This is a genomic window from Mycobacterium sp. UM_CSW (assembly GCF_000455205.1).
GTDB lineage: Bacteria > Actinomycetota > Actinomycetes > Mycobacteriales > Mycobacteriaceae > Mycobacterium.
In genome coordinates this window covers 1-57329 of sequence record NZ_AUWQ01000015.1, presented here as the reverse complement: position 1 = coordinate 57329, position 57329 = coordinate 1, and the positions used below count along the sequence as shown (strand labels likewise).

The following is a 57329-nucleotide window of genomic DNA, read 5'->3' as shown; positions in this document are numbered from 1 at the left end:
TGGCGACCCGCTGCGCCCGGCTACGCCGCGCTTGCGATCGCCACTACCGCGTTCCCAGCGGGTCGATCGTCGACGCGATATAGACCATCGCCGCGGCCACCGTCGCGGTGGTCAAGAAGTCGATCCCCCGGCTGCGCACCACCAGAAGGCCGGCCCGCTCGTCGGACAACACCAACCGCAGCACCGCCGCCACGCCGACCCCGATGCCGATCAGCAGGGCACCGCGGCGCCAGAAGTTGGCCGCCGCCACGACAAATGCCGCGGCGAAGATCAGCTCGACCAACAGGATCGGCCACTGGGCCCGTAGCATCGCGCGCACGCGTTACTGCCGTCCCTCGGCCAACTCGACGACGTTGGTCAGCAGGAATGCGCGGGTAAGCGGCCCGACGCCACCGGGATTCGGCGACACGTGACCGGCCACCTCCCACACGTCGGGGTGCACGTCGCCGGCGAGCTTGCCGTCCACCCGACCGACGCCCACGTCGACGACGGCGGCTCCGGGTCGCACCATGTCGGCGGTCAGCATGTGCGGCACGCCCACGGCGGCCACGATGATGTCCGCCTGCCGGGTCAGCGCCGGCAGGTCGCGAGTCTTGGTGTGGCACAACGTCACCGTGGCGTTCTCCGAGCGGCGCGTCAGCAGCAGGCCCAGGGGGCGCCCGACCGTCACGCCGCGGCCGATGACGACGACGTGCGCCCCGGCGATCTCGACGTCGTAGCGCCGCAGCAGGTGCACGATGCCGCGCGGGGTGCACGGCAGCGGCGCCGGATCCATCAGCACCAGCCGGCCCAGGTTGGTCGGGTGCAGTCCGTCGGCGTCCTTGCTCGGGTCGACGCGCTGCAGTGCCGCGTTCTCGTCCAACTGCTTCGGCAGCGGCAGCTGCACGATGTAGCCGGTGCACTCGGGGTTGGCGTTCAGCTCGTCGATGGTTTCGTTGAGCTGGGCGGTGGTGATGTCGGCGGGCAGGTCGCGGCGGATCGACGTGATGCCGACCTTGGCGCAGTCCGCATGCTTGCCGCGCACGTAGGCCTGCGACCCGGGGTCGTCGCCGACCAGGATGGTGCCCAGGCCGGGGGTGCGCCCCGCTGCGGTGAGTGCGGCCACCCGCTGGGTGAGGTCGACGAAGATTTCGTCCCGGGTGGCCTTGCCGTCCAGCGTGATTGCGCCCACGCCTGACAGTCTGGCATGCCGCAGAGGTAGCCTCCTCGCATGTCTACCCCTCCAGACGTGTTCAGCCCGGGCAAGCTGGGGCCCGTCACGCTGCGCAATCGCACCATCAAATCCGCCACCTTCGAGGCGCGCACGCCCAACGCCCTGGTGAGCGACGACCTGATCGAATACCACCGGTTGCCGGCGGCCGGCGGCGTCGGGATGACGACCGTCGCCTACTGCGCGGTGTCCCCCGGCGGCCGCACCGAGGGCAACGGCATCTGGATGCGCCCAGAGGCGGTGCCCGGGTTCCGGCGGCTGACCGACGCGATCCACGCCGAGGGCGCCGCGGTGAGCGCGCAGATCGGCCACGCCGGTCCGGTCGCCAACGCCAAGTCCAACAAGGCGACCGCGCTGGCGCCGGTGCGGTTCTTCAACCCGATCGGGATGCGCTTCGCCAAGAAGGCCACCCGCGACGACATCGAGGACGTCATCCAAGGCCACGTCAACGCGGTCCGGCTCGCGATCGAAGCCGGCTTCGATGCGGTCGAAATCCATTTGGGCCACAACTATCTGGCGAGCGCGTTCCTGTCCCCGCTGATCAACCGGCGCAACGACGAATTCGGCGGTTCGCTGGAGAACCGGGCCAAGGTCGCCCGCGGCATAGTCATGGCCGTGCGGCGCGCGGTGGAGAAGGAGGGCACGCCGATCGCGGTCACCGCCAAGCTCAACATGTCCGACGGGGTGCGCGGCGGCATCAGCACGAAGGAATCGCTGATCACCGCCAAGTGGCTGCAGGACGACGGCGGCCTGGACGCGATCGAGCTCACCGCGGGCAGTTCGCTGGTCAACCCGATGTACCTGTTCCACGGCGACGCGCCGGTCAAGGAATTCGCCGGCGCCTTCAAGCCGCCGCTGCGCTGGGGCATGCGGATGACGGGCAAGAAGTTCCTGCGCGAGTACCCCTACCACGAGGCCTATTTACTGCGCGACGCCAAGCTGTTCCGCGCCGAGCTCACGATGCCGCTGATCCTGCTCGGCGGCATCACCAACCGGGAAACGATGGACCTCGCGATGGCGGAGGGATTCGATTTCGTCGCGATGGGCCGGGCCCTGCTGGCCGAGCCGGACCTGATCAACCGGATTGCCGCCGACGGCGCCGCGCACAGCGTGCATTCGGCGTGCACGCACTGCAATCGGTGCATGCCGACGATCTACACGCGCACCCGATGCGTGATCACCGGCGCGCCGGACGCTTTGGCGAGCTCAGGGTCTTGAGTGTGAGCTCACGGCCTTGAGTGTGCTCATGGGGCGGGGATTTCCGGCGGTTTCCACCCAGGCTTCACCATGAAAGCCCAGGCTTCACAACCGAGGGCCAGGCTTCACAATCAATGCCGGGGCTGAAGGTCACCGGCGCGCCGGACGCGGTAATTCAGCCCACAGGGTGAAAACAGGTGCACCCGCTACAGTTGTGGCAATGAGTGCACCAGCCCCGCCTGCGTTAACGGTTCGTCATGACGGGTCGGAGCGCACCTTCGCAGCCGGTCACGACGTCGTCGTCGGACGGGACCTCCGGGCCGACATGCGCATCACGCACCCGCTGATCTCGCGCGCGCATCTGTTGCTGCGATTCGACCAGGGCAGGTGGCTGGCGATCGACAACGGTTCGCTCAACGGCACTTTCGTCAACGGCCGCCGGGTGCCGGTGGTCGACATCCACGACGGCCAGAGCATCAACATCGGGAATCCCGACGGGCCGCAGCTGACCTTCGAGGTGGGCCGCCACCAAGGGCTGGCGGGTCGCCCGCCTCGCACCGAGTCGATGGGCATCCCGGTGGCCCAGCCGGGGGCGGCGTGGTCCGGTCAACCGGGCCCTCCCGTCGCCGCCCCGCCCGGCCCCTCCCCCGGTCCCGCCGCCACAGCAGCCCGCACCGACCGCCGCAGCGGAACTGCCCGAGCGTGGTTGGCGACGCGTCCTGCGGCTGGCCACCTTTGGCCTTGTCAAGCTGGGGCCGTCGCCCGCGCAGCGCCAGGAGGCTCAGTACGAGGCGGCCATCCGAACCCCCCTGCACGGCAACTACAAGGTCGGCGTGCTGGGCAAGGGCGGGGTGGGCAAGACATCGGTGGCCGCCAGCGTCGGATCGCTTTTCGCCGAGCTCCGCCGGCAGGACCATGTGGTGGCGATCGACGCCGACACCGCGTTCGGCCGGTTGAGCAGCCGAATCGATCCGCGATCGGCCGGCTCCTTTTGGGAACTGACCGCCGACAAGAACCTGCGGTCGTTCGCGGATGTGGTTGGGCGCCTTGGCCGTAACTCCACCGGCCTGCACGTGCTCGGCGGCGAGCCGGCGTCCGGGCCGCGCCGGGTGCTCGACCCCGCGATCTACCGGGAGGCCGCGCTGCGGTTGGACCACCACTTCACGATCTCGGTCATCGACTGCGGCTCGACGATGGACGCGCCGGTGACCCAGGAGGTCCTGCGCGACCTGGATGCGCTGATCGTGGTGTCCTCGCCGTGGGCGGACGGGGCCTCCGCGGCCGCAAGAACCATGGAATGGCTCTCGGAGAGGGGCCTGACGGGGCTGCTGCGCCGCACCATCGTGGTGCTCAACGACTCCGACGGCCACGCCGACAAACGCACCCGGGAGCTGCTGGCGCGCGAATTCGTCGAACACGGGCAGCCGGTGGTCGAGGTGCCCTTCGATCCCCACCTACGGCCGGGCGGCGTCATCGATGTGGACCGCGAGATGTCCCCGGCGGCCCGGCGCAGGCTTCTCGAGGTGACGGCGACGGTCGCAGGGTATTTCGCCGCCCGGCCACCCGGTGCGGCGCGCTAAGGCCGCTGACCGGCACCCAGGCGCGCCCACGGATCGGCGATGGCCTCGATCTTCGTCACGAGGCGACCGCGAATCGTCAGCACGATCGACGCGAAGAGGCGGCGGTCGACGAAGGCCAACACCGCGGGTCCTCCCGCGGGCCCGACGACCAGGGTCACTTCCGGGCCGAGATAGCGCAGCAGGTTGGTGGCCACCGCGTCGGGCCCGTGGTTGATCTGCGGCGGCGGCGCCGGCTCGGCCAGGACCGTGCCCACCCCCCAGACCGTCGGATCCAGCACCTCGGTCAACGCGGCGATGTCGCCGTTGGCGCACGCGGTGATGAACTTCTCCGTGACGAGCTGGTGCTCGGCCGGGGCCACCTCGTTCAATTTCGGTTGCGCCACAGTGAATTTGGTGCGTGCGCGCCGCGCCAGCTGACGGCAGGTGCCGACGGGACGGCCCACCGTCTCGGCGATGGTGTCGAACGGGACACCGAACACGTCGTGCAGCACGAACGCGACCCGCTCACCGGGGCTGAGCCGGCGTAAGACCTCCAGCAAGGCGGTACGAACCTCGTCGTCGAGGGTGACCCGGTCGGCCGGGTCCAGCCGCGGCGACGCCGGCTGCAGCTCGACCTCACCCGGCCGCTCGTAGCGGGCGCGCGCCGAACGCACCTGGTCCAGGCAGATCCGGCTCGCCACCACGGTCAGCCAGCCGCGGACGTCGTCGATCTCGTTCAAATCGGCACGCGAGAGGCGCAAGAAGGCTTCCTGCGCAACGTCTTCCGCGTCGCCGACGTCGCCGAGCATCTGATACGCGAGATTCACCAGATACGGGCGATTACTGCGCCAGGCCTCGGCGACCTGGTCGCTGGACGACTGCGACTGGCTCATGAACCTTCGACGATTTGGTCCCGCAAAAAGTTACGCGTTTCGACTGTAACTTTCCCACCTCCGGGGCCGTCCTTGGTGCAGCACTGAAAACTCACGGAAGGACCCTCCCCATGACGATCGTCGTAACCGGAGCGACGGGCAACGTCGGGCGCCCGCTCGTTGCCGAACTCCTCGCCGCGGGCGCCCACGTCCGCGCCGTCACCCGCACACCCGATGCCGCCGGGCTTCCGGCCGGCGTCGAGGCGGTCCGCTCGGCTTCCGACGCGCTCCCGGGCGCCTCGGCCGTCTTCCTCAATTCCCGCGCGCTGGGAACCGACCTGTCCCGGGTAGTCGCGGAATGCGGGCGCGCAGGAGTCACCAAGCTGGTTGCGCTGTCGGCGATCAACGCCGACGACGACTTCTCGCGGCAGCCGTCGCGCTTTCGCGGGGACCGCAACAAGGAGGTCGAACAGCTCGCCGTCGAATCCGGTCTGGATTGGGTGAGCCTGCGGCCGTCGGTCTTCGTGACCAATTTCGCCGGCATGTGGGGGGCGCAGATCCGCGCCGGGGATGTGGTGGCCGGACCTTACGCGGCGGCGTCGACGGCACCGATCGTCGAGAGCGACATCTCGGCGGTGGCGGCGCGCGCGTTGCTCACCGATGACCTTGTCGGCCAGCGGATCCCGCTGACCGGTCCGCAGGCGTTCACCAACTCCGAGCTGGCTGCGGCGATCGGCGACGTCCTCGGTCGGCCGCTGCGCTACCAGGAGGCGCCGACGGAAGTGGTGCGGCAGCGGTTCATCGCCATCGGGTTCGGCGCCGACTTCGCCGACGCCTACATCGCCATGCTCGCCGAGACGCTCGACAAGCCGGCGCTGGTCACCCACGACGTGGAGAAGATCCTCGGCCGGCCGGCGACGCCGGTCGCGCATTGGGTTTCGCAGCACCGCGACCTGTTCGCCCAAGAGAAAGGAGCCTGACGTGTCCGAACCACGCCCGCCGCGCTACCTCAAGCCCATGAACAAGGTGATGATGGCGGTCCAGCGGCTGGGGATCCCCACCGGGCCCGCCATGGTGCTGACGGTGCCCGGCCGCAAGTCGGGCCAGCCGCGCCGCACGCCGATGACGCCCTTCGAATTTCGCGGCGGCCTCTACGTGGTGGCCGGCTATCCCGGCGCCGACTGGGCAGCCAACGCCCGCGCCGCGGGCAGCGGCACACTGAGCCGGGGCCGACGCTCGCGCGAGGTCAGGATTGTCGAACTCGACGCCGACGAGGCGCGTCCGGTGCTGCGGGCGTTCGCCACCGAGGTGCCCGTCGGGGTGGCGTTCGCGAAGCGCTCGGGGATGGTGCGCGACGGAACCGCCGACGAATTCGAGGCACTGGCGGGCCGCGTCGCCGTATTCCGGTTCGAGCCGAACGTCAAACAGCGCGAGAAATCTCGCTGAGTGGATTGCCTTGGCACCGGCCGGATGTCGAGGCGGCGGCCCGCGCGCACATCTCCGCGACCATCGACGCGCCCATGTCGAAATCGCCAGCCGATTTGCGCGAAGGCTAACGCAAACAGCAGCCTAACCTGGGCGGACGTAATCTAGAGCAATGCGCACGGCCTACCACGAGCAGCTAGCCGCCCTCAATGAGCAGCTCGCTGACATGTGCGCAATGGCCAGCGCGGCGATTCACGACGCCACCCACTCCCTCCTGCAGGCCGACCTTGCGCTGGCCGAGCAGGTTATCGCTGAGCAGGGCCAACTCGCGAAGACGAGCGACGCCGCTGAAGACTCCGCGTTCGTACTGCTTGCCCTGCAGGCGCCGGTTGCCGGCGACCTTCGGGCCGTGGTTACCGCGATCAGGGTCTGCGCCGACGTAGAACGCATGGGCGGCTTGGCCGCGCACGTCGCAAAAATCGTTCGCCGCCGCCATCCCGAACATGTTCTGCCCGAACAGGCTAACGGTCATTTCGCTGAGATGGGCCGCGTGGCAGTGGCATTGGGCAAGGCCGCCGAGGAGGTCTTGCGCACCGGTGATCCCGAGAAGGCCCGCCTCATCAACGTCGAAGACGACGCGGTGGACGACTTGCATCGCGAACTGTTCACCGAGCTCATGGATCGCGAATGGGAACACGGCGTGGCCGCCGCGGTCGACGCGACCCTGCTGGGCAGGTTCTACGAACGCTTCGCCGACCATGCCGTCGAAATCGCCAGGCGGGTCATTTTCCAGGCCACCGGCAGGTTTCCGGGCAGCGCGGATCTCCTCGGCTAGCGACCGGCGCCCACTGCCAGCAACCGGCTACCAGAAGATGGCAGCCTTGTCTCGGCTGTCCGAACACACGCCGCGCACGGCCCCCGCGCATCAAGCGCGCCGAGGGGTTCCGCAATACCCGGGTCGTCGCCCAGATGCGCGGGGGTCAGCCGGTCAGCCCGCAGCCTGAACCTTCGGGGCCGCGCGAACGGCGCGTCTCAGCGCGAGGCCACCGATCCGCGGGTGTCCCAATCGACAAGGCGCGCGGCCTGATCCCTTGTCTGGTAATTTGATTCATTCATATCGGGCCCTAGACAAGCAGATCGCCAATCCTGTCGCGCTAACTGCACATCAATTGGAAGCAACGGCTGCGTTACCAGCAGACGAATCGCTGCACTCCCGGGTTTTCAGCGGTAGCCTCCCGGGAATCAGGGCAGGGTGTTCTGCTGCGGTGCTGCGGCGGGGGATGTAGACCCGGGGAGAAAGCCGATGTCAGGATCACAGGACGCCGGTCAAAGACGGCACGGTGCGTTTGTCCGGGCGGTGGTGCGTGCCGCCGATGGGGAGGACCCGGCCGGTTGGGTGGCTAAGGCCGTCTGCCGGACGATCGACCCCGACAGACTATTTGTCCGGGGTGCCGCCCAGCGCGAAGCCGCGCTGGTCTGCCGGCACTGCCCGGTCATGCAGGAGTGCGGGGCGGAAGCGTTGGACAACCGAGTGGAGTTCGGTGTCTGGGGCGGCATGACCGAGCGCCAGCGGCGGGCCCTCCTTCAGCGGCACCCCGAGATGGTGTCCTGGTCAAGGTTCCTGCGGGAACAGCGAAAGCGCGGCGCCAGCTGACCTGCGCGGGCTCGGCTACCAGACGATGGCGGTCATGTCGCGGTTGTCCGAACACACACTGCGCACGGCTGCCTCGATGTCGGCGGCAGTGATGATCTGCAGGTCCTCGACGGTCACGGGCCGGCCTGACCGCTTCTGGGCAACGACCCGGGTATCGCGGAAACCCTCGGCGCGCTCTATGACGTTGCGGGCGAACCGGCCGTTCTGCATGGCGTCGATCCCGTGCTGACCGCCGGGGGTGGTGTCGTTGCGGATCGTGGTGGCCGCCGCCAAGAACGCCTCCCGGGCGCCGTCGTCGAGCAGGCTGGCCCGCGGGGTGGCGTAGCGTTGGCCGATCTCGACGATCTCGGCCGGCGAGTATGACTCGAACCGCAGTTTGCGGTTGAACCGACCGGCCAAACCCGGGTTGACCGTGAGGAATTGGTCCACCTGGTCCTCGTAGCCGGCCCCGATGAAGCAGAAGTCGAATCGATGGGTTTCCAATGCGACGAGCAGTTGGTTGACGGCCTCCATGCCGATCATGTCGGGCGTGCCGTCCTGGTGGCGTTCGATCAGCGAGTAGAACTCGTCCATGAAAATGATTCGGCCGAGCGACTTTTCGATCAGCTCGTTGGTCTTGGGCCCGGACTCCCCGATGTAGTGGCCGCAGAAGTCGGACCGGCGGACCTCGCGGATCTCGGGGTGGCGCACGATGCCCATCCCGGTGTAGACGCGTCGGTGCCCGTGATGCCGATGTAGGGGCCCAACTGCATCTCGGCAGCGAGCGTGCGGCCGATCTGAGTGGTCTCCCGGTACAGCCATTCGCGATGATGGTTGAGCCGCTTCAGCAAGGCCAGATCGTTGTCGCCGCAGGCAATCCGACCGAGCCAGGCGTCGCCATCGACGGGTCGGCTTCGGTGTTGGCGACGAACTCCGGCAGCGCCGCGGCGGGCCCCTGCCGGTCCCTGATCGCCATGGCATACTCGATAACGAGCAAGGTACGGGTTCTGCGGTTTGGCCCCACGACCTGTCTGGCCCCGGTTGATGGCTACGGCGCGCCGGGGTTGCTCTATTTCTAGGGGCAGTCGAGATGAGCCGACGCTGAGCGTCAGCGCCTTCGCCACGGGTGCTCGGCCAACATCGTGGTGACCAACTCGATGACTTCGGCATCGGTGTCTTCGTCGGGGCGCGCCAGCTGTTCGGTCACGGCCGAAATCCGTTGCAGCAGAGCACCATAGGCATTGGCCGCGGCCCTGGCGTATCCGGCCGCGGCGTCCACCTGCCACTCGGCGCTGTACTGAGCGGGCAGGTCGCGGAGTTCCCGCGACAGATCGGCGGCCTGCTCCTGCACCGTCTTCACGAGGCGGCGCACCTCTTCGACGTCAATCGAACCCGCCGATTCGACATCGTCAGCCACGCCGGCCTCGAGGACGCAATCGATCTGATGTACCGCAGCAAGCGCATCTTCGATCCGGCCGGTATGTTCCCGCACTCCCGGCGGCGGGATGGGGATCGTCAACAACTCGGGCGACGCGGCTGGCGTCGCGGCGGCGAGGCGAGCGTCGGCTTCCGCGCGTACACGTGCCACCTCGGCTTGCGCGGCGTCGCGGGCAGCGGCGATCTCACCCTCGGCCTGCTCGCGCGCCGCCGCAATCTCACGCTCGGCGTGCTCGCGCGCCGCGGCCATCTCACCGTCGGCTCGCTCGCGCACGGCCGCGACCTTGGCGGCGGCATCGGCGCGGACCTGTTCGGCCTCGGCCTGCGCGCGTGCGATGGCCTTGTTCGCTTCCGCTCGCGCCCGGTCGACCTCGGCTTTCGCGGCTCGCTGTCCGGCCTCCACATCACCACTGATCTGCCCGCGCGCGGCGGCGACCTCGGCCGCAGCGTCCGCGCGGACCCGCTCCAGCTCGGCGCGCACCTGCTGCAGGGCTTCCTGGGCTATCGCTCGATCGGCGGCCCGCTCACCGAACCTCTGCACGGCGCGCGCTTCCGCGGCCCTGACCTGTTGGTGAGCCGCGGCAACCTCGGCCGCCGTATCCGCGCGGACCCGCTCCAGCTCCGCCCGCACCTCCTGCAGGGCTTGTTCGGCGGCGGCTCGTTCGGCCGAACGCTCAGCCACCCGTTGCTCAGCGCGTGCCTCCGCCGCCCTGATCTTTTCCTGAGCCGCGGCGGCCGCGGTTATCGCGTCGGCGCGGACCCGTTCCAGCTCGGCGCGCAGCGTGTGCAACGTTTGTTCCGCCGCCACGCGTTGGGCGGCCAGCTCGGCGATCCCCTGTTCGGCGCGGGCCTCGGCGGCGCTGACCAGTTCCCGGGCTACGGCGGCGTCGGCCGCTGCGTCGGCACGGGCCCGCCCGAGCTCGGCGCGCACCCTTTCCAGGGCCTGGCGTGCCGCCGCGCGTTCGCCCGCCCACTCGGTGTCTTTACTGGCCGCCTGCGCCTCGACAGCACGGGCGCGCTCGCGCGCTTCTTCGGCGGCGCGCGCAGACTGTTCAGCCTCCGCCTGCGCCATCGACGCGGCGGCGTTGGCGTCCTGCTTGTCCTGCAGGGCCTCGCGTGCCCGGCGCTCGGCCGCAAGCCGCAACTGGTCCGCCTCGACGACCTGCATCATCGGCGAGAGGCGCGTTCGCGCGGGGCCGAACCGGTTGCGGTGTTCGACAAGGTCTTGTTCGGTCATCCCGGCCATCACGGCCAACACCGCGGGGGGCTTTGTGCCCAGCCGCGCCGCAGCGGCGACCGCTTCTGCAGCGGCGCGCTTTGTCAACGCGGCCCACTCGTCGCGGTCGAGGTCTTCGATGTGTTGCCGTGTGGTGGTCACTGGCGCCGACGCCTCCCGCCCGCGGCGATCCGCCGGCCCGGTTCGGGCATTTCGTCGGCCAGCGGTCGGGGTGCCGCTCGGAGCGCCTCCGGCATCGCGAGCAGGTCCGGCTTTGCGCCGGCAGCGGTAGCAGGCAGATCGCCAGGAGGTTCATCGAGCAGGCTGCCTTGCTGGGCCAACACCAGCGTGAACTGGCCGAGGTAGACCGACACGGCCCTGGCGAGCGTGTCGTCTCCGAGGTGCTCCGCGTCGCGCAGCAGCCCCCGCAGGATTTCCAAAGCCAGCTCCGGCCCAAGCCCCAGGCCGAGGGTGGCACCATTGCCAGCCGCCGGCTCGATGCCCGCGGTCTCGACCACCCACACCAGCCGCTGCCAGCATCGCGTCACCGCGGCCGCGTGCTGCTCGTCGTCGCGACGTTCCCGATTCTGGCGTTCCTGCTGCTCGAGCTCCATCCGGTGTCGCCGCGACGCCCGCTGCATTGCGAGCAGCACAAGAAGGGCCACGATGATGGATGCGCCAAGCGCTGCAACGCCGCCGAACCCCGCTGACATCAAGAACTCGTTCTCCGGCGGTAGCGCCATCATCCGCCCGGGCAGCGCAAATCCTTCAGCCACGATCTGAAGGCGCCCATCGGAATTCAACATACGTGCAGTATGCCTCCTGGGCGGACTTCAGACCATTGGAATCTTTCGATGATAGGTCGTCGCACCGCGCCGACGCCAACGCCCGACAGGCGCTTTCGGCGGTGTCCGCCATCACAGTCCCCGCGGCCGGCCGGCGGTCGTGCTGAAATGCTCGGCGCACGCCGCGGCCAGTTCCAACAGGCGCCGCCGGGTGGTCCGGTTGACCTCGTCCTTGACGTCGATCACCCCACCGGGGCGCAGGTGCCCGTCGAAGGGCATCTCGATCACTTTCTGGCCCCGCCCGCCGAACCGCTGGACCAAAAGTGCGATGTCGCGCTTGGCGGCGTGCCCGTCCGAATCGTTGACCACCACCACCGTGCGCTGCAGCAAACCGTTGAACCCATGATTCGCCAGCCAATCCAGGGCCTGCGCCGCCGCGGAGGCGCCGTCATACCACGGCGAAGACACCACGATCAGCGCATCAACACCGGCGAGCACCTCCTGGGTCACCGGCGAATCCAGGCTGGATCCGCAGTCGACGATCGACAAGGTGAAATGCTTGTCGAGCTGCGTCGTCGCCTCGCGGTAGATCGCCGGGTCCAACACCCGGCGACTGGCAGTGGCCGCATCCCCGGCCAGCACGAACAAGCCGGCCCTGTTGCTGCCCACCCGGGCGCGGATATCGGCGAACGAGAACAGGTGCCGGTCAGAGGCCAACTCCCAGTACGAGCTCGCCGTCGACGGGTCGATCCGGCTGGCCAGCTTGCCGTACGAGGTGTCCGCGTCGATCGCCACCACGCGGTCGTCGTTTCGCAACTCGGCGAACACCGACCCGACGCTGGCGGCGATGGTGCTTTTGCCGACCCCGCCCTTGCCCAGCACGCCGATCTTGTAGGTGCCGCGCAACAGGGTCCGGATCTTGGCTTCCAGTTCGGCCTGATAACGCTCGTCCGGGGACCAGCCCAAATTGATCAGCTTGAAACTGGCGACGTAAACGGCTTTGCGCCAGCCGCGGCCGGGCGGGATGCGCCGGGTCGGCACGAGGTCGCTGCGGCGGATGCTGTCGACATAATTCAACGGCGGCGGCGGCGGACGCTGGGCTTGACCCCAGCCGGGGCCGCCCGTCGGCGGCGCCGCCTGCTGCTGCGGTTGCGGCCACGCCGGGCCCGGCGGGTCAGTGGGGACATCCGGCCGCGGCGGCGAGGCGGCGCCCGATGCCGGCGGTTGCTGGGCCGAGGCCCATCCGTCGGGGCGCGGGCCCCCGTACTGGCCGGCGTCGGGTCTGCTTGGGGCAGGCCCGGATTCGCGGCCCCGTCCACGTGTCGGGCCTGGCGCCCTGGAGCGGTCGAACAGCGTGGCGGTCTCGTCGAGTGGCCCGCCGTGGCGGAACGCGGGCTGGTCCGGCCACTGATAGGGGGCGTCGTTTGGCGTCTCCGGCGCGGGAGCCCCGTTGTCAGGCTTGTCGTCCTGTGGGCGCAACGGCACCGGCCCGGACCCGTTTGCTACGGCCTCGGGCGGGCCGGCGGGAACCGCAGGCGGACTCGCATGGTCGTCGGAATCTGCGCCTGTACGTTCGGTCATATGGCCTCCTAATCAGGACAAAGACCGGCATCCGCGTTGCATTTTATGCCCGGCGGCCGCAGTCGGTCCTTTCAGGCGTTCCCGCGCGACCGCCACCAGGACAGCAACTCGGCGGTCGCCTCCTCGGTCGTCAGCGGCCCACGTTCCAGCCGTAGCTCTTTGAGATACCGCCACGCCTCGCCGACTTGCGGGCCCGCCGGGATGCCGAGCAGCTCCATGATCGCGTTACCGTCCAGATCGGGGCGCACCCGCGCCAGGTCCTCCTGGGCCGCCAGCTCGGCGATCCGCTCCTCCAGCCGGTCGTAGCTGGCCTGCAGGCGGGCGGCCCGGCGCTTGTTGCGGGTCGTGCAATCGGCGCGAACCAGCTTGTGCAGCCGCGGCAGCAGCGGCCCCGCGTCGGTGACATAGCGGCGCACCGCCGAGTCGGTCCACTTGCCCTCGCCATAGCCGTGGAACCGCAGGTGCAGAAACACCAGCTGCGAGACGTCGTCGACCATCTGCTTGGAATACTTCAACGCCCGCAACCGCTTTCGGGCCATCTTGGCGCCCACCACCTCGTGGTGGTGAAAACTCACCCCGCCGTTGGGCTCGTGCCGCCGCGTCGCCGGCTTGCCGATGTCATGCAGCAGTGCGGCCCAGCGCAGCACCAGATCCGGTCCCTCGTCCTCCAGCGCGATGGCCTGGCGCAGCACCGTCAGCGAATGCTGGTAGACGTCCTTGTGCTGGTGGTGTTCGTCGATGGCCATCCGCATGCCGCCCACCTCGGGCAGCACCACTTCACCCATCCCGGTCTCGACCAGCAGGTCGATGCCGGCCACCGGGTCGTCACCGAGCAGCATCTTGTCCAGCTCGGCGGCCACCCGCTCGGCGCTGATCCGCGCCAGCTGCGGCGCCATCTCTTCGATCGCCTCCCGCACCCGCGGCGCGACGGTGAAACCGAGTTGCGAGACGAACCGCGCGGCGCGCAGCATCCGCAGCGGGTCGTCGCCGAAGGACACCGATGGCGCCGCCGGGGTGTCCAGCACGCGCTGGCGCAGCGCCGCCAAACCGCCTAGGGGATCAAGGAATTCACCCGGCCCGGTCGGCAGCACCCGCACGGCCATCGCGTTCACCGTGAAATCGCGGCGCACCAGATCGTCCTCGAGGCGATCGCCGAAGCGCACCTCGGGTTTGCGCGACACCTGGTCGTAGGCGTCGGCGCGGAACGTGGTGATCTCCAAGCGATAGTCGCCCTTGCCGACACCGACGGTGCCGAACTGGATCCCCGTCTCCCACACCGCGTCGGCCCAGCGCCGCACCAATTCCTGGACCTGCTCGGGGCGGGCGTCGGTGGTGAAGTCCAAGTCGGGACTGAGCCTGCCCAGCAACGCGTCTCGCACCGAACCGCCGACGAGGTACAGCTCGTGACCGCCGGCTTCGAAGAGCGCGCCCAGCTCACCCAGCACGGAGGCGTGCTTGTTCAGGGCGACCGCGGCAGCGGTCAGCAGGTTGGCATCCTGGGCGGCGTCAGGCACGTTCGATCAGCGTAGTCGGGTGACGCGGCCGACACCGACCCCGCGCCGCCGGACGGCGAGTAGCGGCGAGTATCTCGGGAAGACCAGCCCGTGCCAGCTACTATCGCTTGGGTGTCGGACGCCGAACAAGCCAAACCACGTCGACGCCGGGGGCGGCGTCGGCGTCGTGGCGCGGCTGCCGCGGCCGAAACCCCCAAAGATCCCCAGACGAACGGCGACTCGTCGCCTTCCAAACCCCGGCGGTCCAGGCCATCCCGCGGCGTCCCCGATCGACTCAAGACCGTCCACGAAACCTCCGCCGGCGGTCTCGTCATCGACGGAATCGACGGGCCGCGCGACGAGCAGGTCGCGGCGCTGATCGGCCGCGTCGATCGGCGCGGACGGATGCTGTGGTCGCTGCCCAAAGGACATATAGAGATGGGCGAGACCGCGGAACAGACCGCCATCCGCGAGGTCGCCGAGGAAACGGGTATTCGCGGCAGCGTGCTCGCCGCGCTGGGACGCATCGACTACTGGTTCGTCACCGACGGCCGCCGGGTGCACAAGACCGTGCACCACTATTTGATGCGCTTCTCCGGCGGCGAGCTCTCCGACGAGGACCTTGAAGTCGCCGAGGTGGCGTGGGTGCCGATCGGTGAGCTGCCGTCCCGGTTGGCCTATGCCGACGAGCGCCGCCTGGCCCAGGTCGCCGACGAGCTGATCGACAAGCTGCAGAGCGACGGCCCGTCCGCGCTTCCGCCGCTGCCGCCGAGCTCGCCGCGTCGACGCCCGCAAACGCATTCGCGGACCCGGCATTCCGACAAGCCCGTGGCGGGCCGGAAGAACGGTCACGGGCCAGGGCCGTGACGGCTCCCCGACTCTGCTGGGCCGGCGTCGCTCGCCTCGCCGCAGTGGTTGGCATCGTGGCCGGTTTTGCGGTGCTCGCCGGGCCCACCCCGCGCGCGGCCGCGGGCGAACCCGGGGAGACGCCCTTCGTCCGGGTCCGCATCGACCAGGTGACCCCGGACGTGGTCACCACGACCAGCCCACCCGTCGTCACCGTCAGTGGAATGGTGACCAACATCGGTGACCGCCCGGTCCGCGACGTCATGGTCCGGCTGGAGCACGCGCCGGCGGTCAACGACTCCGCGGCGTTGCGCACCTCGCTGGACGGCAGCACCGACCAGTACCAGCCGGCCGCCGACTTCCTCACGGTGGCCCCCGAGCTGCAGCGCGGCCAGGAAGTGAGCTTCACCCTGTCGGCCCCACTGCGCGCATCGACCAAGCCGTCTTTGGGGATGGAGAAGCCCGGGATCTACCCCGTCCTGGTCAACGTCAACGGGACACCCGACTACGGCGCCCCGGCCCGCCTGGACAACGCGCGATTCCTGCTGCCCGTGGTCGGCGTGCCGCCCGATCACGCCGACGACGCCAATTCCGCCGTCGCGCCCGACACCACCAAACCCGTCTGGATCACGATGCTGTGGCCGCTGGCCGATCGGCCGCGGCTGTCCCCCGGCGTGCCCGGCGGCACCATTCCGGTCCGGTTGGTCGACGACGACCTGGCCACCTCTTTGGCCACCGGCGGGCGGCTGGACATCCTGCTCGCCGCCGCGGAGGTCGCCACCAGCCATGACGTCGACCCCGACGGCGCCGTCAGCCATGCGCTGTGCCTGGCCGTCGACCCGGACCTGCTGGTCACCGTCAACGCGATGACGGCGGGCTACGTGGTCTCCAATTCGCCCGACGGGCCCGCCCAGCACCCGGGCACCCCGACCCACCCGGGAACCGGCCAGGCCGCCGCGACCGAGTGGCTGAATCGGCTGCGCGCCCTGTCCCACCGCACCTGCGTGGCGCCGCTGCCCTACGCCCAGGCCGACCTCGACGCCCTGCAACGCGTCAACGACCCCGGGCTGAGCGCCGCCGCCACCAACAGCGTCGGCGGCATCGTCGACCGCATCCTGGACGTCCAGTCCGCCCGCGGGGCCACGCTGCTGCCCGACGGCCCGTTGACCGGCCGAACCGTCAGCCTGCTCAGCGCCGATGACAGCACGGTCGCGATCGCCGCCGGCGAGTTGTCCGCCCAGGACTCGACGACCGACAACCCGGCCGGCGTCGACACCGCGCCCCGGCGGTTGTCCCCGCAGGTGGTGGTCGCGCCGTTCGACCCGGCCGTCGGCGCCGCGCTCGCCGGCGCGGGCAACAACCCGATCGCCCCCACCTACCTGGACTCCTCGCTGACCGTCCGCCTTTCGCACGACTCCAACACCGCCCGGCGCCAGGACGCGTTGGGCTCGATCTTCTGGCACGCGCTGCAGCGCGATGCGGCGCCGCGCACCCAGCTGCTGGTGCCGCCGGCGACGTGGAACCTCCAGGCCGACGACGCGCAGGTAATCCTGACGGCGCTGGCCACCAGCATCCGGTCCGGCCTGGCGGTGCCCCGGCCGCTGCCCGCCGTCGTCGCCGAGGCCGCGGCCCGCACCGAGCCGCCCGAGCAGGCAGCCAACGACGGCTCCGCGCGTGGCCGGTTCACCGACGACGTCACCGCCAACATCGCCGCCCAGGTCGGCCGGCTGTGGGGCCTCACCTCCGCGCTGACCACCGACGAGCGCACCGGTCTGACCGGCGTCCAGTACACCGCGCCGCTGCGCGAGGACATGCTGCGCGCGTTGAGCCAATCCGAACCGCCCGACACCCGAAACGGGCTCGCCCAACAGCGCCTGGTGGTGGTCGGCAAGACGATCAGTGACTTGTTCGGTGCGGTCACGATCGTCAACCCGGGCGGCTCCTACACCCTGGCCACCGAGCACAGCCCGCTGCCGCTGGCGCTGCACAACGGCCTCGCGGTCCCCATCCGGGTGCGGCTGCAGGTCGATGCCCCGCCGGGCATGACGGTCACCGACGTCGGCCAGATCGAATTGCCGCCGGGCTACCTGCCGCTCCGGGTGCCGATCGAGGTGAACTTCACCCAGCGCGTCGCGGTCGATGTGACGCTGCGGACCCCCGACGGCATGCGGCTCGGCGAGCCGGTGCGGTTGTCGGTGCATTCCAACGCGTACGGCAAGGTGCTGTTCGCGATCACGCTCAGCGCGGCGGCGGTGCTGGTGCTGCTGGCCGGTCGCCGGCTGTGGCACCGGTTCCGCGGCCAGCCCGACCGCGCCGACCTGGACCGCCCCGACCCGCCGCATCCCAGATCCGCCGACCTGCACGACGAGATCGACGATCGGGTCGAGCACAAACCGCGCGTTTGACGTCCTCCGTCGGCTTCAGGCCGTTGGATTCCAACCCTTCCCCGTCGCACTTAGGCAGCAGGAGAGCAGAGTTGAGGTTCACGGTTCGCAGACCGGCTAGTGCCGAGGTCTCCCCGTGCTGTCACCGCCCGTCCGGCGGCGATGTTGCGTGCGGCGTTCACGTCGGCGTTGCACGGGCCCGCATCGCAGGCGACGCACTGAAAAACCGCTTGGCTCTTGCGGTTTTCCGGCGCGACGTGCCCGCAGTGCGAGCATCGTTGCGACGTATACGCTGCCGGGACGAAGTCGAGCCGCCCCGACGCCTTGTGCTTGAGCCGGGCCACCAGCAGCCCCCACCCCTGCCGGCTGATCTCACGGTTAAGGCCCCGTTTCTGCGCGACGTTGGTGCCCGGGCGGTCGCGGGTCCCGCGTGCGGAGCGGGTCATCGTCCGCACATTCAAGTCCTCGACGCGGATGGTGTCGAAGCGGCTAGCCAGATCGGTGGTGGTCTTTTCCACCCAATCACGACGGCGATCGGCGTCGCGGGCCCGCAACCGCGCGATCGCCCGCTTCGTTCGCGCCCTCCGATTCGATCCGCGTTGCGCCCGGGACAGCCGCCGCTGCAGTCTGCGGAGCCGCTTGGCCTCGCCCACGCCAAGGCCGGGAGCGCGCAGCAGCTCTCCGCTGGACAGCGCAACCGAGACCGCCACGCCGCGATCGACACCGACAACAGTGCCATCGCTGGGTCCCGAGATCGGTTCGGGGATCACAGCAAAAGCGATGTGCCAGCGTCCCGATCGATCCAGGGTGACGCGGTACGACTTCACCGAGGCGGGAATGGCACGGGTCCACCGGAACCGCACCCAACCGATCTTCGGTATCCATATCTGCCCGTGGCGGCGGTTGAGCCGTTTGAGGTGGCGCGGTTTGACTCCGACCTGCCGAAATCCTTCGTGAATGCCGGCCTTGCGCCAGGTTGGGCGGCGGTGGCTGCCATTGAAATAATTCCGCATTGCTTGGGCGAAGTCGCGGAGCGCTTGCTGCTGCACGGTTTGCGATCCGGCTGCCAGCCAGTTGTATTCGGCGCGGGCTGCGGTCAACTGGGCACACTGCTCGTTATAGCCCGGCGCCCGACGGCCTGGTTGCCAGTGCTGCTGCTGCTCGACGGCCATGTTCCAGACAAACCGGGCGTGACGACAGTTTTCAGCCAAGGCCGTCGCCTGCTCAGGGCTGGGAAGCAACCGAAATCTGGACACGCCAACAACCTACGAACGACGACCGACAACCTGCCGAAAGGAGGAATGCGGCCTCTTCTTCCCCGGCTAGAGCCGCGGGTTTCCACACCGCAAAACTGATGGATCACGCCCATCGGCGGACCCACCCACAGCCGCCACCACAACGCCCGCCGGCGGGGCCGCGCCACGCCCGCCCGGGCCCGCCGACCGGTCCCCTGCCGCCCGTGCCCGAGCTCGCTCGGCGCCGACCCGAGCTGTCCGACGCCGCGCTGGTCTCGCGGTCGTGGGCGATGGCGTTCGCGACGCTGATCAGCCGCCTCACCGGCTTCGCGCGCATCGTCGTGCTGGCCGCCATCCTGGGTGCGGCGCTGTCGAGCGCCTTCTCGGTGGCCAATCAGCTGCCGAACCTGGTCGCGGCGCTCGTGCTGGAGGCGACGTTCACCGCGATCTTCGTGCCGGTGCTGGCCCGCGCCGAGCAAGGCGATGCCGACGGCGGCGCGGCGTTCGTGCGGCGCCTGGTCACGTTGACGACGGCACTGCTGCTGGTCGCCACCGCGCTGTCGGTGGTGGCCGCTCCCCTGTTGGTGCGCCTGATGCTGGGCCGCGCCCCGCAGGTCAACGAGCCACTGACCACCGCCTTCGCCTACCTGCTGCTCCCGCAGGTGCTCGCCTACGGGCTGACGTCGGTGTTCATGGCAATTCTCAACACCCGCAACGTATTTGGGCCGACGGCGTGGGCCCCCGTCGTCAACAACGTGGTCGCGCTGGCCACCCTCGGGGTGTACCTGGCGGTGCCCGGCGAGCTGTCCGTCGACCCCGTCCGGATGGGCAACGCCAAGCTGCTGGTGCTCGGCATCGGCACCACGCTCGGGGTGTTTGCGCAGACCGGCGTGCTGCTGGTGGCGCTGAAACGCCAGCGCGTGAGCCTGCGCCCGCTGTGGGGAATCGACGAGCGCCTCAAGCGGTTCGGTGCGATGGCCGGGGCGATGGTGCTCTACGTGGTGATCAGTCAACTCGGCCTGGTGGTCGGCAACCAGATCGCCAGCACCGCGGCCGCGTCGGGTCCGGCGATCTACAACTACACCTGGCTGGTGCTGCAGCTGCCCTACGGGATGATCGGCGTGACCGTGCTGACCGTGGTGATGCCGCGGTTGAGCCGCAACGCCGCCGCCGATGACACCCAGGCGGTGCTGGCCGACCTGTCGCTGGCGACCCGGCTGACGCTCGTCACTCTCATCCCGATCGTGGCGTTCATGACCGTCGGCGGCCCGGCGATCGGCAGCGCGCTGTTCGCCTACGGCCATTTCGGGGAGGTCGACGCCGGCTACCTGGGCGCCGCGATCGCGTTGTCGGCGTTCACGTTGATCCCCTACGGCCTGGTCCTGCTGCAGCTGCGCGTCTTCTACGCGCGCGAGCAACCCTGGACGCCGATCGTTCTCATCCTCGTCATCACCGCCGTCAAGATCGTCGGCTCGGTGCTGGCCCCCCACCTGACTCACGACCCCAAGCTGGTGGCCGGCTTCCTCGGCCTGGCCAACGGCATCGGCTTCCTGGCCGGCGCGATCGTCGGCTACTACCTGCTGCGACGGGCGCTGCTGCCCAAGGGCGGCCACCTAATCGACGTCGGGGCCGTGCGAACAATCCTGGTGACGATCGTCGCGTCGATGCTGGCCGGCCTCGTCGCGCATGTGGCCGATCGGCTGCTCGGGCTCGCCCGGCTGACGGCCCACGGCGGCGTGGGCTCGCTGCTGCGGCTGTTGGTCCTGGCGATCATCATGTTGCCGATCATGGCCGCGGTCATGGTCCGCGCGCGGGTGCCCGAAGCGCAGGCGGCGATTGACGCGCTCAGGCGCCGCTTTTCGCGCCGCGGCCCGCGCGTCGCGGTAGCTTCGCGCAAATCGGCCGGGCAACAGGGATCGTCTCGGCCGGGCCACGTCACGTACCCTGAGCAGAGGAATTCGTCCCCGCCGGGGGGAAGTGCGGTCCAGGAGCCGATCCGGCGCAGGCCTCCGGAGCGGGTAGCCAGCGCCCGAGTAGCGAAAGGACCGGAGGTGACCGACCGCCCATTGGAGAGCGCATCCAGCGCTGGATCCGATCTGGGGTCAGGCGCCGAGACTCCGCGCCCCGTTGCCGACGACTTCCAGCCCGACATTCCGCCCGGGCCGGGCCATGAACGGCCGGCGCCACGCCCGACCGACCGTTTGAACGGCGACCTGTCGGTCGACACCGCCGTCGGGGCCGGGGACGACGTGCACCTCGTCCCGGGCGCCCGCATCGCCGGCGGGCGGTATCGGCTGCTGGTCTTCCACGGCGGCGCGCCCCCGCTGCAGTTCTGGCAGGCGCTGGACACCAAGCTGGACCGGCAGGTGGCGCTGACCTTCGTCGATCCCGACGGAGCCCTCCCCCGCGAGGTGCTGCAGGACATCTTGTCCCGAACCCTGCGGCTGAGCCGGATCGACAAGCCCGGTATCGCCCGCGTGCTCGACGTGGTCCACACCGGCTCCGGCGGGCTGGTCGTCTCGGAGTGGATCCGCGGCGGTTCGCTGCAGGAGGTAGCCGACACCGCACCGTCGCCCATCGGCGCCGTCCGCGCGATGCAATCGCTGGCCGCCGCCGCCGACGCCGCCCACCGCGCCGGGGTCGCCCTGTCGATCGACCACCCCAGCCGGGTGCGCGTCAGCATCGAGGGCGACGTGGTGCTGGCCTACCCCGCGACCATGCCCGACAGCAACCCGCAACAGGACATCCGCGGAATCGGCGCCGCCCTGTATGCGCTGTTGGTCAATCGGTGGCCGCTGCCGGAATCCGGGGTGCGCAGCGGGCTGGCGCCGGCAGAGCGTGATTCATCGGGGAACCCCGTCGAACCCATGGTGATCGACCGCGAGATCCCGTTCCAGGTATCCGCGGTCGCGGTGCGGGCGGTTCAAGAAGACGGCGGAATCCGCAGCGCCTCAACCCTTTTGAACTTGCTGCAGCAGGCGACGGCGGTGGCCGATCGCACCGAGGTGCTCGGCCCGATCGACGATTCGCCCGCGCTGCCTCCCACCACCCGGTTGTCCCCCGGCCGCGAGTACGCGACATTCGCGCGCCGGCGCCGCAACGTGCTGATCGGAGTCGGAGCCGCCGTCGCCGTCATCGTGGTGGCCTTGCTGGTGCTGGCCTCGGTGGTGAGCAAGATCTTCGGCAACGTCGGTGGCGGCCTGAACAAGGACGAGCTTGGGCTCAACGGCCCGTCGTCGTCGGCGTCGTCGTCTGCTCCCAATTCCGCGGCCGCCGGCAGCGTCGTCAAACCCACCAAGGCGACCGTCTACTCCCCCGACGGAGACGCCGACAACCCCGGCCAGGCCGGGCAGGCGATCGACGGCGACCCCTCCACCGCCTGGTCCACCGAGGTCTACACGGACGCCGTCCCGTTCCCCTCCTTCAAGCAGGGCGAAGGGCTGATGTTGCAGCTGCCCAACCCCACCGTGGTTGGTCAGGTGACCATCGACACGCCGAGCAGCGGCACCAAGGTTGAGATTCGCTCGGCCTCGACCGCGGCGCCGTCCAAGCTCGAAGACACCACCGTGCTGGCGCCGGCGTTCGCGCTCAAGCCCGGTCACAACGTCATCCCCGTCCGGGGCGGCTCGGCGACATCGAACGTGTTGGTGTGGATCTCCACGCTAGGAAGCACCAACGGCAAGAGCCAGGCCAGCTTCTCGGAAGTCACGGTCCAGGCAGCCTCCTGACGGAGATCGCGGGCGCCCACAGCCCCCGCGTCGGTGAAGTGCCGCGCGACCACCGATTAGTTAGTGTCCGGCCGTGGGTCTTGGGGGGAACAGCGAGGGCGAACGCAGCGACGCCGAACTGCTCGCGGCCCACGTCGCCGGCGATCGCTACGCGTTCGCTGAGTTGTTCCTCCGTCACCAACGCCAGCTGCACCGGCTGGCCCGGCTGACCACCCGCACCCGCGAGGACGCCGAGGACGCGCTGCAGGACGCGATGCTCTCGGCACATCGCGGGGCGGGATCATTCCGGCACGACGCGGCCGTCGGCAGCTGGCTGCACCGCATCGTGGTCAACGCGTGCCTGGACCGGCTGCGCCGCGCCAAGGCCCACCCGACGGCCCCGCTCGAGGACGTGCACCCGGTCGCCGATCGCACCGCGCAGGTCGAGACGGCGATCGTGGTGCAACGGGCCCTGATGCGCCTTCCCCTCGAGCAGCGGGCGGCGGTGGTGGCCGTCGACATGCAGGGCTATTCCGTCGCCGACACCGCCGCTCTGCTGGGCGTCGCCGAGGGCACCGTCAAGAGCCGGTGTTCCCGCGGCCGGGTCCGCCTCGCCCAGCTGCTCGGTTACCTCGACACTGGTCCCGGCGCGGGCTCACCGATGGCCGTCAAGCAGCGCATGACGGACACTGGGGCGGATGGGTGAACCCGACGACGAAGCCGCCGAGCCGCCCCTGACCGTCGAGCTGCTGGCCGACCTTCAGGCCGGTCTGCTCGACGACGATGCCGCGGCCCGCGTGCGTAAACGCGTCCGCGAAGACCCCGAGGCGCAGGGCATGCTGCGCGCGTTGAACCAGGTGCGCTGCGACGTCGCGACGTTGGGGGCCGATCCGGCGTCCGCGCCCGAGGTGCCCCCCGAAGTCGTCGCGCGGATTTCGGAGGCGTTGCGGTCGGCCGATCACACCGGTCTCGCGCACGCGGCCCGGCCGCATCTGGGTCCCGCCAGGGTGGTCGCCGGCCTGCTCGGCGTGGGCGCCGTGCTGGCGGCGGTCGGCGTGGGCACGGTGGCGCTGATCAGCGCGCCGGAGCCCGCCCCGAGCACCCCGGTCACCGCCGAGCACATCACGGTGTCGACGCCGCCGCCGACGATTCCGCTGTCGCCGGCCGAGATCCTCGGACTGCTCCACCGCAGCCCGGACTACGGCCCGCTCGGCGACCCCGCGCTGCGCGCGTCCTGCCTCAGCGGCCTGGGCTACTCGGCGTCGACGCAGGTGCTGGGCGCGCGACCGGTCGACATCAATGCCCGTCCCGGCGTGCTGTTGGTGTTGCCCGGCGACACGCCCGAAAATCTGGCGGTCTTCGCGGTGGCGCCGAATTGCAACGCCGCCGATACCGGGCTGCTGGCCAACACGCAGGTCCCGCGAGCGTAGTCGCTGCCATCACGCCTTGCGGCGGGTCGCCGCCATGACGCCTAGCGGCGATCGCAAGCGCGGCGCAGCCGGGCGCGGCGGGTCGCCGCCATGACACCTAGTGTGGTGGCCGACACCCGGGAACACCTACGCCTACGCTGGCGTTCGTATGCGTAGCTTCCGTACCTGAAAGGCCCGAATGACTGCCGATACTCCCGCTCACGACACCGTTCACGACGTCATCGTCATCGGCTCCGGCCCAGCCGGGTACACCGCGGCCCTTTACACCGCCCGCGCGCAGCTGGCCCCCCTGGTTTTCGAGGGCACCTCATTCGGTGGTGCGTTGATGACGACGACCGAGGTGGAGAACTACCCGGGCTTTCGCGACGGGATCACCGGCCCGGAGTTGATGGACGAGATGCGCGAGCAGGCGCTGCGGTTCGGCGCGGACCTGCGGATGGAAGACGTCGAATCGGTGTCCCTGGACGGGCCAGTCAAGTCCGTCGTCACCGCCGACGGGGAGACCCACCGCGCACGAGCCGTCATCCTGGCCATGGGCGCGGCCGCTCGCTACCTGCAGGTGCCCGGCGAACAGGAGTTGCTGGGGCGCGGCGTGAGTTCGTGTGCCACCTGCGACGGGTTCTTCTTCCGCGACCAGCACATAGCCGTTATCGGTGGCGGCGACTCGGCGATGGAAGAGGCCATCTTCCTGACCCGCTTCGCCAGCAGCGTGACGCTGGTACACCGGCGCGACGAGTTCCGGGCATCCAAGATCATGCTCGACCGCGCCCGCAACCACGACAAGATCAAGTTCATCACCAACGCCGCCGTGCTCGCCGTCGAGGGCGACACCACGGTGACCGGATTGCGGTTGCGCGACAACATAACTGGCGAAGAATCCACCCTCGCGGTGACCGGTGTTTTCGTGGCAATCGGCCACGAGCCGCGCTCGGGGCTGGTGCGCGATCAGGTCGACGTCGATCCCGACGGCTACGTACTCGTCCAGGGCCGCACCACCAGCACCTCGGTGGAGGGCGTGTTCGCGGCCGGCGACCTGGTGGACCGCACCTACCGGCAGGCGATCACCGCCGCGGGCAGCGGCTGCGCCGCGGCCATCGACGCCGAGCGTTGGCTGGCCGAACGGGAAGACGAGTCTGCAACCGGAAACGCTGAGGGTACCGACACATTGATTGGAGCACCGCGATGACCGACGCCGAAAAGGCTGGCGCCACAATAGAAGTCTCTGACGCGTCTTTCTCCTCGGAGGTGCTGTCGAGCAATAAGCCTGTGCTGGTTGACTTTTGGGCCACGTGGTGCGGGCCGTGCAAGATGGTCGCCCCGGTTCTGGAGGAGATCGCGAGCGAGCGCGCCGAACAGATCACCATCGCCAAGCTCGACGTGGACGCCAACCCAGAAACGGCCCGGGATTTTCAGGTGGTTTCGATTCCCACCATGATCCTGTTCAAGGACGGCCAACCGGTGAAGCGGATCGTCGGGGCCAAGGGCAAGGCGGCGTTGCTGCGCGAGCTTTCCGACGCGGTTCCCAACCTGGCCTGACGCCAACCAGTTCGTCGCACCACGCCCCGGCGCTTAGCCTGGGGTTTTCCGAAAATTGAGAAGCATCTGCGACAATAGCGCTTAGCCGTTGCCCGTATTCAGCCTGTCAATTTGTCCCGGAGGGCCTTTGGTATGTCGAGTCAGCGCCGTGAATACGGCGACGCGCTGCGCTGTGGTGCCCGCAGCGCAGCCGTGACCGAAATCCGGGCGACGCTGGCCGCGCTAGGGCTGCTGGACAATCCCGACGAAGACATGGCCACCGGGCGACACGTGGCCCTCGAGGTCTTCGATGACCACCTTGATCAAGCGGTACGCGCCTTCCAGCAGAACCGCGGATTGCTGGTGGACGGCATCGTCGGCGAAGCGACCTACCGTGCGCTGAAGGAGGCCTCGTATCGGCTGGGCGCGCGCACGCTGTATCACCAGTTCGGCGCACCGCTTTACGGCGACGACGTCGCGACCCTGCAGGCGCGGCTACAGGACCTCGGTTTCTACACCGGCCTGGTCGACGGGCACTTCGGCCTGCAGACCCACAACGCTTTGATGTCGTACCAGCGCGAATACGGGCTCGCCGCCGACGGCATCTGCGGCCCGGAAACCTTGCGCTCGTTGTACTTTCTCAGTTCCCGCGTCAGCGGCGGGTCCCCGCATGCCATTCGCGAGGAAGAGCTGGTCCGCCGCTCCGGGCCCAAACTGTCGGGCAAGCGCATCATCATCGATCCGGGCCGCGGCGGCACGGACCACGGCGCCATCATGCAGGGCCCGGCCGGCCCGGTCAGCGAAGCAGATGTGCTGTGGGACTTGGCAAGTCGGCTCGAGGGCCGGATGACCGCCATCGGCATGGAGACGTTCCTGTCGCGGCCGACCAATCGCAGCCCGTCGGATGCCGAACGCGCCGCTACCGCGAACAACGTCGGCGCCGACCTCATGATCAGCCTGCGCTGCGAATCCCAGACCAGCCCGTCGGCCAACGGCGTGGCCTCCTTTCACTTCGGCAACTCACATGGTTCCGTCTCCACGATCGGACGCAACCTTGCCGACTTTATTCAGCGAGAAGTGGTGGCGCGCACCGGTTTACGGGATTGCCGCACGCATGGCCGGACGTGGGATCTGCTGCGGCTCACCCGGATGCCCACCGTTCAGGTCGACGTCGGCTACATCACCAACCCGCGCGACCGCGCGATGCTGATCTCCACGCAGACCCGCGACGCCATCGCCGAGGGCATCCTGGCCGCGGTCAAGCGGCTCTACCTGCTCGGCAAGAACGACCGTCCCACCGGCACCTTCACCTTCGCCGAGCTGCTGGCTCACGAACTGTCGGTGGAACGGGCCTCCCGGCTGGGCGGTTCCTAGCCGCTCTCGTTGGCCCGCAGCGTATTTCCGGCGGCGGACGAACCCGCACCCACCGGTTCTTCCAGTTGGGCCAGCAGGCGCTCCAGCGCCGCCTCGACCTCGGCCTTCCAGCCGAGTCCCTTGTCCAACTCCAGCCGCAGCCGCGGAAAGTACCTGTGCGGCGCCACCACAACGAATCCCACGTCCTTCAAGAATTCGGCGTCGATCATGCAGTGGTCGACCGAGCAGTCGCCGAGCGCCTCCAGCACCGGCCGGACATCGGGATCCACCAACCGCGGATCCTGTAGCTCGGACGCCTCCGATGTGCGACCGAAAGCTTCCAGAGCCCGGACGCCGCGTCGGACGAGCTCGTCGACGACCCGGGCGATGAGCCCATGCGGCAGATCGTCGGCGGCTTGCCCCGGCTCGATGTTCATCGACGTCAGCAACACCGCATCGGCGGACACCGGAGCGGTGGGAAACCGTTGCGCCCGTGGCACCGCGCGCGGCGGGGCGTAGAGGACATACCCCAGGCACGGCGGCTCGGCGTGGCTGCGTTCGTCGTCGGGAATCGCGGTCGCGACCAGCCCGCACGAACCCCACTCCAACATCACCATCGACAGCCAGGCCTCTTTTTCGAATTCGGGGTCGGCGAGGTGGTCTTGGTTACCGAGGGTCGCCGGGTCGACCTCCCAGAACACGCAGCGGCGCGCGTGCTTGGGAAGCTGCTCGAAAGCCTCGAGCCGAAGCGGCGTGATTCGAGCGGACACTAGCCTCCTGGCTTCTGTGCGGTACTGCGGCCAACCCATTCCCGGCCATCAGCAACCCCTCCAGGATAGGAGAGTTGGACCTCATCGGACCAGTGTTTGCCCTGCCACTTCAGCCGGCCCCGCAGAACGGTCCGAACAGCCGGCTGGCGGCCGGGCAAACCGCGAAACAGCTTGGGGCACATCGAAACTCCGCTGAGCAAGGGCACACGAGGCCGGCGATTTCGGGCCCGGGACGGGCCCAGTGTCACAGTGACGTAATTACACCGTATGGATGGTCAGGCCTTGGGCGGGGTCATCACGTCGACGATCCGCTGGAGGTCCTCCACCGAGCCGAACTCGACGACAATCCGTCCTTTGCGTTTGCCCAGGCTGACCGTGACCCGGGTGTCGAACGTGTTGGACAGCCGGTCAGCAACGTCTTGAAGGCCGGGCATCTGGATCGGCTTGCGGCGCGGCGCCGCCGGGGCGGCCGCATCGCCGCGGTTGGCCAGGGTGACCGCTTCCTCGGTGGCGCGCACCGACAGGCCCTCGGCGACGATCCGGCTCGCGAGCTCCTCCTGCGCCTCCGGGCCGGCCTCCAGGGCCAGCAGCGCACGGGCATGGCCGGCGGACAGGACCCCCGCGGCGACCCGGCGCTGCACCGCGATCGGCAGCTTCAGCAACCGGATCATGTTCGTGATCAGCGGCCGCGACCGGCCGATGCGCGATGCCAGTTCGTCGTGCGTGACGTCGAACTCGTCGAGCAACTGCTGGTAGGCCGCCGCCTCCTCCAAGGGGTTCAGCTGCACCCGGTGGATGTTCTCGAGCAGGGCGTCGCGCAGCAGGTTGTCGTCGCCGGTCTCGCGCACGATCGCCGGGATGGTGGCCAGGCCTGCTTCCTGCGCGGCGCGCCAACGCCGCTCCCCCATCACGATCTGGTACCGCGCGCCGCTCGGCGAACCGGTCACCGCGCGGACCACGATCGGTTGCAGGAGCCCGAACTCGCGAATGGAATGCACCAGCTCCGAGAGCGCCTCTTCGTCGAACACCTGCCGAGGCTGCCGTGGGTTGCGCTCGATGTCGCCGGGCGCGATCTCGCGGTAGACCGCACCTACCGAGGCGGCATCCTGCGCCGGCCCGCCGATCAACACATCGGCCGCCGCGTCGCCCATCCGGGGACCCAGCGTCGCCGGACCCGAGTCGCCCTCCGCCGGGCCGGTGGGAATCAGGGAAGCCAGGCCCCGGCCGAGGCCACCCTTCTTGCGTAACGGCTGCGTCATGGTCGTCCCTTCACGGATGGTGGTCAGTCGCGCTCGGCGAGTTCGCGGCTCGCGTCGAGGTAGCTCATCGCCCCGCGCGAACCGGGGTCGTAGTCGATGATGGTCATGCTGTAGCCGGGCGCCTCGGAGACCTTGACGCTGCGCGGAATCACGGTGCGCAACACCTTGTTTCCGAAGAACCGGCGGACCTCGTCGGCCACCTGGTCGGCCAGCTTGGTCCGCCCGTCGTACATCGTGAGGATCACGGTGGTCACCTCGAGCCGGGGGTTGAGGTGGGCCTTGACCATCTCGATGTTGCGCATCAGCTGGGACACGCCCTCCAGCGCGTAGTACTCGCACTGGATCGGAATCATCACCTCGGGCGCGGCCACGAGCGCGTTGATCGTCAGCAGTCCGAGCGAGGGCGGGCAGTCGATGAACACGTAGTCGAAGTCGAACTGGTCGAGCTCGGCCAGCGCCGTGCGGAGCCGGTTCTCGCGCGCCACCATGCTCACCAACTCGATCTCGGCGCCGGCCAGATCGATCGTCGCCGGCACGCAGAACAGCCGCGGGCTGTGCGGGCTGGGCCGCAACGCGTCGCGCAACGACACCTCGCCGAGCAGGACCTCGTACGAGGAGGGCGTGCCGGCTTGCCGGTCGTGGATGCCCAGCGCGGTGCTCGCGTTGCCTTGGGGATCGAGGTCGATGACGAGGGTCTTGAGCCCCTGCACGGCCAGCGCGGCGGCGAGGTTGACGGCGGTGGTCGTCTTGCCGACGCCGCCTTTCTGGTTGGCGACGGTGAACACCCGTCGGTGGGTCGGGCGGCGCAGCGGTGCATAGGTCGTGTGGAGGACCCGCATGGCGCGCTCGGCGGCGGCGCCGATCGGGGTGTCATAGTCGGCCGATGTTTCACGTGAAACATCAGCGGGCGCGGCGTCGGCGGGAGCGACGGGCGCCGATGGTTGCGCCTGCGCGACGGGCGGTGCCGGCGCGGACTCGCCGGACCAATCGTGTGGAGAACTCACCGTGCCCCCCTGTCTGCCGACCGGGCCGGCTTCCGCCGCGCCGGCTTTCCGCGTCGCGCTAAAACCACGGTTACGGGCGGACACAAGAAGTTCACGCCACATGCCACCACCCTGACATCAACGGCTCCCGAACCGGCCATCACACGCCGGTGCGCTTCCACTTCCTCGGGAGCACGCTCCCCCTTGATCGCGACCATCCGCCCGTCCTGCCGTAGCAACGGCATGCTCCACTTCGCCAGCTTGTCCAGCGCCGCCACGGCGCGCGACACGGCGACGTCCCGGGAGCCGAACTGATCGCGCACCCAAGGGTCCTCCGCGCGGCCGCGCACCACCTCGACCGCCAACCCTAGTTCGGCGACGGCCTCGGTGAGAAACTCGCTGCGGCGCAGCATCGGCTCGAGGAGCGCGACCTCGAGGTCGGGCCGCGCGATCGCCAGCGGGATCCCCGGCAACCCGGCCCCGCTGCCGATGTCGATCAGCCGCTCCCCCGGATCGAGAAGCTCCCCCACGGCCGCGCTATTTAATAGATGGCGATCCCAGAGCCGGCCGACTTCCCGGGGGCCCAGGAGCCCGCGCTCCACGCCGGCGCCGGCGAGCAGATCGGCGTAGCGCTTCGCCACATCTAGCCGGTCGCCGAACACTGCGGTCGCGGCATCGCTCAGCGAGCCTGAGCTTTCGGCGGCCCCGCCGCTACGGGCATGTTTCACGTGAAACATCTTGTGGTCTTGTTTCACGTGAAACATCCTCGATCCTCTGCGGCCCGTTACGACCCGCGAATTACACGGCTGTGACTCAGTGGGTCAGTCGAGCAGGACGACGACGCGGCGCGACGGCTCCTGGCCTTCGCTCTCGCTGTGCACCCCGGGCACCGCCGCCACGGCGTCGTGGACGATCTTGCGCTCGAACGGCGTCATCGGGGAAAGCTCCTCGCGTTCGCCCGTGTTCAGCACGCGCCGCGCCACCTTGTCGCCCAGCGCGGCCAACTCCTCGCGGCGCCGCCGCCGCCAGCTCGCGATGTCGAGCATCAGCCGGCTGCGCACCCCCGTCTTCTGGTGCACGGCCAGCCGGGTGAGTTCTTGGAGGGCGTCCAGCACTTCACCGCCGCGGCCGACCAACTTGTTTAAGTCGTCACTGCCGTCGATGCTGACAACCGCGCGGTCGCCCTCGACGTCCAGGTCGATGTCGCCGTCGAAGTCCAACAGGTCCAACAGCTCTTCGAGATAGTCGCCGGCGATCTCCCCCTCGGCGACCAATCGCTCTTCCTGGTCGTCGACTTGGTCATCGCCTTCGTCGTCGCCACGCTCGGGCGCCGCCGTCTCATCGTCGGACGGCTCCTGCGCTTCGAGTTCCGTGTCCACGTCGCGCTCGGTGGTGTCGGCGTCTGTCATGTTGTTCCCTCTCCCTCATCACGGGTCCCTCTCCAGTCGGGTCGCTCGCCCGGGGGACCCCCTAAAAGCCGTGGCGCCTCGTCAGCGCTTCCGTTTCTTCGGCCGCGCCCCGGGTCGCGGGGTGCGGTTGGTCGGGCCGTCGGTCCGGCCCGCCGCGTTCGGCTTGTCCGGTTGTGCCAATGCCGTTTTCGCCCCGGCGGGACCGTTATCCGATCGATCCGAATCCGAGTCCGAACCCTCGCTCCCGTCGGCCTCGGTCGACGAACCGTTGCCGCTCGGCGACGTCGCCTTCGGATTGCGCTTGGGCTTGGCCCCCGGCGCCGGCGCGTTCGCGGCTCGCCGCTGAACGGCCTCCTGCCGCTTGGCCTCTTCCTCTTTCTCGATCATCCCGAACACGTAATGCTGCTGTCCGAACGTCCAGATGTTGTTGGAGAACCAGTACAGGATGATCGCCAGCGGAAGAAACGGTCCACCGACGACGACGCCGAGCGGGAACACGTACAGCGCAAGCTTGTTCATCATCGCGGTCTGCGGGTTGGCCGCCGCCTCCGCGCTCTGGCGCGCCACCGACGCTCGGCTGTTGAAGTAGGTCGCGACGCCGGCCAGGATCATCACCGGCGCACCGACGGCGATCACCGCGGGCCGGCTGAAGTGAGTGAAGGCGTCCAACCCGGCGTGCTGGGTCATGAACGCACCGATCGGGGCGCCGAACAGGTTGGCGTCCAGGAAGTGCCCGACGTCGGCCGGTGTGAAGACGTAGTTGCCGGTCGCCCGGTTCTGGGCCACCGACATGTGCGGCTGGCCGAAGCCGCCGGTCGTCCGGTTGAAGGACCGCAGCACGTGATACAGCCCGAGGAACACCGGGATCTGGGCGAGCATCGGCAGACAGCCCAGGATCGGATTGAAGCCGTGCTCGCGTTGCAGCTTCTGCATCTCGAGCGCCATGCGCTGGCGGTCCTTGCCGTACTTCTTCTGCAGCGCCTTGATCTGCGGCTGCAGCTCCTGCATCTGCCGGGTGGTGCGGATCTGGCGCACAAAGGGCTTGTACAGGATCGCGCGCAGGGTGAAGACCAGGAACATCACCGACAGGGCCCAGGCGAAGAAGTTCGACGGTCCAAGCGCGGCCGCGAACAACTTGTACCAGGCCCACATGATCCACGACACCGGGTAGTAGAAGATGTCAAGGCTGAAAAAATCAAACGACAAAAGACTCACTCTCCCGTTGCTGCGGCGCGGGGCGCCCCGCTTGTCTGGGGCCGGCGCCTTCGAAGCTCGCCCGGCATCCGTGTCGATCCGGTATCGGATCCCATCCTCCCGGATGCCACGGTCCACATCTGGCCAGCCTGGCCACGGACAACCAACTCCCCCGAATCAAGCCGTACTCGGTGAGGGCGTCGACGGCGTATTGGCTACAGGTCGGTACGAAGCGGCACGTCGCCGGACGCAGCGGTGACACCATGTGCCGGTAGAGCTGGATCGCAAAAATCAGCCCGCGCGCGGTGGCCCGGCCGGCCCCGCCGATCACGGCTCGCATCCCTGCCGCCCGCGTCACCGGTCGGTTCCCGCCGACTCGAACGCGCGTCGCAGGCAGCGCCGCAGCTGTTGCTCGAGGCGCGCCGACGACGCCAACCGACTGCTCGGCAGCGCGCGGATCACCACGTGATCGGATTGGTGGAGATCGCCCAACATCGTCCGGGCGACGTGCCGCAACCGGCGCGCGACGCGATGGCGCTCGACGGCCGAGCCCACCCGTTTGCCGACGATCAACCCCACACGCGGACCGGCGCCGTCCTCGGGAGCACGCCGCACGTGCACGACGACGTCGGGCTGCGCCGAGCGCATCCCGTACTTCACCGCGGCGTCAAACTCCGTTGACCGCCTCATGCGGTTGCGTGCGGAAAGCACCGCCAAAAACCTGGCGTTGCGATCAGGCAGTCAGCGCGCGGCGGCCCTTGCGCCGCCGCGCGGAGACGATCGCCCGCCCGGCGCGGGTGCGCATCCGCAACCGGAAGCCGTGCACGCGGGCTCGGCGCCGGTTATTCGGCTGGAAAGTCCGCTTGCCCTTGGCCACGGCGTTCTCCTCGTAATTCGAACCTTCCGGCCGCTCGCGCCATTCGTCCGCGGGTCGATCGGAGGTGGGTCTTGCTACTGGCCGGCGCGGTCCCCTGCCTTGATTTGGGTCGCAGCCGTATCGCCGACTTTCGGGCGACTGTTCGAGGGTACTGACGTGTCTTCGCCGGGTCAAACTTGGTCTGCCGCAACGCACCAAACTCACACATCCGCGAAAACCGAAGTTCTCGAAGCCGTCCCTGCGGCACCATAGGAGAACGAGCGACAAGCAGGCCCCAAGACACCCTAGAGAAGCCGATTGGAATGCAGCAGAACTGTTGGCAGCCGAACGGAAAACTGTTAACTTCTCCCAATGCCGTTTCAGAGTGGAGCGGCGCTCGACGACGAAGCGAGGATGGCGGATCAAGTAGCTGGCTAGGCGACCGGCGGGGGTTGCCATCAGCACGGAGATCGCGGGCCGTCGCCGGTAGGCTGCGGCTCGTCTACGATCATCCTGTCCACACCTGTGGATAACCATGTGGACAGTTGTTTCGTCGTTAAGCGTTGTTGCCCCTCGACCCGGGATCTGCGAGAGCCAGGGAGATTACGTCGTTGACCGATGACCCCGGTTCAGGATTCACAACAGTTTGGAACGCGGTCGTCTCCGAGCTCAACGGCGAGTCTGCCTCGGACGCCATGGGCTCCAACCGCACGACGCTTGTCACCCCCCTGACCCCCCAGCAAAGGGCGTGGCTGAACCTCGTCCGGCCGCTGACGATCGTCGAGGGCTTTGCCCTGTTGTCGGTGCCGAGCAGTTTCGTGCAAAACGAGATCGAGCGTCACCTTCGCGCCCCGATCACCGACGCGCTCAGCCGACGGCTCGGGCAGCAGATCCAACTGGGTGTCCGCATCGCCCCACCCCCCGAGGATTCCGACGCTGGCGCGTTCAGCAATGCCGAAACGTTCGGCCAAGTCTCGGACACCCAAACCCTCGACCAGGTAGACGACGCCGACCTGGACACGTCGATCGACACCGACGAGACCGACGAGAACGGTGATGTCCCGGGCGGCGCCGAGCACAGCTGGCCGAACTACTTCACCGAACGCCCACACGCGGCCGACCCGGCCGTCGCCGGCGGAACCAGCCTCAACCGGCGCTACACCTTCGACACGTTCGTCATCGGCGCGTCCAACCGCTTCGCTCACGCTGCTGCCCTGGCCATCGCCGAAGCCCCGGCCCGCGCTTACAACCCCCTCTTCATTTGGGGCGAGTCCGGCCTCGGCAAGACGCACCTGTTGCACGCCGCCGGCAACTACGCCCAACGGCTGTTTCCCGGCATGCGGGTGAAGTACGTCTCGACCGAGGAATTCACCAACGACTTCATCAACTCGCTGCGCGACGACCGCAAGGTCGCGTTCAAGCGCAGCTACCGCGACGTCGACGTCCTGCTGGTCGATGACATCCAATTCATCGAGGGCAAGGAAGGTATCCAGGAAGAGTTCTTCCACACCTTCAACACGCTGCACAACGCGAACAAGCAGATCGTCATCTCGTCCGATCGGCCACCAAAACAACTCGCCACGCTGGAAGACCGGCTCCGGACCCGATTCGAGTGGGGACTGATCACCGACGTTCAGCCGCCCGAGCTGGAAACCCGGATCGCCATTCTGCGCAAGAAGGCACAGATGGAACGGCTCGCGGTGCCCGACGACGTGCTCGAGCTGATCGCCAGCAGCATCGAACGCAACATCCGCGAGCTCGAAGGGGCTCTCATCCGGGTGACGGCGTTCGCCTCGCTGAACAAGACTCCCATCGACAAGGCGCTGGCCGAGATCGTGCTTCGCGATCTCATCGCCGACGCGAGCACGATGCAGATCAGCGCGGCCACCATCATGGCCGCCACCGCCGAGTACTTCGACACCACCGTCGAGGAACTGCGCGGCCCGGGCAAGACGCGGGCGCTGGCGCAATCACGACAGATCGCGATGTACCTGTGCCGCGAGCTGACCGACCTGTCCCTGCCCAAGATCGGTCAGGCATTCGGCCGCGATCACACCACGGTCATGTACGCGCAGCGAAAGATCTTGTCCGAGATGGCCGAGCGCCGTGAGGTCTTCGATCACGTCAAAGAGCTCACCACCCGCATCCGGCAGCGGTCCAAGCGCTGACCGAGGCGCTTCCGCCGAACTTATTTTCAAAAAACTTCTCACTCCCCTGTCACAGCTGTCACTCCAGGGCGTTGTGCGCAGCCCTGTGCACAAGCCGGTCAAAGATCGGTGCGGGATTGGGGTTTCCGTGCACATCCGTCATCCATCCCCATCGGCCCAACAACCGCGGCCCCGTTCTCAACCGCACCATCCACAACCCCGCCGCTCCCCTAGCTGCACTAAAGCCAAGCTGTCCCCAACATGCACAGGCCTTAATACTGTTACTGAGATCTATCCGTTATTTCTTCTTTGAAGAACGGCGTTGGGGACACCCGTCGACCGCGCCGCGCCGGGACCCACGTTCACCCCGCTTGTCGGCCGCTGGCATTAGCTTTCAAGATGGCGGCAGAAGATCTACGGTTGTGGTTCGACTGCTAGCGACGGGCGGCTAGCCACCGTGGTTTTTGAAGGTTTTTGGACACTCGGCAGGTAAAGGGACGCTATGGACGCGGCGACGACAACAGCTGGCCTCACCGACTTGAAGTTCCGTCTGGTGCGAGAGTCATTCGCCGATGCGGTGTCGTGGGTTGCGAAGAACCTGCCGACCCGGCCCGCGGTGCCGGTGTTGTCCGGGGTCCTGTTGTCCGGTTCGGACGACGGCCTGACGATCTCCGGATTCGACTACGAGGTGTCCGCCGAAGCCCAAGTTGCCGCCGAAATCGCTGCTCCGGGAAGCGTTTTGGTGTCCGGAAGACTGTTGTCAGACATCACCCGGGCGTTGCCGAACAAACCGGTCGACTTCTATGTGGACGGCAATCGGGTCGCGTTGACCTGCGGAAGCGCACGATTCTCCCTGCCGACGATGCCAGTTGAGGATTACCCGACGCTGCCCGCACTGCCCGAAGGCACCGGCACTTTGCCGGCGGACTTGTTCGCAGAGGCGATCGGCCAGGTCGCCATCGCCGCCGGTCGGGATGACACTTTGCCGATGCTGACCGGGATTCGGGTCGAGATTTCCGGCGACACGGTGGTTTTGGCCGCAACCGACAGGTTCCGTCTGGCGGTTCGCGAGCTGACCTGGACGGCGCTTTCGCCTGACATCGAGGCGGCGGTGCTGGTACCGGCCAAGACGTTGTCGGAGGCGGCCAAGGCCGGCGCCGACGGGTCTGAGGTTCAGCTGTCGCTGGGCGCGGGCGCCGGAGTCGGAAAGGACGGGTTGCTCGGCATCAGCGGCAACGGCAAGCAAAGCACCACCCGGCTTCTGGATGCGGAGTTCCCGAAGTTTCGTCAGCTGCTGCCCGCCGAGCACACCGCGGTCGCCACCATCGACGTGGCGGAGCTGACCGAGGCCATCAAGCTGGTCGCTTTGGTGGCCGACCGCGGTGCGCAGGTGCGGATGGAATTCTCCGACGGGACGTTGCGGCTGTCTGCCGGCGCCGACGACGTGGGCCGGGCCGAAGAAGATCTCCAGGTTGATTTCGTCGGCGAACCGTTGACGATCGCATTCAACCCGACGTATTTGACCGATGGCCTCGCATCGGTGCATTCGGAACGGGTGTCGTTCGGCTTCACGACGCCGGGCAAGCCCGCGCTGCTGCGCCCCGCGTCGGACGGCGACACCTCCCCCACCGGCTCCGGGCCCTTCCCCGCGTTGCCGACGGATTATGTGTACCTGCTGATGCCAGTCCGGTTGCCTGGCTAGGTGTACGTCCGGCATTTAGGTCTGCGTGATTTCAGGTCCTGGGCCCACGCCGACCTCGAATTGCAGCCGGGCCGCACGGTGTTCGTGGGTCCCAACGGCTTTGGAAAGACGAATCTTGTTGAGGCCCTGTGGTATTCGACCACATTGGGATCGCACCGGGTCGGAACCGACGCGCCGTTGATCCGGGCGGGCGCGGACCGCGCGGTAATTTCGACGATCGTCGTCAACGACGGCCGGGAATGCGCGATCGATCTGGAGATCGCCGCGGGCCGCGCCAACAAGGCGCGGCTGAATCGCTCGCCGGTTCGCAGCACGCGTGAAGTGGTCGGTGTATTGCGGGCGGTGCTTTTCGCGCCCGAGGACCTGGCCTTGGTGCGCGGGGATCCGTCGGACCGGCGGCGCTACCTAGATGATTTGGCCACGGTCCGCCGCCCAGGGGTGGCCGGTGTGCGCGCCGATTACGACAAGGTCTTGCGGCAACGGACCGCGCTGTTGAAGTCCCTTTCCGGCGCGCGGTTTCGGGGCGACCGCGGCGCCCTGGACACGCTAGATGTGTGGGACAGCCGGCTGGCCGAGCACGGCGCCCAATTGATGGCCGCCCGCATCGATTTGGTCAACGAACTGGCGCCGGAGGTGGAGAAGGCCTACCAGCTGCTGGCGCCGGGATCACGTCCCGCCTCGATCGCCTACCGCGCGAGCCTCGAGGCTTCCGACATCAGCGACCGCGAGTTCCTGGAGGCCGCTTTGTTGGCCGCCCTGTCGGCCCGGCGCGACGCGGAGCTGGAGCGGGGAATGTGTCTGGTCGGCCCGCACCGCGACGACCTGGAGCTGCGACTCGGCGACCAACCCGCCAAAGGCTTTGCCAGCCATGGCGAATCGTGGTCCTTCGCGGTCGCGCTGCGGTTGGCGGCATATGAGTTGCTGAGAGCGGACGGCGGCGAACCGGTGTTGTTGCTCGACGACGTGTTCGCCGAACTCGACGCCACCCGCCGCCGCGCGTTGGCGACGGTGGCCGAGTCAGCCGAGCAGGTTTTGGTGACCGCGGCGGTGCTGGAAGACATTCCGGCCGACTGGGATGCTAGGCGGGTGCACATCGATCTGCGCGACGACGACACGGGCCGGGTATCGGCGGTGCGGTCATGACCGACGCCGACGACACAAAGGACGACGTCGAACGACTGGGCGGCTTGACCGGGATCGACCTGGTGCGCCGGACGCTCGAGGAGGCTCGGGCGGCGGCCCGCGCGCAGGGAAAGGACGCCGGCCGTGGGCGCGCGGTCCCATCGGCTCCGCGCCGCGTCGCGGGTCAGCGCCGGAGCTGGTCGGGGCCGGGGCCCGACGTTCGCGACCCACAACCCCTGGGACGGTTGGCGCGCGACCTCGCGAAGAAACGCGGCTGGACGGCGCACGTCGCCGAAGGCACGGTGCTGGGCCACTGGTCGTCGGTGGTGGGACACCAGATCGCCGATCACGCCACCCCGACCGCGCTCAACGATGGCGTTCTCAGTGTCACCGCCGAATCGACGGCGTGGGCCACCCAGCTGCGGATGATCCAGGCACAACTGTTGGCCAAGATCGCGGCGGCGGTTGGCAACGGCGTGGTGACCTCGCTCAAGATCACCGGACCCACCGCGCCGTCGTGGCGCAAGGGGCCCCGCCACATCGCCGGTCGCGGGCCGCGGGACACGTACGGCTGAGGCGTTCGGGGGCCCAATCGGTCCCCAGTTGAGCCGGTATCAACAGGCGCCTCAGAGCCGCTAGGACGAAAGAGACCCCTATCAGGCACGTCGGGACGCGGTGAGAATAAAGAAATCGTGTGCACGGCGCAGTTAGCTGGGTAGAAACGCGCCCAGAAAATCGGTGCTAAGCCCCAGTCACGGTAGACTGGCGGAGTGCGACTGCTGCGGTGACCGGACCGCCCGCATGAAACCCCAAGGAGAGCATTCCGACCGTGGCTGCCCAGAAGAAGAAGCCTCAAGCCGGATACGGCGCTGAACAGATCACCGTCCTCGAAGGGCTGGAGGCTGTCCGCAAACGTCCGGGCATGTATATCGGCTCCACCGGCGAGCGTGGTTTGCACCACCTCATCTGGGAGGTGGTCGACAACTCGGTGGACGAGGCGATGGCCGGTTACGCGAACCAGGTCGACGTCCGGTTGCTGGAGGATGGCGGCGTCGAGGTCGCCGACAACGGCCGCGGCATCCCGGTGGCGATGCACGCCACCGGCGCGCCGACCGTCGACGTGGTGATGACCCAACTCCACGCCGGCGGCAAGTTCGGCGGTGAGAACAGCGGCTACAACGTCAGCGGCGGCTTGCACGGCGTCGGCGTGTCCGTCGTCAACGCGCTATCAACCCGCCTCGAGGTCGACATCTCCCGCGATGGCTACGAGTGGTCGCAGTTCTACGACCACGCCGTGCCCGGAACCCTGAAACAGGGCGAGGCCACCAAGAAGACCGGAACCACCATCCGGTTCTGGGCGGACCCGGACATCTTTGAGACCACCCAGTACGACTTTGAGACGGTGGCGCGGCGGCTTCAAGAGATGGCGTTCCTGAACAAGGGTCTGACGATCAATCTCACCGACGAGCGGGTGGAGCAGGATGAGGTCGTTGACGAGGTGGTCAGCGATACGGCCGACGCACCAAAGTCCGCGGAAGAGAAGGCTGCCGAATCGACCGCGCCGCACAAGGTGAAGCACCGCACCTTCCATTACCCCGGCGGTCTGGTCGACTTCGTCAAGCACATCAACCGCACGAAAAGCCCGATCCAGCAGAGCATCATCGACTTCGACGGCAAGGGCCCCGGCCACGAGGTCGAAATCGCGATGCAGTGGAACGGCGGCTATTCGGAGTCGGTCCACACGTTCGCCAACACGATCAACACCCACGAGGGCGGCACCCACGAGGAGGGCTTCCGCAGCGCGTTGACGTCGGTGGTGAACAAATACGCCAAAGACAAAAAACTGCTGAAGGACAAGGACCCGAACCTCACCGGCGACGACATCCGGGAAGGCCTGGCGGCGGTCATTTCGGTCAAGGTCGGCGAGCCCCAATTCGAGGGCCAGACCAAGACCAAGCTGGGCAACACCGAGGTCAAGTCGTTCGTGCAGAAGGTCTGCAACGAGCAGCTCACGCACTGGTTCGAAGCCAACCCTGCCGACGCCAAAGTAGTTGTGAACAAGGCGGTTTCGTCGGCGCAGGCCAGGATCGCCGCCCGCAAGGCGCGGGAGTTGGTGCGCCGCAAGAGCGCTACCGATCTGGGTGGGCTGCCGGGCAAGCTCGCCGACTGCCGCTCCACCGACCCGCGGAAATCCGAACTGTATGTGGTGGAGGGCGATTCGGCCGGTGGCTCGGCCAAGAGCGGCCGCGACTCGATGTTCCAGGCCATCCTTCCGCTGCGCGGCAAGATCATCAATGTCGAGAAGGCGCGCATCGACCGGGTGCTGAAGAACACCGAGGTTCAGGCGATCATCACCGCGCTGGGCACCGGCATCCACGACGAGTTCGACCTCAGCAAGTTGCGCTATCACAAGATCGTGTTGATGGCCGACGCCGACGTCGATGGCCAGCACATCTCGACACTGCTGTTGACGTTGTTGTTCCGCTTCATGCGCCCGCTCATCGAGAACGGCCATGTGTTTTTGGCACAGCCGCCGCTGTACAAGTTGAAGTGGCAGCGCAGCGATCCCGAATTCGCCTACTCCGACCGCGAGCGCGACGGCCTACTCGAGGCCGGGCTGAAGGCCGGCAAGAAGATCAATAAGGAAGACGGCATCCAGCGCTACAAGGGTCTGGGTGAGATGGACGCCAAGGAGTTGTGGGAAACCACGATGGACCCGTCCGTGCGGGTACTGCGGCAAGTGACCCTGGACGATGCGGCGGCCGCCGACGAGCTGTTCTCCATCCTGATGGGCGAGGACGTCGACGCGCGCCGAAGCTTTATCACCCGCAACGCCAAGGACGTTCGCTTCCTGGACGTCTGATCGATCAGGCACGCGTATCCCAACGCAAACGAGGAATAGATGACTGACACCACGCTGCCCCCGGGCGACGAGGCCGGTGACCGCATCGAACCGGTTGACATCCAGCAGGAGATGCAGCGCAGCTACATCGACTACGCGATGAGCGTGATCGTGGGCCGCGCGCTGCCGGAGGTGCGCGACGGCCTCAAGCCCGTGCACCGCCGGGTGCTCTACGCGATGTACGACTCCGGCTTCCGCCCGGACCGCAGCCACGCCAAGTCGGCGCGGTCGGTAGCCGAGACGATGGGTAACTACCACCCGCACGGCGACGCGTCTATCTACGACACGTTGGTGCGCATGGCCCAGCCGTGGTCGCTGCGATACCCGCTCGTCGACGGCCAGGGCAACTTCGGTTCGCCAGGCAACGATCCGCCGGCGGCCATGCGCTACACGGAAGCGCGGCTGACGCCGTTGGCGATGGAGATGCTGCGCGAAATCGACGAGGAGACAGTCGATTTCATTCCCAACTACGACGGCCGCGTCCAGGAACCGACGGTCCTGCCGAGCCGGTTCCCCAACCTGCTCGCCAACGGTTCGGGCGGCATCGCGGTCGGCATGGCGACCAACATCCCGCCGCACAACCTGCGCGAGCTCGCCGAGGCCGTGTTCTGGTGCCTGGAAAACCACGAGGCCGATGAGGAAGCCACCCTGGCCGCCTGCATGGAGCGGGTCAAAGGGCCCGACTTCCCCACCGCCGGCTTGATCGTAGGCAACCAGGGCATCGCCGACGCCTATAAGACCGGACGCGGTTCGATTCGGATGCGCGGTGTGGTGGAGGTCGAAGAGGCCAGGGGCCGAACGTCTTTGGTGATCACCGAGTTGCCGTATCAGGTCAACCACGACAACTTCATCACCTCGATCGCCGAGCAGGTCCGCGACGGCAGGCTGGCCGGCATCTCCAACGTCGAGGACCAGGGCAGCGACCGGGTCGGGGTGCGCATCGTCGTGGAGATCAAGCGCGACGCGGTGGCCAAGGTGGTGCTCAACAACCTCTATAAGCACACGCAGCTGCAGACCAGCTTCGGCGCCAACATGCTGGCCATCGTCGACGGCGTGCCCCGCACCCTGCGGCTCGACCAGATGATCCGGCATTACGTCGCGCACCAACTCGACGTCATCGTCCGGCGCACCACCTACCGGCTGCGCAAGGCCAACGAGCGGGCCCACATCCTGCGCGGACTGGTCAAGGCGCTCGACGCGCTCGACGAGGTGATCGCGTTGATCCGGGCATCGGAAACCGTCGACATCGCCCGGGCCGGCCTGATCGAGCTCCTCGACATCGACGAGATCCAGGCCCAAGCGATCCTCGACATGCAGCTGCGGCGCCTGGCCGCCCTGGAGCGCCAGCGCATCATCGACGACCTGGCCAAGATCGAGGCCGAGATCGCTGACCTCGAAGACATCCTGGCCAAGCCCGAGCGGCAGCGCGGGATCGTGCGCGACGAACTCAAAGAGATCGTCGACAAGCACGGCGACGACCGTCGCACCCGGATCGTGGCGGCCGACGGCGAGGTCAGCGACGAGGACCTGATCGCCCGCGAGGACGTCGTGGTCACCATCACCGAAACCGGTTATGCCAAGCGCACCAAGACCGACCTCTACCGCAGCCAGAAACGCGGCGGGAAGGGTGTGCAGGGCGCCGGGCTCAAGCAGGACGACATCGTCGCGCACTTCTTCGTGTCCTCGACGCACGACTGGATCCTGTTCTTCACCACGCAGGGCCGGGTGTATCGGGCCAAGGCCTACGAACTACCCGAGGCCTCCCGCACGGCGCGTGGTCAGCACGTGGCCAACCTGCTGGCCTTCCAGCCGGAGGAGCGCATCGCCCAGGTCATCCAGATCCGCAGCTACGAGGACGCGCCGTACCTGGTGCTGGCCACCCGCAACGGCCTGGTGAAGAAGACCAAGCTGACCGACTTCGACTCCAACCGTTCGGGCGGGATCGTCGCGATCAACCTGCGCGACAGTGACGAGCTGGTCGGCGCCGTGCTGTGTTCGTCCGACGACGACCTGCTGCTGGTGTCGGCCAACGGGCAGTCCATCCGCTTCTCGGCGACCGACGAGGCGTTGCGCCCGATGGGCCGGGCCACCTCGGGCGTGCAGGGCATGCGGTTCAACGCCGACGATTACCTGTTGTCGCTCAACGTGGTCCGCGAAGGCACGTACCTCCTGGTCGCCACATCCGGCGGTTACGCCAAGCGCACCGCGATCGAGGAGTACCCGGTGCAGGGCCGCGGCGGCAAGGGCGTCCTGACCGTGATGTACGACCGTCGGCGCGGCCGGCTGGTCGGCGCGCTGATCGTCGACGACGACAGCGAGATCTACGCCATCACCTCCGGCGGCGGCGTGATCCGGACGGCCGCGCGCCAGGTCCGCAAGGCGGGACGGCAGACCAAGGGCGTCCGGTTGATGAACCTGGGCGAGGACAACACACTGTTGGCGATCGCGCGCAACGCCGAGGAAGCCGCGGAGGAGGTCGTCGGAGACGCCGACGAGGCCGACGACTCGCAGAGCTAGGCAGGTAACGATGCGGGCAAGCGGGGGTCCGCACAAATGCCGAGGCAACTAGACTCGGCCCGACCGGACATATTGCGACTGCCAGGCGGCCAGCGCAGAAGATCTAAGGAGTCGGGGTGACCTCACCGAACGAGCCGGGCGCCCCCAAACAGGGCGACGGCCTTAATGGGGACGGCGCGGCCGAGCGCGCCGGCGCGCACCGCGCGGCGCCTGCGCAGACCGGCCGGGCTCCCGAAGCTGGCGATCCCCCGCCCCGGCAGCGCGGCGCCGCCCGGGCGGCCGTCCCGACGCATCGCGAGCCCGAACCGCACGGCGAGCCGCGACCGGCCACCGCTCCCACCAGCGCCGATGCCCGGCTCAACCGCTTCGTCTCGGGCACGGCCGCGCCCGGGACCGGCGCGTCCGCTCGCGCCAAGAACCCGTATGAGTACGACCCCGCGCCGCCCCGCGGCGACGGCCCGCCCGCGGAGGCCTACGCCAGCGAGCTGCCCGACCTGTCCGGGCCGCTGCCCCGGTCCCCGCAACGCAAGCCTCCGCCGGAGCGCAGCGCGGAGGCGCCCAGCCCATCGGTTTCGGCCAGATCCACGAACGCCGATACCAACGAAGGCCGCGAAAACCGCGTCCAGGTGTCGCGGCGGACCCGCGGTCCCGTTCGGGCCAGCATGCAGATCCGGCGGATCGATCCCTGGAGCACGCTGAAGGTGTCGCTGCTGCTGTCGGTGGCGCTGTTCTTCGTGTGGATGATCGCGGTGGCCTTCCTGTACCTCGTGCTCGGCGGCATGGGCGTGTGGGCCAAGCTGAACAGCAACGTCGGCGACCTGTTGAACAACACCAGCGGCAGCAGCGGCGAATTGGTATCCAGCGGCACGATCTTCGGCGGAGCCGTGCTCATCGGCTTGGTCAACATCGTCCTCCTGACCGCGATGGCCACCATCGCCGCGTTCGTCTACAACCTGGCCACCGATCTGATCGGCGGCATCGAAGTCACATTGGCGGACCGCGACTAGTGGGTCGACACCCATCGGACTGGTGGCGATCACAAGCGCGGCGCAGCCGGGCGCAGTGGGTCGACACCCATCGGACTGGTGGCGATCACGCGGTTTTGGGGGTCCGGCGACGATTGCGGTAATCTCGTCGCTCGGCCCTACGCGAGTGCGGGCCTGTAGCTCAGGCGGTTAGAGCGCTTCGCTGATAACGAAGAGGTCGGAGGTTCGAGTCCTCCCAGGCCCACAACCATGTGCCCGTCCAGACGTTGCGTGAGGCTTGCATTGCCACTGGCACTTGCCGCGGTAGCGGCGGCGGTGGTGCGGTCACGACGCGGAGTCGAGGTCTGGCACGTGGCGGTGGCCGATCCACCCGATCATCCACCGAGCCACGACGAGGGGCCTTAGCTCAGTTGGTAGAGCACCGCCTTTGCAAGGCGGGTGTCAGGGGTTCGATTCCCCTAGGCTCCACCGCAGTGATGTGTCGGCGCTTCCCCAATCCCATTGCGACGGCCTTATCCGACCTTGATCCACGGCGTGCAGCCGTGGGTAATGAATCTTCCGATCGCGGGCGCCACGATCTGCGCGGTAAGCGAAGCCCCGTCGTCGGAGCTGATGAATTTTCCGGCGCTGGTCCAGGTACTGAACGAGCAGGCTGCTGAATAGCCGCCGGATTCGGCGCGGGCGACATATACGCCGTAGGGAAGTTCGCCCGGCACTGCGTAGGAGCCCGGTCCGTAAGTCGCGTCCGCGCGCGCTGGCGGGTAGCCGACACAGGCGACGATCAACGCGAACGCCGCACCTGCTCGGACGGGCGTTGCACACCGCATCTTGGTCACGACGCCTCCGTCCTGCGCCTGGTCCGGTCACCCCTTGGTAGGCCCGGGAGACGACCCTAGAGCACCGGTTCGCTCCACTCCCGGTATAAAGCCGCCGCGATCCAATCTCGGTCGGACGCCCGACCTGACCGGCCCCGGCATCAGGCGATTAGGTGTTTTGGTTCGGTCGGATTTACTCTTGCGCGCGGTCCATCTTCAACTCAGGAAAGTAGCCATGCCCGGTCAGACTCTGCACCGTCCAAGCACGCTGCGCAGGAGCCGCACGCAACGCGTCACTCGCCGCGTGACGCGCCCCACCGTCGGCCAGTGCTTCGACATCGAGATCACTCGCGACGCCGATGGATGGCTCATTCGAATTCCCGAGATCGGCGGTGCCACCCGAGCCAGCAGCCGGGCCGCCGTGGAGTTGGCGGCGCGGCAATCGATCGCGAACCGCACCGGTATCCCGCTCGGATATGTCGCAATCTACGTTGCACGCGAGATCGGTTAGACCCAAACACTTTTCGATCCAGGCGCGTCGGTCACCCGGCCGCCGGCGGCTTTGCCATCACTGACGGCTTGAAACCGTAGGTCGGAAGTATTCTCCCGTAACGGTTTCCGCCGAGTTGCCCCAACGGGGCCATGGGCAGGGCATTCATTCCGTCGGCCCCGACCGGGACGACCGCGGAGTTGAGGGCGGCCACCCCCGGGTTGGTCACCGCGCTGACCGGGGCCCAGCTCGGCGGTACCGACAACGCGCCCATCGGGAGCGCCCTGCCCAGACCCGCCGCGACGCCCCCGGCGTTCGTGCCGGCGTTGGCCGCCGACTGCGCCGCGCCTTCGGCCGCCTTGACCGCGGGGCCAAGGCCCTTGGCGAAGGTGGTCATGGCCGTAATCCCGTTGCTCACCTGCCCGAAGGACTGCGTCGATTGAATCATCGACTGCGCGGTTGACACATAAGGCACCAAGTACTTGCCGTACAGCATGACGACGTCGTCCAAGATGGTGTTCGCCGAAATGTATTTGTCGAGCTGCGTGCCGTTGAACGACGAAACCAGTTCCGCCCACGGGTTCGGAATGGAATCTAAACGCGTCAGCACATCCTGCACGACGGTCTGGACGGGATTGTCGGCGGCGGCCGCGGACACCGCCGCAGATTGGCGTGCCAGGCCGGAGGAATCGGCCACCTCCGGTGGCTCCGCAAAATCGGTCAACTGTGCCGCCGCCGCCGCCGACGAGCTGGCGTAGGCATACATTGCCGTTGCGTCCTGAGCCCACATTTCGAAATACTCGGCCTCGTTAGCGGCGATCGCCGGGGCATTTTGCCCTAAGAAATTTGTCGCGAGCAAGGCCGCCAACTCTGCACGGTTGGCCGCGATCACCGGGGGCGGCACCGTCAGGGCGAACGCGGTCTCGTGGGCGGAGGCGGCGGCCGCCGCCTGGCTGGACGCCAGCTCCGAACTCGTGGCGCTGCTTTGTAACCACGCCACGAACGGCGTCGCGGCCGCAACCAACGACGCCGACGCGGGACCCAGCCACGGACCGCTGGTCAGCGCCGAAATCACCGACTGGAATCCGGCTGCGGCCGAATGCAATTCGACGGCGAGATCACCCCAGCCGGCCGAGGCGGCGACCAACGAACCCGCCCCCGGACCGGTGTACATGCGTGCGGAGTTGACCTCGGGCGGCAACAACCCATAGTCCATGGCCGCTCAGCCCGCAGCCGCCGCGTTCGCGGCTTCTGTTGCAGCATAGGAAGCCGCGCCTGCGGCCAGCGTCGCGACCAGCATCTGCTGAATCGCCGCCGCCTGAGCACTCAATGCTTGAAAACGCCGCGCGTGCGAGGCGAAGTAGGCCGCGGTGAGCGCGGATACCTCGTCGGCGGCCGCGGGAACGACACCGACGGTCTGGGCGGCCGCGGCCGCGTTGCCGGCGTTCAGTGCGGCGCTGATCGACTGAAGATTCGCGGCGGCCGACGCCAGCTTCTCCGGATAAGCAGTTACGAAGGACATGCGGTTTCCTCCCGTGTTGTGTCGTTGCTACGGGACGCTATTCAAAGCCGGCCGGGTATCGATCCCACCCGAATGACAACCAATCGCGCCTGACCTCGGAATTCTGGCAAAGCTCACGCTGATTCAAATTCCGGCACTCGAAAAATATGAATTCCGGCGCGATTTCTCTGAATTAGCATTGAAGCGCAGCGTATTCGACGGAAGCATATGAATCCGACGTGAGCTGCCATCAGAAGAAGCCTTTTCATCGTCATGAATATATGAATTCGCTCGGCTCCGCGGCTCGTCGGCCTGACAACCGGATTGGACATCAGCATTGGGGCATTGCGCGGTGTCAACCGCCCTAAATGGGGCACGCTGCGCCGCCTGGGAACGACATTTCGGGGGCGCGTGTGCATTGCGTGTGAGTTTCAATTGACGGAGCCGCGGACTTTCTCCGGCGGCCTTCCGCCCGGCGGCCACAACCGGCGGGTGCCCCACCCCGCGCTATTTTTTTGTTCCGAATCGTCTATAAAGCGCGTGGCGCATGTATACGCTTTTGGGTATTCCGCGAGGCTCGACGATCTAGCTGAGTGGCCGACCGCCGGGTCGTAGCGTCGATCGGAGGTGCGGAATGTCGTTTGCTGTCGCAATTCCAGACCTGATCGCCGCGGCCGCGACCGACGTGGCGAGTATCGGCTCGCAGATCAGCGAGGCCAATGCGGCCGCGTGGGCCCCCACCGCGAACGTGCTCTCGGCCGGTGCCGACGAGGTGTCGGCGGCGATCGCGTCGGTGTTCGGCGAGTACGGGCAGGCGTATCAGGCCCTCAGCGCCCGAGCGGCGGCGCTCCATCAGCAGTTCGTGCAGGCCTTGAGCGGGGGTGCGGCCGCTTACGCCGGCACCGAGGCGGCCAACGTGTCGCCACTACAGACGGCCGTGCAGGACCTGCTGAACGTGATCAACACGCCCACCGAACTGCTGCTGCAGCGCCCGCTGATCGGCGATGGCACCAACGGAGCACCAGGCACAGGGCAAAACGGCGGCGCGGGCGGCATCCTCTGGGGCAATGGCGGCGACGGCGGGTCCGGCGCGGGGGGCAAAAACGGTGGCAACGGTGGCGCCGCGGGCCTCTTCGGCCACGGCGGCAATGGCGGCACCGGCGGGAGCGTCAACGTCGCGAGCGGCACCGGCGGCACCGGCGGCACCGGCGGCACCGGTGGCCTGCTTTACGGCAATGGCGGCGCGGGTGGGACCGGTGGCGCAAACAATTTCGTGGCCGGCCGGGCCGGCAACGGCGGGGTCGGCGGTAACGCCATCGGGTTGTTCGGCGGAGCCGGTGGCGCCGGCGGAGCCGGCGGCTTTGCAAACGACGGGACGGGTCCCGGAGGGGCCGGCGGCAGTGGCGGCAGCGGTGGCCTGCTCTTCGGGACAGGGGGTGCCGGCGGCGACGCCGGATTTGGCAACGGCGGCAACGTTGGCGGTTCCGGCGGCAAAGGCGGATTGCTGTTCGGCGATGGCGGCGACGGCGGGGATGGATCCCTGGGACAGGGCGGCGGCACCGGCGGCAGCGCAGGGCTGATTGGAAACGGCGGCGCCGGAGGGACCGGGGGCGGCATTTTCAGCTCCGTGAACCCCGGAGGTCCTGGCGGCGCAGGGGGCAGCGGCGGGCTCCTGGCGGGCAACGGCGGTCACGGCGGCACCGGCGGGCAGGCGGTGTTCGGTACCCCGGGGACAGGGGGTGCGGGGGGCAACGCGGTGGGGCTGTTCGGCAACGGCGGCGACGGCGGCGAAGGCGGCGCGGCCGGCACCGGCTCGGGCGGTCTCGGGGGTGCCGGCGGAAACGGCGGAATTCTGTTGGGAGCGGCGGGGACCAACGGATCGACCGGGGCGCACCTATAGGGCGGTTCGCCTAGAGGTCCGCACCTTCGGCCAAGTAGGTGACGCGGTACCAACGCCCCGGCCCGGTTGCCTGCGTGTCGTAGTCCTCGGCGGCAACCGCCGACTCCAAGCGGACGTCGGTCAGATGCGGATTCTGTACGCGCACATGGTCTTCGAGCGCCGCCTCGAGCGCGTCGCCGGTGAGAGCGGTGTCCGCGAGCACCCTGCCCTCGTACCTCGTCCAACTCACGGCTTACATCCTTGCTGCGTCGCCGGCGGCGAACCCAGGAAGCGTTGAATCAGGGCGCGTTCGGCATCCGGGTCTTTGAGCGGCCAGCACCACAGCGCCAGGAAAACGCGGATCAGCCACTGCGCGGCCAGGGGGTCGTCGTTGTCGGGGCCGACCATTTCGGCGGCCAACCCCGTGACGATGGGTGAGCTGATGACCCATTCACTGACAGGATTCACATGCATGGACTGCATGAGCTGAGCCAAGGGATCGGCCCGCAGTCGTTGTAGCGCGATGATCGTGGCGGCCACAACACGGTCGGACCCCCTGAGGTCCTTGATGGCTTCGCGCGTGGCGTCGACGATGCGAGCCGCTTGGATGGTGACGACGGCGTCGCGGATGGCCGCCTTACCGCCGGCATGGCGGTAGATCGTCGCGGGCGAGCAGTGCACCCGGGCCGCTAAGGCTTCGATCGTGAAACCCTCGTATCCCTCGCGAGAGATGAGATCGGCGGCGGCGGCGAAAATCCGTTCGGTGGCTTCGCTGCGGCGATCGCGCCCCACCAGCCAGTCGTCCCGCGCCATCCACCCATGCTCTAACAGATCGCGGCTGACAGAAATACTTCTCTCACGATGAGAATTCTCCAGCAATATCTCTCAGGCCAATGCGCTGCTGGCGGTAGCTAACCGCCGCCGGCCTCGACCGGCGCCCGGCGCGATCGCTCCTCAACATTGTCTAGTCCCGTTGACGTGGGCAGGTCGGCGCACCGAGGCTAAAAGCATGCCCGTCCTGGACAAACCGAGTGAGCTCCTCGGCCCGGAGGCGCTGCAAGATCCGTACTCGCTGTATGACCGGATGCGCTCCGAAGCGCCGGTACAGCGCATCGGCGAGTCCGTCTTTTACGCCGTATGTGGTTGGGACGCGGTCCACGAGGCCGTCGAGCGCGTCGACGACTTTTCGTCAAACCTGACCGCCACCATGGTTTTTCATGAGGACGGCACCGTCACCCCGTTCGACATGGGGCCGGCGGGAGGCGCCGCTCACGCGCTGGCCACCGCCGACGACCCAGTGCACGCGGTGCACCGCAAAATTTTGCTGCCACACCTATCGGCCAAGCGGGTGCGGATCATCGAGGAGTTCGCCGCCGCCACCGCCGACCGGTTGTGGGAGCAGAATCTGGACAACAGTCAGATCGAATGGATGAGCGCCATCGCCAACCGGTTGCCGATGATGGTGGTCGCCCAGCTTCTCGGCCTGCCCGATGACGACGTCGACAAACTCATCCGGCTCGGGTACGCCACCACCACGCTGCTCGACGGGATCGTCACCCCCGACCAACTTCAACAGGCGTTCGCGGCGGCACTGGAGCTATCGGGGTACGTCACAGAGCATTTCGAAAAGGCAAGCGAGAATGCCGAATTCGGCCTGATCGCCGACCTGGCGGCGCGCTGCGCTTCGGGTGAACTGGACCAACTCCCCGCAATGGGCATCATGATGACACTTTTCAGCGCCGCCGGAGAATCGACGGCGTCGCTCCTGGGCAGCGCGGCGTGGATTCTCGCCGATCGCCCCGCGATCCAACGGCAGCTCCGTGAAAACCCCGAATTACTAACCGCTTTCATCGAGGAGACGCTGCGCCTCGAATCTCCGTTCCGTGGCCATTACCGACACGTGTGGCGCGACACCACGCTGGCCGGTGTCGAGGTGCCGGCCGATTCCCATCTGCTGCTGATGTGGGGAGCGGCCAACCGCGACCCGGCGCACTTCGACGCTCCGAACGAATTCCGCCTCGATCGCACTGCCGCCAAGGGCCACCTGGCGTTCGGCAAGGGCGTGCACTTTTGCGTGGGCGCCGCGCTGGCCCGCCTCGAGGCCCAAATCGTATTGCGCAAATTACTGGAGCGCACCGCCTGGATCGACGCGGTTGACGTCGGCGACTGGCTGCCCAGCATCCTGGTCCGGCGCCGCAAAAGTCTGCAATTGGCCGTCAGCTGACGATTACGGTCGGGGCTGCACGTCGACACTCGGCGGCCGGGGCGACGGCTCCTCCCCGCCGCGCATCGAACGCCGGACGACGCTGAACGCGACGGCGCCGCCGGCCACGACCAGGACCGCCGCCCCTGCGATCACCCAGGGGCGGGGCCGGCGGCGCTGGGCCCGGCGCGCCTCCTGCAGCGCCTGGGGCAGCCCGGCGACCACCTCCTGCGCGGCGGCCAGCTCCTGCGTGAGTGTCTCTTGGGCAGCGGCGATTTCGCGGGCGAGCCGGCCCTCGCGATACCGGCGACGAAGTCCCGAAGCGGTCGACTGCGCGCCGTGCACGCTCAGCCCGACGACGCCCCGGGTGACATCGACCGGACCCACCGCCGAGTAAGTGAGCCCGCGGGCCAGTCGCTCCCGTGGGGTCAGCCGAGTTTCCGTCTTCGCGCTCATCTGCCGCCCTTCTGTCCGCTCGTGCGATGCCTCATCAGCGTGCCGTTGATGGGCCACGCCCGGCCCTGTTGCGCGCATCCGGGTTCGGTACCGGGTGCGGGCAAGGTCGCGCGTAATGGCAGACTCTAGCCCCGTGACTAACAGCCCCATTCAGACCGCCACCGCAACGCTGCACACCAACCGCGGAGACATCAAGGTCGCCCTGTTCGGAAACCACGCGCCCAAGACCGTCGCCAACTTCGTCGGCCTGGCGCAGGGCACCAAGGAGTACTCCACCCAGAACGCATCGGGTGGCCCGTCGGGCCCGTTTTACGACGGCGCGGTCTTTCACCGGGTGATTAGGGGCTTCATGATCCAGGGCGGTGACCCGACCGGTACCGGCCGCGGCGGTCCGGGCTACAAGTTCGCCGACGAGTTCCACCCTGAGCTGCAGTTCGACAAGCCCTACCTGCTGGCGATGGCGAACGCGGGCCCGGGCACCAACGGTTCGCAGTTCTTCATCACCGTCGCCCAGACGCCCCACCTGAACCGGCGCCACACGATCTTCGGCGAAGTGACCGACCCCGATTCGCAAAAGGTGGTCGACGCGATCGCGACGACTTCCACCGACGGCAACGACCGTCCCACCGAGCCGGTTGTCATCGAGTCGATCACGATCTCCTGAGGCGGCGGTCGCTCAGCGCCGATTGCCGCCCGCGTAGCCGGCGTCCGTGAGGGCGTCGAGCACCTTCAACGGGTCCGTCCCGAGGTCCCAGCGGTTCAAGATCAGCAGCCCACCGTTGACCGTTTCGACCTCGAGCAACCGCACGGTGCGCGCGTGACGGCGGAATTCGGTGATCCGGATGATCTTGATGTCGGAGTGCCGCAATAACTGCGTCCGGAACCACCCCCGCAACGCGAGGCCGGCCGGGGTAATTGCCAGTTTCGGACGCGCGCGCCACGTCATGCCCGCAAACAAGATCAACCCCGCCGCGGCAATCCCGGTCAGGATGCGGCCGGGCGCGTCTGTGACTACGGTCACACTGGCGATAGCCATCAAGACCCCGGCAACCCCGCAACCTGCGATTCCAGTCGCGGGCGGCGCCCATTCTGTTTGCTGCATGGGCTACCTAACCCCTCCCACCACTGCCAACGCGCTTATCCACAAGCGCTATCAACAGTGGGGATAAATCACACGCGTGTGATTGGTTGGTCGCGACGTTGCTGAGCCAGTTACAGGGACACCCCAAGATGAATTCATTACCTCTGCGGGGTTGGTCAGTGCCAGCGCATTGTGAGCAACAACCCGGTGATCATGAAAGCGAACGCGATCGCGTAGTTCCACGGGCCGAGTTGCGCCATCCAGTTGAGGGCGGCCGGCGCTTGGCTTCCGACGGCGGCCAATTGGAACACCATCAGCCAGACGAGCCCGATCAGCATGAGTCCGACGAACAGGCAAACGAACCACACGCTGGACGGTCCGACCTTCACTTTCACCGGGGTGCGGCTGACCGCGCTGACGGTGAAGTCGTTTTTCTTACGGACCTTCGATTTGGGCATTTGAATACCTCGGCATACCTGAACAACGGGACGGGGTGCGACGATAACGGTGGCAGCTGCACGCATAGCTCGGATACGAGACTAACTCACCTGGCACGGGGACCAGGAAATGGAGACTCGATGACTGACACGCGCCGCTCACCATGGCGCTTCGGGGTCCCGCTGGTGTGCCTCCTGGCCGGGTTGCTGCTTGCCGCCACGCACGGGGTCTCCGGCGGCGCCGAGATCCGCCGCAGCGATGCGCCCCGCCTGGTCGATCTGGTCCGGGAGGCCCAGTCGTCGGTCGATCGCCTCCGGGCCCAACGCGACGAGCTGGCCCACAAGATCGACTCCGCGCACGGCCGGTCGACGGACACCGCGCTCAAGGCGATGCTGCGGCGCTCCGCCGAGCTGGCCGGCGAAGCGGGCCTGGACCCGGTGCACGGCCCGGGTCTGGTGGTGACGCTGCAGGACGCACAGCGCGACGCCAACGGCCGCTTCCCCCGCGACGCATCGCCCGACGATCTGGTCGTGCACCAGCAGGACATCCAGGCCGTCCTGAACGCGTTGTGGAGCGCCGGCGCCGAGGCGATCCAGATGCAAGACCAGCGCATCATCGCGACCTCGGTGCCCCGCTGCGTCGGCAACACGCTGCTGCTCAACGGGCGTACCTACAGCCCGCCCTACACGATCACCGCGATCGGCAACGCGGCGGCCATGCAAGCCGCCCTGGCCGCCGCTCCCCTGGTCATCCTCTACAAGCAGTACGTGGTCCGGTTCGGCCTCGGCTACCGCGAAGAGGTCAAGCCCGACGTGCAGATCGCCGGCCATTCCGAACCGGTCCGGATGCACGTCGCGCAGCCGGCGGGCCCGGTGGGGTACTGAGCGGCGGCCCCCCGCCGGGCCGGACGGTAACCTGACACGATGCGGATCCTGGTTGTCGACAACTACGACAGCTTCGTGTTCAACCTGGTGCAGTACCTGGGCCAGCTCGGCGTCGAGGCCGACGTCTGGCGCAACGACGACGCCCGCCTCTCGCACCCGACCACCGTCGCGGCGCAGTTCGACGGCGTCCTGCTCAGCCCCGGACCGGGCACCCCGGAACGCGCGGGCGCGTCGATCAGCCTGGTTGGCGCGTGCGCCGCGCAGCGCACCCCGCTGCTGGGGGTCTGCCTCGGACATCAGGCGATCGGCGTGGCGTTCGGCGCCACGGTGGACCGCGCGCCGGAGTTGTTGCACGGCAAGACGAGCAGCGTATTTCACACCAATGTCGGTGTCCTGCAAGGGCTTCCGGATCCGTTCACGGCGACCCGGTACCACTCGCTGACGATCCTGCCCGAGTCGCTGCCCGAGGTCCTGGAGGTGACGGCCCGCACCCGCAGCGGTGTGATCATGGGCGTGCGCCACACCGGGTTGCCGATCCACGGTGTCCAGTTCCATCCGGAATCGATCCTCACCGAGGGCGGGCACCGGATGCTGGCGAACTGGCTCGGGTACTGCGGCTGGACGCACGACGACATGTTGGTGCGCCGCCTGGAGAACGAGGTGCGCGCCGCGGTCCGGCCTTATTTCCCGGACGCCGAAACCAGCGGCGCGGGAGCTACTGGCCGAACTTCAGCGTGATGATCCCGTCCCGGTTGCAACCGGTGCCGGCCGGCGGGTTCTGATAGACGACCCGGTGGGATTGGGCGCCGCCGGCGTCGACATCGGGCCCCTTGTCCAGCCCCCCGGTCCAGCCGAGGGCACGCAGCCGGGGTTCGGCGTCCGTCCAGAACATGCCGGTGAGGTCGGGCATCGTGAATTGGTTGCCCTTGGACACCTGCAGTTCGATGATCGAGTCCACCGGAACCATCTGGCCCTTGGGCGGATTCGTGCCGATCACCTCACCGGCGGGCCGGGTGCTGTCCACCTGCGTCTGGGTGACCTTTGTGAAGCCGTAGACCGTCAGGTTCTTCTGCGCGACGTCGACGGTCTGACCGGCGACGTCGGGGACCTGCTTGGTCTCCGGTCCGGAGCCGACGATGACGGTGATCACGTTCGTGATCGCCGACGTCTGGTTGGCCGGCGGGTTGGTCCCGATCACCTTGCCGAGCAGTTCCGGGGTCGACGGGGAGTTCGCCTGCTTGAACTTGCTGAATCCGGCGGTCTTCAGCTTGGTGACCGCGTCGCTGTAACTCAGCGACGAGACGTCGGGCACCTCGCGCTGCTCGGGGCCGGTCGAGACGTTGATGGTGATCTCGTCCCCGGCGCTCACCGACGCGTTGGCGGCGGGGTCGGTGCTGATGACGTGGTCGGGCGGAACCGTCGAGTCGGGCTTCTGCAGTGTGCGCGTCTTGAAGCCCCGGTTTTGCAGCGCGGCAATGGCGTCGGCGGACACCTGCCCGCGCATGTCGGGCACCTGGACATCGCGGGTGCTGCCGCCGAACGTGTTGAAGGCAATGACCACGACGATCGTCAGCACCGCCAGCACGGCGACCGCGACCACCCAGCGGCCGATGGAACCGCCGCGGTCGCGGTCCGTGTCGTCCAGCGCCTGGCGCGGCAGCGGGTCGGTGCGCGGTCCGTGACCGGGGCCGGTCGACGAAAGGAACGAACTGCGCTCGGCGTCGGTGAGCACCTTGGGCGCCTCCGGCGGCTCACCGTTGTGCACCCGCACCAGGTCGGCGCGCATCTCCGCCGCCGTCTGGTAACGGTTCTCCGGGTTCTTGGCCAGCGCCTTGAGCACCACGGCGTCCAGGTCGGCGGAGATGCCCTCGTGCCGCTTCGACGGCGGCACCGGATCCTCGCGGACATGCTGGTAGGCGACCGCGACGGGTGAATCACCCGTGAAAGGCGGTTCGCCGGTGAGGATTTCGTAGAGGACGCAGCCCAGCGAATAGACGTCAGATCGGGCGTCGACGGAGTCACCGCGGGCCTGTTCGGGTGACAGGTACTGGGCCGTCCCGATCACGGCCGCGGTCTGGGTGACGCTGTTGCCGCTGTCGGCGATGGCGCGCGCGATGCCGAAGTCCATCACCTTGACCGCGTTGGTGCTGCTGATCATGATGTTCGCCGGCTTGACGTCGCGGTGGATGATGCCGTTCTGATGGCTGAAGTTCAGCGCCTGGCAGGCGTCGGCGATGATCTCGATGGCCCGCCGGGGCGGCAACGGCCCGTCGGTGTGCACGATGTCGCGCAGGGTGACGCCGTCGACGTACTCCATGACGATGTAGGGCAGCGGGCCGGTGGGGGTTTCCGCCTCACCGGTGTCGTACACCGCCACGATGGACGGGTGGTTCAGCGCCGCGGCGTTTTGCGCCTCGCGCCGGAAGCGCAGATAAAAACTCGGATCGCGGGCCAGGTCGGCGCGCAGCACCTTCACCGCGACGTCGCGGTGCAAACGGACGTCGCGGGCCAGATGAACTTCGGACATGCCCCCGAAACCGAGGATCTCGCCGAGCTCATAGCGGTCGGACAGGTGCTGCGGGGTGGTCATCGCGGTGTCTCATAACGGGCCGGCGATGTGCTGGGTCGAGAGGGGGTGACCCAGTCAGGTCCATGCGGCCTGCTCTGAAGTCCAGAATTACCTGAGCTCTCCGGATCCGTCCAATCCAGGCGCAGACGCGGCGCGGAGCCGCTGGGCGTCTTGCTCGCCGGCGGCGCCGTGGCCGGCGGTGTCCCGGTGTCGGTGACCGTCGGGGGCGCTGGTTGCCCGTTCTCCGCGCGGGAGTTGATGACGATGATCACCGCGATCAGGATGGCC

General features: G+C 68.1%; 53 protein-coding genes, 2 tRNA genes and 4 pseudogenes. 30 read left to right on the top strand and 29 right to left on the bottom strand.

Features of this window, described 5'->3' with window-relative positions; genetic code table 11:
• Window positions 1-43 precede the first annotated feature (43 nt).
• Both N415_RS07185 and N415_RS07180 read right to left on the bottom strand, forming a co-directional pair.
• On the bottom strand, window positions 44-310 hold the full coding sequence (locus N415_RS07185) for a DUF3017 domain-containing protein (RefSeq protein ID WP_068178886.1): 267 nt from the start codon (window positions 308-310) through the stop codon (window positions 44-46).
• 12 nt (window positions 311-322) lie between these two features.
• Window positions 323-1171: a bifunctional methylenetetrahydrofolate dehydrogenase/methenyltetrahydrofolate cyclohydrolase gene (locus tag N415_RS07180; protein WP_068178863.1), complete on the bottom strand. Its 849-nt coding sequence runs from the start codon at window positions 1169-1171 to the stop codon at window positions 323-325.
• Between the two features lie 39 nt (window positions 1172-1210).
• On the opposite strand from N415_RS07180, the gene N415_RS07175 reads away from it, so the two are divergent.
• The 3 genes and pseudogenes from N415_RS07175 to N415_RS07165 all read left to right on the top strand — a co-directional run bounded on the left by N415_RS07175 (window position 1211) and on the right by N415_RS07165 (window position 3987).
• Window positions 1211-2428: an NADH:flavin oxidoreductase gene (locus tag N415_RS07175; protein WP_068178860.1), complete on the top strand. Its 1218-nt coding sequence runs from the start codon at window positions 1211-1213 to the stop codon at window positions 2426-2428.
• Between the two features lie 199 nt (window positions 2429-2627).
• Window positions 2628-2984, top strand: a pseudogene (locus N415_RS30495) (FHA domain-containing protein); the annotation flags it as partial.
• 115 nt (window positions 2985-3099) lie between these two features.
• A complete protein-coding gene (locus N415_RS07165) occupies window positions 3100-3987 on the top strand; it encodes a MinD/ParA family protein (RefSeq protein ID WP_068178854.1) in 888 nt (295 codons plus the stop codon).
• Here N415_RS07165 and sigI read toward each other — a convergent pair.
• The gene (sigI, locus tag N415_RS07160) at window positions 3984-4859 is read right to left on the bottom strand and encodes an RNA polymerase sigma factor SigI (RefSeq protein ID WP_068178850.1); all 876 of its coding nucleotides are present in this window, start codon (window positions 4857-4859) and stop codon (window positions 3984-3986) included. The genes N415_RS07165 and sigI overlap by 4 nt on opposite strands.
• Window positions 4860-4969: 110 nt before the next feature.
• Here sigI and N415_RS07155 point away from each other — a divergent pair, with 110 nt between their 5' ends.
• The 4 genes from N415_RS07155 to N415_RS07140 all read left to right on the top strand — a co-directional run bounded on the left by N415_RS07155 (window position 4970) and on the right by N415_RS07140 (window position 7917).
• The gene (locus N415_RS07155) at window positions 4970-5818 is read left to right on the top strand and encodes an NAD(P)H-binding protein (RefSeq protein ID WP_068178847.1); all 849 of its coding nucleotides are present in this window, start codon (window positions 4970-4972) and stop codon (window positions 5816-5818) included.
• Between the two features lies 1 nt (window position 5819).
• Window positions 5820-6284, top strand: a complete 465-nt coding sequence (locus N415_RS07150; RefSeq protein WP_068178845.1) for a nitroreductase family deazaflavin-dependent oxidoreductase — start codon at window positions 5820-5822, stop codon at window positions 6282-6284.
• 151 nt (window positions 6285-6435) lie between these two features.
• Window positions 6436-7098, top strand: a complete 663-nt coding sequence (phoU, locus tag N415_RS07145; RefSeq protein WP_068178842.1) for a phosphate signaling complex protein PhoU — start codon at window positions 6436-6438, stop codon at window positions 7096-7098.
• Between the two features lie 468 nt (window positions 7099-7566).
• Window positions 7567-7917, top strand: coding sequence for a WhiB family transcriptional regulator (locus tag N415_RS07140; RefSeq protein WP_068178838.1), 351 nt, complete (start codon window positions 7567-7569; stop codon window positions 7915-7917).
• A 15-nt stretch (window positions 7918-7932) separates the two neighbouring features.
• On the opposite strand, the pseudogene N415_RS07135 reads toward N415_RS07140, so the two are convergent.
• The 6 genes and pseudogenes from N415_RS07135 to N415_RS07110 form a co-directional block, all read right to left on the bottom strand.
• Window positions 7933-8631, bottom strand: a pseudogene (locus N415_RS07135) (AAA family ATPase); the annotation flags it as partial.
• Between the two features lie 109 nt (window positions 8632-8740).
• Complete coding sequence (locus tag N415_RS33105; RefSeq protein WP_255342508.1) at window positions 8741-8872, bottom strand: hypothetical protein; 132 nt, start codon at window positions 8870-8872, stop codon at window positions 8741-8743.
• A 132-nt stretch (window positions 8873-9004) separates the two neighbouring features.
• On the bottom strand, window positions 9005-10570 hold the full coding sequence (locus N415_RS31850; RefSeq protein WP_161630280.1) for a hypothetical protein: 1566 nt from the start codon (window positions 10568-10570) through the stop codon (window positions 9005-9007).
• Between the two features lie 137 nt (window positions 10571-10707).
• Window positions 10708-11325 carry a hypothetical protein gene (locus tag N415_RS07120; RefSeq protein WP_239645466.1) on the bottom strand — a complete coding sequence of 206 codons (618 nt, stop codon included), beginning with the start codon at window positions 11323-11325 and terminating at the stop codon, window positions 10708-10710.
• Between the two features lie 141 nt (window positions 11326-11466).
• Complete coding sequence (locus N415_RS07115) at window positions 11467-12915, bottom strand: MinD/ParA family protein (protein WP_081665106.1); 1449 nt, start codon at window positions 12913-12915, stop codon at window positions 11467-11469.
• A 71-nt stretch (window positions 12916-12986) separates the two neighbouring features.
• Complete coding sequence (locus tag N415_RS07110) at window positions 12987-14429, bottom strand: CCA tRNA nucleotidyltransferase (RefSeq protein ID WP_068178829.1); 1443 nt, start codon at window positions 14427-14429, stop codon at window positions 12987-12989.
• A 111-nt stretch (window positions 14430-14540) separates the two neighbouring features.
• On the opposite strand from N415_RS07110, the gene N415_RS07105 reads away from it, so the two are divergent.
• The gene (locus N415_RS07105; protein WP_068178826.1) at window positions 14541-15275 is read left to right on the top strand and encodes an NUDIX hydrolase; all 735 of its coding nucleotides are present in this window, start codon (window positions 14541-14543) and stop codon (window positions 15273-15275) included.
• Window positions 15272-17659, top strand: coding sequence for a hypothetical protein (locus N415_RS07100; protein ID WP_068178825.1), 2388 nt, complete (start codon window positions 15272-15274; stop codon window positions 17657-17659). The genes N415_RS07105 and N415_RS07100 overlap by 4 nt, the downstream gene beginning before the upstream one ends.
• Window positions 17660-17709: 50 nt before the next feature.
• Here the strand turns inward: N415_RS07100 and N415_RS07095 are convergent, their stop codons facing one another.
• Window positions 17710-18894, bottom strand: a complete 1185-nt coding sequence (locus N415_RS07095; protein WP_081665105.1) for an RNA-guided endonuclease TnpB family protein — start codon at window positions 18892-18894, stop codon at window positions 17710-17712.
• Window positions 18895-18992: 98 nt separating this feature from the next.
• Between N415_RS07095 and murJ the strand changes: the two genes are divergently transcribed.
• The 6 genes from murJ (at window position 18993) to N415_RS07065 (ending at window position 26899) form a co-directional block, all read left to right on the top strand.
• Window positions 18993-22601 carry a murein biosynthesis integral membrane protein MurJ gene (murJ, locus tag N415_RS07090; protein WP_068178818.1) on the top strand — a complete coding sequence of 1203 codons (3609 nt, stop codon included), beginning with the start codon at window positions 18993-18995 and terminating at the stop codon, window positions 22599-22601.
• A 73-nt stretch (window positions 22602-22674) separates the two neighbouring features.
• A complete protein-coding gene (gene sigM, locus N415_RS07085) occupies window positions 22675-23286 on the top strand; it encodes an RNA polymerase sigma factor SigM (protein ID WP_068178815.1) in 612 nt (203 codons plus the stop codon).
• Window positions 23279-24010 (top strand): hypothetical protein, encoded by a 732-nt coding sequence (locus tag N415_RS07080; protein ID WP_068178812.1) that lies wholly within the window; start codon window positions 23279-23281, stop codon window positions 24008-24010. Before sigM ends, N415_RS07080 begins: the two co-directional genes overlap by 8 nt.
• 178 nt (window positions 24011-24188) lie before the next feature.
• Window positions 24189-25196, top strand: a complete 1008-nt coding sequence (gene trxB / locus N415_RS07075) for a thioredoxin-disulfide reductase (RefSeq protein ID WP_068178808.1) — start codon at window positions 24189-24191, stop codon at window positions 25194-25196.
• Window positions 25193-25546 carry a thioredoxin gene (gene trxA, locus N415_RS07070; RefSeq protein ID WP_068111571.1) on the top strand — a complete coding sequence of 118 codons (354 nt, stop codon included), beginning with the start codon at window positions 25193-25195 and terminating at the stop codon, window positions 25544-25546. Before trxB ends, trxA begins: the two co-directional genes overlap by 4 nt.
• Window positions 25547-25678: 132 nt before the next feature.
• Window positions 25679-26899, top strand: coding sequence for an N-acetylmuramoyl-L-alanine amidase (locus N415_RS07065; protein WP_068178805.1), 1221 nt, complete (start codon window positions 25679-25681; stop codon window positions 26897-26899).
• Here the strand turns inward: N415_RS07065 and N415_RS07060 are convergent.
• From N415_RS07060 to rpmH, 9 genes are all read right to left on the bottom strand, one after another.
• On the bottom strand, window positions 26896-27648 hold the full coding sequence (locus N415_RS07060; RefSeq protein ID WP_068178802.1) for an acetyltransferase: 753 nt from the start codon (window positions 27646-27648) through the stop codon (window positions 26896-26898). The two genes, N415_RS07065 and N415_RS07060, sit on opposite strands and share 4 nt — an antisense overlap.
• 275 nt (window positions 27649-27923) lie before the next feature.
• Window positions 27924-28907, bottom strand: a complete 984-nt coding sequence (locus N415_RS07055) for a ParB/RepB/Spo0J family partition protein (RefSeq protein WP_068178799.1) — start codon at window positions 28905-28907, stop codon at window positions 27924-27926.
• Window positions 28908-28930: 23 nt separating this feature from the next.
• The gene (locus tag N415_RS07050) at window positions 28931-30013 is read right to left on the bottom strand and encodes a ParA family protein (protein WP_239645465.1); all 1083 of its coding nucleotides are present in this window, start codon (window positions 30011-30013) and stop codon (window positions 28931-28933) included.
• Window positions 29908-30627, bottom strand: coding sequence for a 16S rRNA (guanine(527)-N(7))-methyltransferase RsmG (gene rsmG / locus N415_RS07045; RefSeq protein ID WP_068178878.1), 720 nt, complete (start codon window positions 30625-30627; stop codon window positions 29908-29910). The genes N415_RS07050 and rsmG overlap by 106 nt, the downstream gene beginning before the upstream one ends.
• A gap of 84 nt (window positions 30628-30711) precedes the next feature.
• Window positions 30712-31299, bottom strand: coding sequence for a R3H domain-containing nucleic acid-binding protein (locus N415_RS07040; RefSeq protein WP_068178798.1), 588 nt, complete (start codon window positions 31297-31299; stop codon window positions 30712-30714).
• Between the two features lie 81 nt (window positions 31300-31380).
• Window positions 31381-32514 carry a membrane protein insertase YidC gene (gene yidC / locus N415_RS07035; RefSeq protein ID WP_152531272.1) on the bottom strand — a complete coding sequence of 378 codons (1134 nt, stop codon included), beginning with the start codon at window positions 32512-32514 and terminating at the stop codon, window positions 31381-31383.
• Window positions 32495-32833, bottom strand: a complete 339-nt coding sequence (gene yidD, locus N415_RS30490) for a membrane protein insertion efficiency factor YidD (protein WP_081665107.1) — start codon at window positions 32831-32833, stop codon at window positions 32495-32497. The genes yidC and yidD overlap by 20 nt, the downstream gene beginning before the upstream one ends.
• 14 nt (window positions 32834-32847) lie before the next feature.
• The gene (gene rnpA / locus N415_RS07030) at window positions 32848-33204 is read right to left on the bottom strand and encodes a ribonuclease P protein component (RefSeq protein ID WP_068178793.1); all 357 of its coding nucleotides are present in this window, start codon (window positions 33202-33204) and stop codon (window positions 32848-32850) included.
• Window positions 33205-33226: 22 nt separating this feature from the next.
• Window positions 33227-33370: a 50S ribosomal protein L34 gene (gene rpmH, locus N415_RS07025; RefSeq protein WP_068178789.1), complete on the bottom strand. Its 144-nt coding sequence runs from the start codon at window positions 33368-33370 to the stop codon at window positions 33227-33229.
• Between the two features lie 590 nt (window positions 33371-33960).
• Between rpmH and dnaA the strand changes: the two genes are divergently transcribed.
• The 9 genes from dnaA to N415_RS06980 all read left to right on the top strand — a co-directional run bounded on the left by dnaA (window position 33961) and on the right by N415_RS06980 (window position 45193).
• Window positions 33961-35517, top strand: coding sequence for a chromosomal replication initiator protein DnaA (dnaA, locus tag N415_RS07020; protein WP_068178786.1), 1557 nt, complete (start codon window positions 33961-33963; stop codon window positions 35515-35517).
• A 481-nt stretch (window positions 35518-35998) separates the two neighbouring features.
• Window positions 35999-37198, top strand: a complete 1200-nt coding sequence (gene dnaN, locus N415_RS07015) for a DNA polymerase III subunit beta (RefSeq protein WP_068178782.1) — start codon at window positions 35999-36001, stop codon at window positions 37196-37198.
• Window positions 37199-38341, top strand: a complete 1143-nt coding sequence (gene recF / locus N415_RS07010) for a DNA replication/repair protein RecF (protein WP_068178779.1) — start codon at window positions 37199-37201, stop codon at window positions 38339-38341.
• The gene (locus tag N415_RS07005) at window positions 38338-38895 is read left to right on the top strand and encodes a DUF721 family protein (protein WP_068178777.1); all 558 of its coding nucleotides are present in this window, start codon (window positions 38338-38340) and stop codon (window positions 38893-38895) included. Before recF ends, N415_RS07005 begins: the two co-directional genes overlap by 4 nt.
• A gap of 254 nt (window positions 38896-39149) precedes the next feature.
• Window positions 39150-41183: a DNA topoisomerase (ATP-hydrolyzing) subunit B gene (gene gyrB, locus N415_RS07000; RefSeq protein WP_068111523.1), complete on the top strand. Its 2034-nt coding sequence runs from the start codon at window positions 39150-39152 to the stop codon at window positions 41181-41183.
• 39 nt (window positions 41184-41222) lie between these two features.
• The gene (gene gyrA, locus N415_RS06995; protein WP_068178773.1) at window positions 41223-43739 is read left to right on the top strand and encodes a DNA gyrase subunit A; all 2517 of its coding nucleotides are present in this window, start codon (window positions 41223-41225) and stop codon (window positions 43737-43739) included.
• A 116-nt stretch (window positions 43740-43855) separates the two neighbouring features.
• Window positions 43856-44746: a DUF3566 domain-containing protein gene (locus N415_RS06990; protein WP_068178771.1), complete on the top strand. Its 891-nt coding sequence runs from the start codon at window positions 43856-43858 to the stop codon at window positions 44744-44746.
• 149 nt (window positions 44747-44895) lie between these two features.
• Window positions 44896-44969 (top strand) — tRNA-Ile (locus tag N415_RS06985).
• Between the two features lie 151 nt (window positions 44970-45120).
• Window positions 45121-45193 (top strand) — tRNA-Ala (locus tag N415_RS06980).
• A gap of 44 nt (window positions 45194-45237) precedes the next feature.
• Here the strand turns inward: N415_RS06980 and N415_RS06975 are convergent.
• The gene (locus tag N415_RS06975; RefSeq protein WP_152531271.1) at window positions 45238-45561 is read right to left on the bottom strand and encodes a hypothetical protein; all 324 of its coding nucleotides are present in this window, start codon (window positions 45559-45561) and stop codon (window positions 45238-45240) included.
• Between the two features lie 283 nt (window positions 45562-45844).
• On the opposite strand from N415_RS06975, the gene N415_RS06970 reads away from it, so the two are divergent.
• Entirely contained in the window at window positions 45845-46051 is a 207-nt protein-coding gene (locus tag N415_RS06970; protein ID WP_068111512.1) for a long chain fatty acid-CoA synthetase Faa4p, read from the top strand.
• Window positions 46052-46082: 31 nt separating this feature from the next.
• Here N415_RS06970 and N415_RS06965 read toward each other — a convergent pair whose 3' ends face one another.
• On the bottom strand, window positions 46083-47246 hold the full coding sequence (locus N415_RS06965; RefSeq protein WP_068178763.1) for a PPE family protein: 1164 nt from the start codon (window positions 47244-47246) through the stop codon (window positions 46083-46085).
• A gap of 6 nt (window positions 47247-47252) precedes the next feature.
• Window positions 47253-47552, bottom strand: coding sequence for a PE family protein (locus N415_RS06960; RefSeq protein WP_068178760.1), 300 nt, complete (start codon window positions 47550-47552; stop codon window positions 47253-47255).
• A gap of 613 nt (window positions 47553-48165) precedes the next feature.
• On the opposite strand from N415_RS06960, the pseudogene N415_RS33195 reads away from it, so the two are divergent.
• A pseudogene (locus N415_RS33195) lies at window positions 48166-49380 on the top strand (PE family protein); the annotation flags it as partial.
• Between the two features lie 61 nt (window positions 49381-49441).
• On the opposite strand, the gene N415_RS06950 reads toward N415_RS33195, so the two are convergent.
• A complete protein-coding gene (locus N415_RS06950; protein ID WP_068178756.1) occupies window positions 49442-49660 on the bottom strand; it encodes a hypothetical protein in 219 nt (72 codons plus the stop codon).
• A complete protein-coding gene (locus N415_RS06945) occupies window positions 49657-50223 on the bottom strand; it encodes a helix-turn-helix domain-containing protein (RefSeq protein WP_068178752.1) in 567 nt (188 codons plus the stop codon). The genes N415_RS06950 and N415_RS06945 overlap by 4 nt, the downstream gene beginning before the upstream one ends.
• Window positions 50224-50419: 196 nt before the next feature.
• Between N415_RS06945 and N415_RS06940 the strand changes: the two genes are divergently transcribed.
• Window positions 50420-51634 carry a cytochrome P450 gene (locus N415_RS06940; RefSeq protein ID WP_068178750.1) on the top strand — a complete coding sequence of 405 codons (1215 nt, stop codon included), beginning with the start codon at window positions 50420-50422 and terminating at the stop codon, window positions 51632-51634.
• Between the two features lie 3 nt (window positions 51635-51637).
• Here the strand turns inward: N415_RS06940 and cwsA are convergent, their stop codons facing one another.
• The gene (gene cwsA / locus N415_RS06935; RefSeq protein WP_068178747.1) at window positions 51638-52069 is read right to left on the bottom strand and encodes a cell wall synthesis protein CwsA; all 432 of its coding nucleotides are present in this window, start codon (window positions 52067-52069) and stop codon (window positions 51638-51640) included.
• A gap of 115 nt (window positions 52070-52184) precedes the next feature.
• Between cwsA and N415_RS06930 the strand changes: the two genes are divergently transcribed.
• A complete protein-coding gene (locus N415_RS06930; RefSeq protein WP_068111486.1) occupies window positions 52185-52733 on the top strand; it encodes a peptidylprolyl isomerase in 549 nt (182 codons plus the stop codon).
• Between the two features lie 12 nt (window positions 52734-52745).
• On the opposite strand, the gene N415_RS06925 is transcribed toward N415_RS06930, so the two are convergent.
• Together N415_RS06925 and crgA are read right to left on the bottom strand one after the other, a co-directional pair.
• Window positions 52746-53171, bottom strand: a complete 426-nt coding sequence (locus N415_RS06925) for a PH domain-containing protein (RefSeq protein WP_068178745.1) — start codon at window positions 53169-53171, stop codon at window positions 52746-52748.
• 155 nt (window positions 53172-53326) lie between these two features.
• Window positions 53327-53608 carry a cell division protein CrgA gene (crgA, locus tag N415_RS06920; RefSeq protein WP_066917062.1) on the bottom strand — a complete coding sequence of 94 codons (282 nt, stop codon included), beginning with the start codon at window positions 53606-53608 and terminating at the stop codon, window positions 53327-53329.
• 120 nt (window positions 53609-53728) lie between these two features.
• Between crgA and N415_RS06915 the strand changes: the two genes are divergently transcribed.
• The gene (locus tag N415_RS06915) at window positions 53729-54472 is read left to right on the top strand and encodes a DUF881 domain-containing protein (RefSeq protein ID WP_068178741.1); all 744 of its coding nucleotides are present in this window, start codon (window positions 53729-53731) and stop codon (window positions 54470-54472) included.
• A gap of 39 nt (window positions 54473-54511) precedes the next feature.
• Window positions 54512-55210, top strand: a complete 699-nt coding sequence (locus N415_RS06910; protein ID WP_068178738.1) for an aminodeoxychorismate/anthranilate synthase component II — start codon at window positions 54512-54514, stop codon at window positions 55208-55210.
• On the opposite strand, the gene pknB is transcribed toward N415_RS06910, so the two are convergent.
• On the bottom strand, window positions 55188-57062 hold the full coding sequence (pknB, locus tag N415_RS06905) for a Stk1 family PASTA domain-containing Ser/Thr kinase (RefSeq protein ID WP_068111476.1): 1875 nt from the start codon (window positions 57060-57062) through the stop codon (window positions 55188-55190). The genes N415_RS06910 and pknB overlap by 23 nt on opposite strands.
• A pseudogene (locus N415_RS32550) lies at window positions 57059-57329 on the bottom strand (serine/threonine protein kinase); the annotation flags it as partial. The gene pknB and the pseudogene N415_RS32550, both read right to left, overlap by 4 nt.

Bases quoted from the DNA above. Each gene is read 5' to 3' on its own strand.
- N415_RS07185 (WP_068178886.1), bottom strand. From the start codon at position 310: ATGCTACGGGCCCAGTGGCCGATCCTGTTGGTCGAGCTGATCTTCGCC.
- N415_RS07175 (WP_068178860.1), top strand. From the start codon at position 1,211: ATGTCTACCCCTCCAGACGTGTTCAGCCCGGGCAAGCTGGGGCCCGTC.
- sigI (WP_068178850.1), bottom strand. From the start codon at position 4,859: ATGAGCCAGTCGCAGTCGTCCAGCGACCAGGTCGCCGAGGCCTGGCGC.
- N415_RS07155 (WP_068178847.1), top strand. From the start codon at position 4,970: ATGACGATCGTCGTAACCGGAGCGACGGGCAACGTCGGGCGCCCGCTC.
- phoU (WP_068178842.1), top strand. From the start codon at position 6,436: ATGCGCACGGCCTACCACGAGCAGCTAGCCGCCCTCAATGAGCAGCTC.
- N415_RS07140 (WP_068178838.1), top strand. From the start codon at position 7,567: ATGTCAGGATCACAGGACGCCGGTCAAAGACGGCACGGTGCGTTTGTC.
- N415_RS33105 (WP_255342508.1), bottom strand. From the start codon at position 8,872: ATGGCGATCAGGGACCGGCAGGGGCCCGCCGCGGCGCTGCCGGAGTTC.
- N415_RS31850 (WP_161630280.1), bottom strand. From the start codon at position 10,570: ATGACCGAACAAGACCTTGTCGAACACCGCAACCGGTTCGGCCCCGCG.
- N415_RS07115 (WP_081665106.1), bottom strand. From the start codon at position 12,915: ATGACCGAACGTACAGGCGCAGATTCCGACGACCATGCGAGTCCGCCT.
- murJ (WP_068178818.1), top strand. From the start codon at position 18,993: ATGGATCACGCCCATCGGCGGACCCACCCACAGCCGCCACCACAACGC.
- N415_RS07080 (WP_068178812.1), top strand. From the start codon at position 23,279: ATGGGTGAACCCGACGACGAAGCCGCCGAGCCGCCCCTGACCGTCGAG.
- trxB (WP_068178808.1), top strand. From the start codon at position 24,189: ATGACTGCCGATACTCCCGCTCACGACACCGTTCACGACGTCATCGTC.
- trxA (WP_068111571.1), top strand. From the start codon at position 25,193: ATGACCGACGCCGAAAAGGCTGGCGCCACAATAGAAGTCTCTGACGCG.
- N415_RS07065 (WP_068178805.1), top strand. From the start codon at position 25,679: ATGTCGAGTCAGCGCCGTGAATACGGCGACGCGCTGCGCTGTGGTGCC.
- N415_RS07055 (WP_068178799.1), bottom strand. From the start codon at position 28,907: ATGACGCAGCCGTTACGCAAGAAGGGTGGCCTCGGCCGGGGCCTGGCT.
- N415_RS07050 (WP_239645465.1), bottom strand. From the start codon at position 30,013: ATGTGGCGTGAACTTCTTGTGTCCGCCCGTAACCGTGGTTTTAGCGCG.
- rsmG (WP_068178878.1), bottom strand. From the start codon at position 30,627: ATGTTTCACGTGAAACATGCCCGTAGCGGCGGGGCCGCCGAAAGCTCA.
- N415_RS07040 (WP_068178798.1), bottom strand. From the start codon at position 31,299: ATGACAGACGCCGACACCACCGAGCGCGACGTGGACACGGAACTCGAA.
- yidD (WP_081665107.1), bottom strand. From the start codon at position 32,833: ATGCGAGCCGTGATCGGCGGGGCCGGCCGGGCCACCGCGCGCGGGCTG.
- dnaN (WP_068178782.1), top strand. From the start codon at position 35,999: ATGGACGCGGCGACGACAACAGCTGGCCTCACCGACTTGAAGTTCCGT.
- N415_RS07005 (WP_068178777.1), top strand. From the start codon at position 38,338: ATGACCGACGCCGACGACACAAAGGACGACGTCGAACGACTGGGCGGC.
- gyrA (WP_068178773.1), top strand. From the start codon at position 41,223: ATGACTGACACCACGCTGCCCCCGGGCGACGAGGCCGGTGACCGCATC.
- N415_RS06965 (WP_068178763.1), bottom strand. From the start codon at position 47,246: ATGGACTATGGGTTGTTGCCGCCCGAGGTCAACTCCGCACGCATGTAC.
- N415_RS06960 (WP_068178760.1), bottom strand. From the start codon at position 47,552: ATGTCCTTCGTAACTGCTTATCCGGAGAAGCTGGCGTCGGCCGCCGCG.
- N415_RS06945 (WP_068178752.1), bottom strand. From the start codon at position 50,223: ATGGCGCGGGACGACTGGCTGGTGGGGCGCGATCGCCGCAGCGAAGCC.
- N415_RS06940 (WP_068178750.1), top strand. From the start codon at position 50,420: ATGCCCGTCCTGGACAAACCGAGTGAGCTCCTCGGCCCGGAGGCGCTG.
- cwsA (WP_068178747.1), bottom strand. From the start codon at position 52,069: ATGAGCGCGAAGACGGAAACTCGGCTGACCCCACGGGAGCGACTGGCC.
- N415_RS06930 (WP_068111486.1), top strand. From the start codon at position 52,185: ATGGCAGACTCTAGCCCCGTGACTAACAGCCCCATTCAGACCGCCACC.
- N415_RS06925 (WP_068178745.1), bottom strand. From the start codon at position 53,171: ATGCAGCAAACAGAATGGGCGCCGCCCGCGACTGGAATCGCAGGTTGC.
- crgA (WP_066917062.1), bottom strand. From the start codon at position 53,608: ATGCCCAAATCGAAGGTCCGTAAGAAAAACGACTTCACCGTCAGCGCG.
- N415_RS06915 (WP_068178741.1), top strand. From the start codon at position 53,729: ATGACTGACACGCGCCGCTCACCATGGCGCTTCGGGGTCCCGCTGGTG.
- N415_RS06910 (WP_068178738.1), top strand. From the start codon at position 54,512: ATGCGGATCCTGGTTGTCGACAACTACGACAGCTTCGTGTTCAACCTG.
- pknB (WP_068111476.1), bottom strand. From the start codon at position 57,062: ATGACCACCCCGCAGCACCTGTCCGACCGCTATGAGCTCGGCGAGATC.